Annotated in this window: 50 protein-coding genes and 1 other RNA gene (2 of these 51 cut by a window edge); 48 read left to right on the top strand and 3 right to left on the bottom strand. The window is 54.8% G+C overall.

Annotation, left to right across the window (positions count from 1 at the left end):
* The 9 genes from dnaK to NSQ46_RS21235 form a co-directional block, all read left to right on the top strand.
* On the top strand, positions 1-1,061 hold the 3' portion of the coding sequence (gene dnaK / locus NSQ46_RS21275) for a molecular chaperone DnaK (RefSeq protein ID WP_007129389.1). It extends 778 nt beyond the left edge of the window; the window shows 1,061 of its 1,839 coding nt (coding positions 779-1,839); the start codon falls outside the window, past its left edge; it ends in the stop codon at positions 1,059-1,061.
* A 94-nt stretch (positions 1,062-1,155) separates the two neighbouring features.
* Positions 1,156-2,274: a molecular chaperone DnaJ gene (gene dnaJ, locus NSQ46_RS21270; protein ID WP_007129390.1), complete on the top strand. Its 1,119-nt coding sequence runs from the start codon at positions 1,156-1,158 to the stop codon at positions 2,272-2,274.
* 276 nt (positions 2,275-2,550) lie between these two features.
* A complete protein-coding gene (locus NSQ46_RS21265; protein WP_007129391.1) occupies positions 2,551-2,922 on the top strand; it encodes a hypothetical protein in 372 nt (123 codons plus the stop codon).
* Positions 2,923-2,979: 57 nt separating this feature from the next.
* Positions 2,980-3,165 (top strand): YfhD family protein, encoded by a 186-nt coding sequence (locus NSQ46_RS21260; RefSeq protein ID WP_007129392.1) that lies wholly within the window; start codon positions 2,980-2,982, stop codon positions 3,163-3,165.
* A gap of 262 nt (positions 3,166-3,427) precedes the next feature.
* Entirely contained in the window at positions 3,428-4,405 is a 978-nt protein-coding gene (gene prmA / locus NSQ46_RS21255; protein ID WP_210095252.1) for a 50S ribosomal protein L11 methyltransferase, read from the top strand.
* Between the two features lie 2 nt (positions 4,406-4,407).
* Positions 4,408-5,091 carry a site-2 protease family protein gene (locus NSQ46_RS21250; RefSeq protein ID WP_210095253.1) on the top strand — a complete coding sequence of 228 codons (684 nt, stop codon included), beginning with the start codon at positions 4,408-4,410 and terminating at the stop codon, positions 5,089-5,091.
* An 83-nt stretch (positions 5,092-5,174) separates the two neighbouring features.
* On the top strand, positions 5,175-5,945 hold the full coding sequence (locus NSQ46_RS21245; RefSeq protein WP_007129395.1) for an RsmE family RNA methyltransferase: 771 nt from the start codon (positions 5,175-5,177) through the stop codon (positions 5,943-5,945).
* 2 nt (positions 5,946-5,947) lie between these two features.
* Entirely contained in the window at positions 5,948-7,291 is a 1,344-nt protein-coding gene (gene mtaB / locus NSQ46_RS21240; RefSeq protein ID WP_144866985.1) for a tRNA (N(6)-L-threonylcarbamoyladenosine(37)-C(2))-methylthiotransferase MtaB, read from the top strand.
* A gap of 86 nt (positions 7,292-7,377) precedes the next feature.
* Positions 7,378-7,833: an NUDIX domain-containing protein gene (locus NSQ46_RS21235; RefSeq protein WP_007129397.1), complete on the top strand. Its 456-nt coding sequence runs from the start codon at positions 7,378-7,380 to the stop codon at positions 7,831-7,833.
* On the opposite strand, the gene NSQ46_RS21230 is transcribed toward NSQ46_RS21235, so the two are convergent.
* Complete coding sequence (locus tag NSQ46_RS21230) at positions 7,823-8,797, bottom strand: Na/Pi symporter (RefSeq protein ID WP_028404336.1); 975 nt, start codon at positions 8,795-8,797, stop codon at positions 7,823-7,825. The two genes, NSQ46_RS21235 and NSQ46_RS21230, sit on opposite strands and share 11 nt — an antisense overlap.
* A gap of 119 nt (positions 8,798-8,916) precedes the next feature.
* Here NSQ46_RS21230 and NSQ46_RS21225 point away from each other — a divergent pair, with 119 nt between their 5' ends.
* From NSQ46_RS21225 to NSQ46_RS21080, 30 genes are all read left to right on the top strand, one after another.
* On the top strand, positions 8,917-10,290 hold the full coding sequence (locus NSQ46_RS21225; protein WP_342574592.1) for a class I SAM-dependent rRNA methyltransferase: 1,374 nt from the start codon (positions 8,917-8,919) through the stop codon (positions 10,288-10,290).
* Between the two features lie 395 nt (positions 10,291-10,685).
* Entirely contained in the window at positions 10,686-14,204 is a 3,519-nt protein-coding gene (addB, locus tag NSQ46_RS21220) for a helicase-exonuclease AddAB subunit AddB (protein ID WP_210095255.1), read from the top strand.
* Complete coding sequence (addA, locus tag NSQ46_RS21215) at positions 14,194-18,390, top strand: helicase-exonuclease AddAB subunit AddA (protein ID WP_342577012.1); 4,197 nt, start codon at positions 14,194-14,196, stop codon at positions 18,388-18,390. The genes addB and addA overlap by 11 nt, the downstream gene beginning before the upstream one ends.
* A 326-nt stretch (positions 18,391-18,716) precedes the next feature.
* Complete coding sequence (locus NSQ46_RS21210) at positions 18,717-19,898, top strand: exonuclease SbcCD subunit D (RefSeq protein ID WP_144877932.1); 1,182 nt, start codon at positions 18,717-18,719, stop codon at positions 19,896-19,898.
* Complete coding sequence (locus NSQ46_RS21205; protein ID WP_342574590.1) at positions 19,895-23,347, top strand: AAA family ATPase; 3,453 nt, start codon at positions 19,895-19,897, stop codon at positions 23,345-23,347. The genes NSQ46_RS21210 and NSQ46_RS21205 overlap by 4 nt, the downstream gene beginning before the upstream one ends.
* Before the next feature lie 288 nt (positions 23,348-23,635).
* Positions 23,636-23,995 (top strand): histidine triad nucleotide-binding protein, encoded by a 360-nt coding sequence (locus NSQ46_RS21200; protein WP_028404330.1) that lies wholly within the window; start codon positions 23,636-23,638, stop codon positions 23,993-23,995.
* A 181-nt stretch (positions 23,996-24,176) separates the two neighbouring features.
* Positions 24,177-24,350 (top strand): 30S ribosomal protein S21, encoded by a 174-nt coding sequence (gene rpsU / locus NSQ46_RS21195; protein ID WP_005547957.1) that lies wholly within the window; start codon positions 24,177-24,179, stop codon positions 24,348-24,350.
* A gap of 16 nt (positions 24,351-24,366) precedes the next feature.
* Positions 24,367-24,807 carry a GatB/YqeY domain-containing protein gene (locus NSQ46_RS21190; protein ID WP_007129405.1) on the top strand — a complete coding sequence of 147 codons (441 nt, stop codon included), beginning with the start codon at positions 24,367-24,369 and terminating at the stop codon, positions 24,805-24,807.
* A 245-nt stretch (positions 24,808-25,052) separates the two neighbouring features.
* Positions 25,053-26,414: a nodulation protein NfeD gene (locus tag NSQ46_RS21185; protein ID WP_342574589.1), complete on the top strand. Its 1,362-nt coding sequence runs from the start codon at positions 25,053-25,055 to the stop codon at positions 26,412-26,414.
* A gap of 107 nt (positions 26,415-26,521) precedes the next feature.
* Positions 26,522-27,535 carry a flotillin-like protein FloA gene (floA, locus tag NSQ46_RS21180; protein ID WP_007129408.1) on the top strand — a complete coding sequence of 338 codons (1,014 nt, stop codon included), beginning with the start codon at positions 26,522-26,524 and terminating at the stop codon, positions 27,533-27,535.
* 18 nt (positions 27,536-27,553) lie between these two features.
* A complete protein-coding gene (locus tag NSQ46_RS21175) occupies positions 27,554-28,135 on the top strand; it encodes a hypothetical protein (protein ID WP_144867002.1) in 582 nt (193 codons plus the stop codon).
* 271 nt (positions 28,136-28,406) lie between these two features.
* Positions 28,407-28,700, top strand: a complete 294-nt coding sequence (yqfC, locus tag NSQ46_RS21170; protein ID WP_007129410.1) for a sporulation protein YqfC — start codon at positions 28,407-28,409, stop codon at positions 28,698-28,700.
* Complete coding sequence (gene yqfD / locus NSQ46_RS21165) at positions 28,697-29,890, top strand: sporulation protein YqfD (RefSeq protein ID WP_342574584.1); 1,194 nt, start codon at positions 28,697-28,699, stop codon at positions 29,888-29,890. Before yqfC ends, yqfD begins: the two co-directional genes overlap by 4 nt.
* Before the next feature lie 6 nt (positions 29,891-29,896).
* Positions 29,897-30,868, top strand: a complete 972-nt coding sequence (locus NSQ46_RS21160) for a PhoH family protein (RefSeq protein WP_342574583.1) — start codon at positions 29,897-29,899, stop codon at positions 30,866-30,868.
* Between the two features lie 14 nt (positions 30,869-30,882).
* Positions 30,883-33,189: an HDIG domain-containing metalloprotein gene (locus NSQ46_RS21155; RefSeq protein WP_007129413.1), complete on the top strand. Its 2,307-nt coding sequence runs from the start codon at positions 30,883-30,885 to the stop codon at positions 33,187-33,189.
* Between the two features lie 3 nt (positions 33,190-33,192).
* Positions 33,193-33,690: an rRNA maturation RNase YbeY gene (gene ybeY, locus NSQ46_RS21150; protein ID WP_007129414.1), complete on the top strand. Its 498-nt coding sequence runs from the start codon at positions 33,193-33,195 to the stop codon at positions 33,688-33,690.
* An 83-nt stretch (positions 33,691-33,773) separates the two neighbouring features.
* On the top strand, positions 33,774-34,073 hold the full coding sequence (locus NSQ46_RS21145; RefSeq protein ID WP_245256107.1) for a diacylglycerol kinase family protein: 300 nt from the start codon (positions 33,774-33,776) through the stop codon (positions 34,071-34,073).
* Positions 34,074-34,092: 19 nt separating this feature from the next.
* A complete protein-coding gene (cdd, locus tag NSQ46_RS21140; protein WP_007129416.1) occupies positions 34,093-34,500 on the top strand; it encodes a cytidine deaminase in 408 nt (135 codons plus the stop codon).
* Between the two features lie 195 nt (positions 34,501-34,695).
* The gene (gene era / locus NSQ46_RS21135) at positions 34,696-35,598 is read left to right on the top strand and encodes a GTPase Era (protein ID WP_007129417.1); all 903 of its coding nucleotides are present in this window, start codon (positions 34,696-34,698) and stop codon (positions 35,596-35,598) included.
* Positions 35,599-35,750: 152 nt separating this feature from the next.
* A complete protein-coding gene (locus tag NSQ46_RS21130; RefSeq protein WP_210095260.1) occupies positions 35,751-35,891 on the top strand; it encodes a YqzL family protein in 141 nt (46 codons plus the stop codon).
* Between the two features lie 36 nt (positions 35,892-35,927).
* Positions 35,928-36,680 carry a DNA repair protein RecO gene (recO, locus tag NSQ46_RS21125; protein ID WP_340901092.1) on the top strand — a complete coding sequence of 251 codons (753 nt, stop codon included), beginning with the start codon at positions 35,928-35,930 and terminating at the stop codon, positions 36,678-36,680.
* A gap of 362 nt (positions 36,681-37,042) precedes the next feature.
* Positions 37,043-37,930, top strand: coding sequence for a glycine--tRNA ligase subunit alpha (gene glyQ / locus NSQ46_RS21120; protein ID WP_007129420.1), 888 nt, complete (start codon positions 37,043-37,045; stop codon positions 37,928-37,930).
* Positions 37,923-39,998 (top strand): glycine--tRNA ligase subunit beta, encoded by a 2,076-nt coding sequence (glyS, locus tag NSQ46_RS21115; protein WP_007129421.1) that lies wholly within the window; start codon positions 37,923-37,925, stop codon positions 39,996-39,998. Before glyQ ends, glyS begins: the two co-directional genes overlap by 8 nt.
* 233 nt (positions 39,999-40,231) lie before the next feature.
* Complete coding sequence (locus NSQ46_RS21110; protein WP_210095278.1) at positions 40,232-40,705, top strand: YaiI/YqxD family protein; 474 nt, start codon at positions 40,232-40,234, stop codon at positions 40,703-40,705.
* 41 nt (positions 40,706-40,746) lie between these two features.
* Positions 40,747-42,564 carry a DNA primase gene (gene dnaG / locus NSQ46_RS21105; protein WP_342574581.1) on the top strand — a complete coding sequence of 606 codons (1,818 nt, stop codon included), beginning with the start codon at positions 40,747-40,749 and terminating at the stop codon, positions 42,562-42,564.
* A gap of 41 nt (positions 42,565-42,605) precedes the next feature.
* A complete protein-coding gene (gene rpoD / locus NSQ46_RS21100) occupies positions 42,606-43,736 on the top strand; it encodes an RNA polymerase sigma factor RpoD (protein ID WP_007129424.1) in 1,131 nt (376 codons plus the stop codon).
* Positions 43,737-44,105: 369 nt separating this feature from the next.
* A complete protein-coding gene (locus NSQ46_RS21095; protein WP_213614239.1) occupies positions 44,106-44,867 on the top strand; it encodes a class I SAM-dependent methyltransferase in 762 nt (253 codons plus the stop codon).
* Entirely contained in the window at positions 44,843-45,958 is a 1,116-nt protein-coding gene (locus NSQ46_RS21090; protein WP_210095262.1) for a Nif3-like dinuclear metal center hexameric protein, read from the top strand. The genes NSQ46_RS21095 and NSQ46_RS21090 overlap by 25 nt, the downstream gene beginning before the upstream one ends.
* A gap of 164 nt (positions 45,959-46,122) precedes the next feature.
* Positions 46,123-46,529: RNase P RNA component class A (rnpB, locus tag NSQ46_RS21085), an RNA gene on the top strand.
* Positions 46,530-46,736: 207 nt separating this feature from the next.
* A complete protein-coding gene (locus NSQ46_RS21080) occupies positions 46,737-47,021 on the top strand; it encodes a hypothetical protein (RefSeq protein WP_007129428.1) in 285 nt (94 codons plus the stop codon).
* Positions 47,022-47,163: 142 nt separating this feature from the next.
* Here NSQ46_RS21080 and NSQ46_RS21075 read toward each other — a convergent pair whose 3' ends face one another.
* Positions 47,164-49,089, bottom strand: a complete 1,926-nt coding sequence (locus NSQ46_RS21075; RefSeq protein WP_210095263.1) for a S8 family peptidase — start codon at positions 49,087-49,089, stop codon at positions 47,164-47,166.
* 256 nt (positions 49,090-49,345) lie between these two features.
* Between NSQ46_RS21075 and NSQ46_RS21070 the strand changes: the two genes are divergently transcribed.
* The 6 genes from NSQ46_RS21070 to thiI all read left to right on the top strand — a co-directional run bounded on the left by NSQ46_RS21070 (position 49,346) and on the right by thiI (position 54,239).
* Positions 49,346-49,852 carry a YpuI family protein gene (locus tag NSQ46_RS21070; RefSeq protein ID WP_007129430.1) on the top strand — a complete coding sequence of 169 codons (507 nt, stop codon included), beginning with the start codon at positions 49,346-49,348 and terminating at the stop codon, positions 49,850-49,852.
* A 366-nt stretch (positions 49,853-50,218) separates the two neighbouring features.
* Positions 50,219-50,374, top strand: a complete 156-nt coding sequence (locus NSQ46_RS21065; protein ID WP_342574577.1) for a DUF1540 domain-containing protein — start codon at positions 50,219-50,221, stop codon at positions 50,372-50,374.
* 122 nt (positions 50,375-50,496) lie between these two features.
* A complete protein-coding gene (locus tag NSQ46_RS21060; protein ID WP_232239255.1) occupies positions 50,497-50,832 on the top strand; it encodes a hypothetical protein in 336 nt (111 codons plus the stop codon).
* A 157-nt stretch (positions 50,833-50,989) separates the two neighbouring features.
* On the top strand, positions 50,990-51,682 hold the full coding sequence (locus NSQ46_RS21055; protein ID WP_210095264.1) for a lytic transglycosylase domain-containing protein: 693 nt from the start codon (positions 50,990-50,992) through the stop codon (positions 51,680-51,682).
* A gap of 161 nt (positions 51,683-51,843) precedes the next feature.
* Positions 51,844-53,004 carry a cysteine desulfurase family protein gene (locus tag NSQ46_RS21050; RefSeq protein WP_028404315.1) on the top strand — a complete coding sequence of 387 codons (1,161 nt, stop codon included), beginning with the start codon at positions 51,844-51,846 and terminating at the stop codon, positions 53,002-53,004.
* On the top strand, positions 53,001-54,239 hold the full coding sequence (gene thiI / locus NSQ46_RS21045; protein WP_007129435.1) for a tRNA uracil 4-sulfurtransferase ThiI: 1,239 nt from the start codon (positions 53,001-53,003) through the stop codon (positions 54,237-54,239). Before NSQ46_RS21050 ends, thiI begins: the two co-directional genes overlap by 4 nt.
* A 204-nt stretch (positions 54,240-54,443) precedes the next feature.
* Here the strand turns inward: thiI and NSQ46_RS21040 are convergent, their stop codons facing one another.
* Positions 54,444-55,130, bottom strand: a complete 687-nt coding sequence (locus NSQ46_RS21040) for a TerC family protein (protein ID WP_007129436.1) — start codon at positions 55,128-55,130, stop codon at positions 54,444-54,446.
* A 130-nt stretch (positions 55,131-55,260) separates the two neighbouring features.
* On the opposite strand from NSQ46_RS21040, the gene NSQ46_RS21035 reads away from it, so the two are divergent.
* From NSQ46_RS21035 to typA, 3 genes are all read left to right on the top strand, one after another.
* The gene (locus NSQ46_RS21035) at positions 55,261-55,926 is read left to right on the top strand and encodes a TerC family protein (RefSeq protein ID WP_342574575.1); all 666 of its coding nucleotides are present in this window, start codon (positions 55,261-55,263) and stop codon (positions 55,924-55,926) included.
* 237 nt (positions 55,927-56,163) lie between these two features.
* Complete coding sequence (locus NSQ46_RS21030) at positions 56,164-56,676, top strand: hypothetical protein (protein ID WP_028404311.1); 513 nt, start codon at positions 56,164-56,166, stop codon at positions 56,674-56,676.
* 138 nt (positions 56,677-56,814) lie between these two features.
* On the top strand, positions 56,815-57,671 hold the start of the coding sequence (typA, locus tag NSQ46_RS21025; RefSeq protein WP_007129439.1) for a translational GTPase TypA. Its footprint extends 985 nt past the window's final position; 857 of the gene's 1,842 nt are visible here — the first part of the coding sequence; it begins with the start codon at positions 56,815-56,817; its stop codon lies off the right edge, out of view.

Here is a 57,671-nt window from a genome sequence, read left to right as displayed (position 1 = left end):
CTGACGGCGTGCCTCAGCACCTTGAAATCAACCTGACCCGCGCTAAATTCGAGGAATTGTCCGCGGATCTCGTAGAGCGTACGCTTGGACCGACTCGCCAAGCACTGAGCGATGCCGGCCTGACGGCGAACGATATCGACAAGGTCGTTCTTGTCGGCGGCTCCACACGGATTCCGGCCGTACAGGAAGCCATCAAGAGACTGACCGGCAAAGAGCCGCACAAAGGCGTTAACCCGGACGAGGTCGTAGCCCTCGGCGCTGCTGTCCAAGCAGGCGTATTGACCGGCGACGTGAAAGACGTCGTTCTGCTTGACGTAACTCCGCTGTCCCTCGGTATCGAAACGGCTGGCGGCGTATTTACGAAAATGATCGAACGCAACACGACGATCCCGACAAGCAAATCCCAAATTTTCTCCACGTATGCCGACAACCAGCCTAGCGTTGAAATTCACGTCCTGCAGGGCGAGCGCGAAATGGCGGCTGGCAACAAGACGCTTGGACGCTTCATGCTGGGAGATATCCCTCCGGCACCTCGCGGCGTGCCGCAAATCGAAGTTACGTTCGATATCGATGCGAACGGTATCGTTAACGTTTCGGCAACCGACAAGGGAACCGGCAAGAGCCAGAAAATCACCATCACTTCTTCCAGCGGCCTGAGCGACGAGGAAGTCGAAAAAATGATGAAGGATGCCGAGCTTCACGCAGAGGAAGATCGGAAGCGCAAAGAGCTTGTTGAGGCTCGCAACAATGCCGACCAGCTCGTATACACAACCGAGAAGACCATTAAGGACCTCGGCGACAAAGTCGACGCTTCGGAAGTGGAGAAGGCGAACGAAGCGAAAGACAAGGTGAAGAAGGCGCTGGAATCCGACAATCTGGAGGAGATCAAAGCCGCTACCGAGGAGCTGACCCAAGTGGTGCAGCAGCTGTCCGTGAAGCTGTATGAGCAAGCCGCACAAGCGCAGCAAGGCGCTGAAGGCGGAGATGCCGGCACTGCGAACAAGGATAACGTCGTAGACGCTGACTACGAGGTTGTTGACGAAGACAAAAACAAAGGTTAATCTGAATAGATTGCATGGGAAGGTCAAAGCTGCGCATCTTCGCACTTTGACTTTCCTTTTGCCCTAGGAATCAAGAAGAGATGGGGGTGAAACCGTGGCTGATAAGCGTGATTATTATGAGGTACTAGGTGTCGGCAAGCAGGCATCGGAGGATGAGATCAAGAAGGCGTACCGGAAGCTCGCGCGCCAATATCATCCCGATGTCAACAAAGCGGCTGACGCGGAAGCCAAATTCAAGGAAGTGAAAGAGGCTTACGATGTATTGAGCGATAGTCAAAAGCGTGCGAGATACGACCAATATGGTCATATTGATCCGAACCAGGGAATGGGCGGAGGCGGTTTCTCCGGTGACTTCGGCGGTTTTGGAGATATATTCGATATGTTCTTCGGCGGCAATGGACGCCGTGATCCGAATGCGCCTCAGCGGGGGAACGATTTGCAGTACACGATGACGGTGGAGTTCAAGGAAGCGGTATTCGGCAAGGAAACGGATATTACGATTCCTAGAACAGAGACATGCGATACCTGTCACGGTTCAGGAGCGAAGCCGGGGACTAAGCCGCATACCTGCTCCGTCTGCCACGGAACGGGGCAGCAGGAGGTCGTGCAGAATACGCCGTTCGGCCGCATGGTCAATCGGCGCGCCTGCTCGAACTGTAACGGAACCGGGAAAATCATCAAGGATCGCTGCGGCACCTGCGCCGGAAGCGGCAAGGTCAAGAAGCAGCGCAAAATTCATGTCCGCATTCCGGCGGGTGTGGATGACGGGGCCCAGCTTCGGATGACCGGCGAGGGCGAAGGCGGTCTGCGCGGCGGCCCGGCGGGCGACTTGTACATCGTCATTCGCGTGAAGCCGCATGATTTCTTCGAGCGCGAGGGCGACGACATCTATTGCGAAGTGCCGCTGACGTTTGCCCAAGCAGCCCTTGGCGATGAGATCGAGATCCCGACCTTGACGGAGAAAGTCCGGCTGAAGATTCCGGCAGGAACGCAAACCGGAACCTTCTTCCGCCTGAAAGGCAAAGGGGTCCCTCGCCTGCGCGGCATGGGACAGGGCGACCAGCACGTCAAGGTGGTCGTTGTTACCCCAAGCAAACTGAGCGAGGAGCAGAAGGAGCTGCTGCGTCAATTCGCGTCGCTTGAAGGCGAAGAGACCCATGAGCAGGAGCAATCCTTTTTTGACCGTGTAAAAAAAGCCTTTCGCGGCGACTAATGATCATTAGGGAGCCGGCTTAGAGGGCTACTATCCTCTTCGCTTCGGTACTACCGTATCGAAACGCTAGCAGCAGAGCAAGTAATAAGAAACCGTCCTTTTTGGAGTGGAGGCATGAGGCCCCTGCTCGAAAAAGGGCGGTTTTTTTGTGCTCTCCTCCCTTCATCACCATGCGCTGTCCTCAAAAGGAATAAAAGGGGCGGGCGCGAAGCAACCTAGGGAAGGTTCGTTCCGGAAGCAGCGGATAGTATCTAAACGAAATGCAGGTGAAACCATATGGCTGAAAAAAATATTTTGGCTTATTTCAAAAGCCCGGAGGAAGCTCAGCATGCCCAGCGCAAGCTGCAGTCGCTCCGCGTTGCCGATATGTCGATCGACCGCTTCAGCGCCTATCCGGGCGGGGAGCTGAATGGCCCGATGCACCCTTTGACAGGGGATATTACGAGCTTGACCTCGATGACGCAGAATTCGGCGCTGTCGAACAGGTCTGCGGGCATCCTTGGCGCGGCTGATCCTTCCGCCAGCGGGATGAGCGATGGGGGGCAGGACGGAACGCAAGGACGGGATATATTGCTAACCGTCGTTCTCGACGAAGGCATCTTTGACCAGGCGATGCGTCTGATTGAGGAGTCCGGCGGGATGGTGTGAGCCGAAGCGTACAAGGTGTAAGGCAAAGAACAACACGTGACAAGGAGAGATGCGCGTATGATGAGACGTGTGAAGAAGGGCAAAATCGCCAGTAAGACGGAAAAAATGATCGCGCTGCAATCCGCCAAAAATGAGGATGTGGAGTTTTCGGCGATGGCAGCCGATCTTGACGATGTGGAGGCGCTTCGCCGAAGCGAAGCCGCAGACGAGCGCCAGCTTAAGAAGATCCTAGAAGAAGAATAATCGGCAAACTTGCAGCTCGGGTACAATATTTTCTTCAAGTGCTGCCGAGGATGCCGATTCGCCAAGAAAGCCAAAGCCCTCTCCCGTTGCTTAGCAAAGCGAGCGGCAGGAAGGGCTTTTTTTTCATGATCACAACAAAAGGACTTATGAATGATCAGGGACCGCTATCTCCCGAGGCAACATTTTATCCACAAATTTTGTATAGAGCGTCCTCAATATAGTACAATGATAGTTATGTACGAATGAGGAGGAACAACTGTATATGCTATGGCGTGAATTAACGATACATACCACGGAGGAAGCCGTGGAGATGATTTCCAACTTCCTGCATGAAGCGGGAGCCGGGGGCGTTTCTATTGAGGAATCCGCCGCAACGAAGAGAAAACGGGACACTTCGTTTGGACAATGGTTCGATGAGATCGTCCCTTTTAACGATATTCCGGAAGGGTGCGCCGTCATTAAAGGCTATTTTGACGAGACCGTAATGCTGGAAGAGATCCAAGGGCTTATCGCCCCCCGGGTAGAAGAACTGAAGGAATTCGGAATAGATACAGGCGATGTGCGTTATGAGATGAAGACGGTCAACGAGGAAGAGTGGGCTACCGCCTGGAAGCAGTATTTCAAGCCGATCCGGGTGTCGGAGCGCTTGACGATTAAACCGACATGGGAGTCCTATTCTCCCGAATCTCCGGAAGAGCGCATTATCGAGCTGGACCCGGGCATGGCATTTGGGACCGGCACGCATCCGACGACAACCTTGTGCCTGCGCACGCTCGAGAAGGTGATTACAGGCGGCGAAGAGGTCGTTGACGTCGGCACCGGCTCCGGGATCTTGTCGATCGGGGCTGCTTATTTGGGGGCCTCCCGCATTCTTGCGCTGGATTTGGATCCGGTGGCTGTATCCAGCGCCACGGAGAACGTCCGCCTGAATGGCTTGGAGGACCGGATCACCATCAAGGAAAGCGATCTGCTCTCTGTCCTGACAGACAGCTCATCGAAGGACGAGCTCGGTGTGGAGCTGCCGGTCCAGGTGGTCGTTGCCAACATTCTGGCTGAGGTCATCCTGCTGTTTATCAATGATGTCTACAAGGCCTTGAAGCCGGGCGGCATCTATATCGCTTCAGGGATCTTCAAGAACAAGGAAGAGATCGTCGGGAAGGCGCTTGTTGAAGCCGGCTTTGAGATCGCGGATATCAACCGCGAAGACGACTGGGTTGCTTTCGTAGCGAGGAAGAACTGATTATGGATTTCTTGGATCAGCTGCTGTATTTCCCGTTGGAGCAACTCCCGTTCTATTTGATTGCGTTAATGATCGCCTTTACCGTGCATGAATTTTCTCATGCTTATTTCGCGAATAAATTCGGTGACCCTACCGCTAAGCTGCTGGGCCGGGTAACGCTGAATCCCGCGGTGCACTTTGATTTTCTGGGCATCGTCCTGCTGCTGATTGCCGGATTCGGCTGGGCAAGACCCGTTCCGGTCAACCGGGAGAACTTCAGCCATCCGCGGCGGATGAGCATCATCGTGGCCGCCGTCGGTCCGCTCAGCAACCTCCTTCTGGGCATTGTCGGTGCGCTGATTTACGCGGTGCTTTATATATCCGGCGTGATCGATCCGATCGGCATTACGCGGACGGATCAGGCGATTCATATTTTTTTCAATGTGTTCATCCAGCTGAATTTCTTCTTATGCCTGTTCAATCTGATTCCGCTGCCTCCGCTTGACGGATATCGGATCGTCGAGAATGTGCTGCCGCCTCGGATCAGCGCCAAGATTCAGCGGTTCGAGCAGTGGTCGATCCTCATATTTCTGCTCATTATCGTGCTGCCAATGCTGCAGAAGTATACCATTGCGCCCCTTTATCTCGGGGCTCGTGCCTTATCCATCGACGTTCTGAATATATTCATTACATTGTTCGGAGGTTAATTCCTCTTACAATGCTCTGGTCAGTTGCCATGAAAAGTTGTATCATGATGTTTGGCGATTTTGCAGTTAGGTGAGGATAGAAGATGCAGCGATATTTTGTGACTCCTGCACAGTTTGCGGGAGACCGGGTGGAAATTACGGGCGATGACGCCCGCCATATTACAAAGGTTATGAGGGGCAAGCTTGGCGACAAGTTCATCGTCAGCGACGGTGAGTCGCGAGAGGCCCTGGTCGGGATCGAAGAAATGGACGGGGCCTGTGTGCATGCCGCCGTTATCGAGGAACTGGAGATGAAGAACGAGCCGCGTCTGGCCGTAACCATTGCCCAGAGTCTTCCCAAAGGCGACAAAATGGAAACCGTCATCCAAAAGTGCACGGAGATCGGCGCCGCTTCCTTCGTCCCCTTCCTATCGGAGAGAACGATCGTTCAATACGATGCCAAGAAGGAAGGGAAGCGGCTTGCGCGTTGGCGCAAGATCGCTAAAGAAGCAGCCGAGCAGGCGCATCGCAACCGGATTCCTTCCGTGGAGCAGCCGCTTTCGTGGAAACAATTGCTTGCAACGTTTACGGCCTACGATGCGGTATACTTTTGCTACGAGAAAGAGGAGGGCTCCCAGATCGGGGATGCCTTAAAGCCTTTTGTAGAACGGGCCCTGCAGGAGCCGCTTTCCCGGGCCAGCCTGCTTTTGGTGGTTGGACCGGAGGGCGGCTTTACCGAGGAGGAATCCCGTGCGGCCGAGGCGGCAGGGGCTGTTTCCGTCGGATTGGGCCGCAGAATTCTTCGCTGCGAGACGGCCGGCATGGCTGCGCTTGTCTGCGCATTATATGAATCTGGAGAAATGGGGGGAGTTTGAATATGCCATCCGTAGCGTTTTATACGTTGGGTTGCAAAGTCAATTTTTACGATACCGAAGCCATTTGGCAATACTTTAAAAACGAAGGCTACGAGCAGGTGGATTTCGAACAAACCGCTGACGTTTATTTGATTAACACCTGCCATGTTACGAATACCGGGGATAAGAAGAGCCGGCAAATGATCCGGCGTGCGGTTCGCCGCAATCCCGAGGCGATTGTTGCCGTAACGGGCTGTTATGCCCAAACCTCGCCCGCTGAAATTCTGGATATTCCGGGCGTGGATCTTGTCATCGGCAACCAGGACCGTGACAAAATTATGGATTTCATTCATGATATCGAAAAAACGCGCCAGCCGATCAATGCCGTGCGCAATATTATGAAGACGAGAGTATTTGAAGAAATGGACGTGCCGGATTTTGCCGAGCGTACGCGTGCATTTCTGAAGATTCAGGACGGGTGCAACAACTTCTGCACATTCTGCATTATCCCTTGGTCCCGCGGGCTTTCCCGCAGCCGTGATCCGAAGAGCATTATCAAGCAGGCGCACCAGCTGGTGGATGCAGGCTACAAGGAGATTGTCCTGACAGGAATTCATACTGGCGGATACGGCGACGATCTGGAGAATTACCGGTTGTCCGACCTGCTCTGGGATCTGGACCGGGTGGACGGCCTGGAACGCATCCGGATCAGCTCGATTGAAGCGAGCCAGATTGATGACAAGATGCTGGATGTGCTGAACCGTTCCAGCAAAATGTGCCGGCACCTGCATATTCCGCTTCAGGCGGGCGATGATACGGTGCTGAAGCGCATGCGCCGCAAATACACGACAGAAGAATTCTATAACAAGATGGGACTGATCCGTCAGGCGATGCCGGATGTCGGCATTACGACCGACGTCATTGTCGGCTTCCCTGGTGAAACCGATGAGATGTTCCGTAACGGATACGACCTGATGAAGGCGATCCAGTTCTCGGAAATGCATGTGTTCCCATATTCCAAGCGAACGGGCACGCCGGCAGCGCGGATGGAGGATCAGGTGGACGAAGAGGTGAAGAACGCCCGCGTACACGATCTGATCGACCTTTCGGAGCAGCTGCAGCTTGCTTATGCCGAGCGTTTCGTCGGCCAGGTGCTTGAAGTGATTCCTGAACGCGAGTACAAAGGCGCGCCAAATGGCGGTAAAATGCAGGGATACAGCGACAACTACTTGCAGCTTGTATTTGATGGAACGCCTGACCTCGAAGGGAAAATGTGCCGCGTGAAGCTGACGAAGGCCGGCGTGAACGAATGCGAGGGCGAGCTTGTCAGCGTCATGGAGAGCGAGCTTAAGGCTGCCGCCCAATAATTCCAATAGCCGCTATATCAGACAAGGATTTCATTTCCAGCTATCGGGAAGTGGAATCCTTGTTGTACATGAAGGAGGAAAGGGACATGGCACGAACGAAATTTTCTGCAGGCGGCGTCGTGTACCGTTATCATGCGGGAGCGCTGCAAATCCAGCTCATTTTGGATCGCTACGGGAAACATTCGCTTCCCAAAGGCAAGATGGAAGCCGGCGAAACGATCGAAGAGACCGCTCTCCGTGAAATCAGAGAGGAGACGGGAATTGTCGGCTCCATTACCTCCCCAGTGGACATTATCGCTTATAAATATCATCATCCCGTATATGGACAAGTCAATAAAGAGGTTCATTATTATCTGGTTAAGGCGGAAGGCGGCAGCCTCAAGCCGCAAATCGAGGAAATCAACGGAGTCGATTGGTATGAACCGCTTGCCGCGTGGAGGAAACAGCGCAGCAACGGGTATAACAATAATGATATTATCCTGCGCAAGGCGCTGAAGCTGCTGAACGTTCCTATTCCACCGGAGGAGGATATCACGTTTTAGATTGCCGCCTGGTCCAGAACGGCAGGTAGCATAAAGGCAGTGCAAGAAGCGAGCTGAGGACGTTGAATAAGGTCTGGGCATGCGCGATTTGTCCGGCAGGGTCCACCGCAAGCCAGCCGGAAACGGCGGTCAGCCAGCCGATGAACGGCGCGAACAGAAGCGCCCCGCCGATATTCAGCCCCATATGGGACCATGCGACAAAACGGCCGGCGGGCGTGCTGCCCATTGCAGCGATTAAAGCGGTGACGCAGGTGCCGACATTGGCGCCGAGCACGATGGCAACGCCGATCTCAGGCGGAAGCGAGCCGCCGACGGCCAGACCCATCGCCATTGCGATTACAGCCGCGCTGCTGTGCATGAGCGCAGACAGAATAGCGCCGGCAAGAATACCCCAAAAAACGCTGCGCGAGGCATGGTCAAGAAACCATTGAAACAGGCCCAGCTCCTGCAGGGTAGGCCCGATGGATTGCATGAATTGGATACCGAGCAGCACCAGCGCAAAGCCGGTCACGGCAAGGCATAAATATTGGCCCCGGACAAGCGACATCTGCAATTTATCATGGCCGGAAGGAACGCGCTGGCTGAACAGCACAGCCCCTACCCATAGCATGAGCGACAGCACGAGCAGCGGCATGGCGGCCCGTCCGATTTGAAGGCTGATGAGCTCGGTTGTCACCGTCGTCCCGATATTGGTGCCGAGTATGATCCCGAGGGTTCCGGCGTAGCTTAATAATCCGGCATTCGCAAATCCGATCGCAAGCACCGTAACCGCCGTGCTGCTCTGAAGGAGAGCCGTGACGGCTGTGCTGGCAGCCATGCCTTTAACGGGCGTAGAGGTCGCGATGCGAAGCCACTTGTGCAGCAGCGGCCCGGCCCAGCGTGAAAGCGCGGCTTCCATCACCTTCATGCCGAACAGGAACAGAACGAGGCCGTAGCAGATGGGAAACCAGAGTGAGGATAGCATGCGATTCTCCTTTTTTTCGAATTGGGGATCGAGGTTTTTGTTAATACGTATATGACCCCGGGCGGACATGCATGCCAATGAATTGCCGCCAGGGATATCACATAAGGAGTGAACTACTAGTGCCATCGGTTATTTTGGAGCGCAGTCGAAAGAAAAGATTGGAGCAGGGACATCCCTGGGTATACAAGAGTGAGATTGCCTCCGTCACGGGCGATCCTGCCCCGGGCGATTTGGTTTCGGTGCTGAATCATCAGGAGCGGTTTTTGGCGGCCGGCTATTATAACCCGCAATCGCAAATTACGGTGCGGATCGTGTCGCATCAGCCGATCGAACGGATGGACGAGGATTTCTTCGCCGCCCGGTTTGAGGAATGCAAAAGACACAGGGAACGGTTTATCGAGGGCGAGAATGCCTACCGTCTCGTTTATGGCGAAGCCGACTTTCTCCCTGGGCTGATCGTTGACCGCTTTGCGGACGTGCTGGTCGTGCAGCTGTTAACCTTGGGCATGGACAAGCGCCGCGACGAGATCGTCGGCGCGCTTGTCCGGGTCATGCAGCCGAGAGGAATTTATGAGCGCAGCGATGTGTCCGTCCGCGAGCTTGAGGGGCTGGAGCAGCGCAAGGGTCCGCTGTATGGAGACTGTCCCCGTCACGTCGTCGTTACGGAGAACGGGCTGTCGATCAAGGTGGATACCTGGGAAGGGCAGAAGACCGGCTATTTCTTCGACCAGCGTGAAAACCGGGCTTCGATCAAGCCGCTGATGACCGGCTGGGGCATTCGCAGCGGCATTTCGCTTCAAACGATCGAGGAGAACGGAGAGACCAAGACCGTGCCGGTTAACAAGAGCGGGAAGGCGGTCAGCTTCCCGTATTGGGACGGCGCGACGGTGCTGGAGTGCTTTTCCCATACCGGGAGCTTCACCCTTCATGCCTGTAAGTATGGCGCCAAGAAAGTGACCTGCCTGGATATCTCGGAGCATGCGATTGAGAGCGCGAGGGAAAACGTCGAGCTCAACGGGTTCCAGGACCGGGTGGAATTCGTGGTGGATGACGCCTTCCAATACCTGCGCAATCAGGTAAAGGGAGTCGAGGAGCGGCAGCAGCGCGCCCAGGCGGACCAGAAGGTGGACACGTCCAAGCCGCTAACGGCAGGTGGGGGACGGACCTTTGATGTGGTTATTCTCGATCCGCCGGCCTTTGCCAAAACGAAATCAGCGGTCAAGGGAGCCTGCCGGGGTTATAAGGACATTAACCTGCACGGCATGAAGCTGGTTAACGAGGGCGGTTATCTGGTGACGGCAAGCTGCTCGTATCATATGCGTCCGGATCTGTTCCTGGAGACGATCCAGGAAGCGGCCAGGGATGCCGGCAAGGTGCTGCGGCTGGTGGAGTGGCGCGCCGCGGGCAAGGATCATCCGCAAATTCTGGGCGTCGATGAGGGACACTATCTGAAATTTGCGGTATTTGAAGTGCGGAGCAAGACGAATCTGTAGGTGATCTTGACATAGAGGAACCGGGGCCTGTTTTAGCGCAGTGAGGAGCTGTGCTGGAACAGGCTCTTTTGTCGTTGCCGTCTCCACTGGGAATACAATCCAAACGTATGTTCCTTCCGCCGCCGCTTATGCTATACTATTAATCAGCATCCTGGTGATAGATTCGCAAATTGCGAGGCGATGAACTGAAAACGAAAGGATGCAAGGTAAGGGGAAAAGAGTCTGTAAAAACCGGATTACATCATTCCCAATAAGACTGGAAACTCCAACAAATGTATACGAAATTTCAATAGATAGCAGGCGCGGATTCTCATGATGGAAGGCAGATTCATAGAACCATAGGAATTCCCCTGCATGTAAACTGTCGGAAAAGGCGAAGGAGGCTTGAGGCGAAGATGAGGATGCAATTTATAATCGGCCGGTCGGGCAGCGGAAAAAGCACGGCCATTCGTGAAGAGATGAGCCGGAGGCTGGAGGAATCGCCCCAGGGCAACCCGATGATATTGATCGTTCCCGAACAGGGATCGTTCGAGGCGGAGCATGCGCTGGTGAACACAGGAGGCATCAAGGGCATATTTAGGGCCCAGGTGCTCAGCCTGCGCCGCTTGGCTTACCGGGTCATGCAGGAGACCGGCGGAGCAGCCAAGGTGGCGATCAGCGAGGAAGGCAAGCGGATGCTGCTGTACAAAATCCTTCGCCGCCGCAAGGAGGAGCTGGAGCTATTCGGCCCTTCGGGCGAGCAGCTCGGTTTTGTCGGCAAGCTCAGCGAGCTGTATACCGAAATGAAGCGGTATTGCATCGACGCCGCTTGCGTGGAGGAACAGCTTGAGCTGCTGACTTCCCATACAGGGGGGCCTCCGATGCTTCAGCGTAAGCTGAAGGAAATCGCCCTTATCTTTCGGGATTACGAGCTGGAAATATCGAGACTCTATATGGACGAGGAGGACACGCTTGCGACGCTGGCCGAAAGCATTGCGGATTCGGACTATATTCGCCATGCGGATATTTGGATCGACGGCTTCCACGGCTTCACTCCCCAGGAATATCGAGTCATCCGCGAGCTGCTGGCCCATGCAAGACAGGTGACGATTGCGCTTACCTTGGACAAGCCTTATCCAACAGGGGGCATTCCCCATGAGCTGGACCTGTTCCATCCTACGGCTAGCACGTACATAAAGCTAAAAGGGATCGCGGACGAGCTGGGCGCGGATACCGAGCACCGCATGCTTGCGCCGGAAGTCCCTCCCCGTTTCAGTGAACGACCGGTGCTGGCCCATCTGGAGCGCGGCTATGACAGGAGAATGCGCTGGCGGGGAGAGGCGGGCACGCAAGCGGATGGCTTGCGGCTCTATGCAGCCGCCAATCGCCGCGCCGAAATCGAGGGAGCGATCCGGGAGATGCTCCGCCTGGCGCAGGAAGAAGGGGCCCGGTACCGGGATATGGCGGTATTCGTCCGCAACCTGGGCGATTATGAGCATCTGATCGGCCCGTTGTTCCGGGAGTATGGCATTCCGTATTTCCTTGATCAGAAACGGAGCGAGCTTCACCATCCGGTGGTGGAGTTTGTCCGCTCGGCTTTGGATGTCAGCTTGCGCCGCTGGCGGTACGAGGACGTCTTCCGCTGCGTCAAGACCGATCTTTTGCTCCCGCTTGACGGTTCATTGTCCCGGGAAGATATGGACCGCCTCGAGAATCACGTGCTGGCTTCAGGCATTCAGGGCTCCCGCTGGACGGATGGCCGCCCATGGAAGGGTGCGCCCAGCCTCTCGCTGGAGGAAGGGGAAACGAAAGCCCGCGGTACGGAAGAGCTGCAGCGTATTGAATATGCCAGGGCTGCCGTTGCGTCAGTCCTGCATCCATTTGAGAAGCGTCTGAAGAAGGCGGCAACCGCCCGCGAGCAATGTACGGCCGTCTTCCGCTTGTTGGAGGAAGCGGATGTGCCGGAGAAGCTGGAGCTTCTGAGCAGAGCGGCGCTTGAGGCCGGCCGTCCCGAAGAGGCGAGGGAGCACCGCCAGGTATGGGGGGCTGTGCTGGGACTGCTGGATCAGATCGTGGAGATGATGGGGGATGAAAAGCTCAGCACCGAGCTGTTCGCCGGTATATTGGATACCGGGCTCACGGAATTGAAGATGGCCCTCGTCCCGCCGTCGCTGGATCAGGTGCTGATCGGCAGCATGGATCGGACGCGGACGGGTGGCGTTAAATATGCGTTTTTGCTCGGGGTGAACGACGGAGTGCTCCCGGCGCAGTTTGAGGATGACGGGATATTGACGGAACAGGAGCGCAGCGGCCTGGCGGAGCGCGGATTGGAGCTTGCCCCGACCATATCGAGGAGGCTTCTGGACGAACGCTTCCTGATCTATAATGCTTTGACTACGGCCAGCATGCAGCTGTGGGTCAGCTATCCCGCCGCGGACGATGAGGGCAAGACGCTGCTCCCATCCGAGGTGATCCGCCATTTGAAGCTGATGTTTCAGATCGGCGAGGGGCCGCTCGCATCTCGGCCGCATGCCGGGCAATCCCCTGAGGAGCAGGCGGGATACGTGACCCGGCCCGGGAAGACGATCGCTTATTTGACCAGCCGGCTGCGGGATTGGCGAAACGGAGAGGAGCTCCCAGACCTCTGGTGGCATGCTTATAATTGGTTCGCCGGCCAGCCGGAATGGAAGACGCGGCTCGGCGTAATGCTGTCCTCTTTAACCTATCGCAATGAAGGGCGAAATCTGACGGAGAAGACAAGCCGGCGCCTGTACGGCGTAAGGCTTGCGACAAGCGTATCCCGGATGGAACGCTTCGTTGCGTGCCCGTTTTCGCATTTTGCGTCCCACGGATTGAAGCTGCGGGAACGGCAGCTTTACCGTCTGCAAGCTCCGGACATCGGCCAGCTGTTCCATGCAGCTTTAAGCCAGATGGCGGTGAAGTTTCAATCGGAGCATCGAAGCTGGGGCGACCTGACGGCCGAGGAGTGTTTGCGCGAAGCGGAACAGACCGTGGACCGGCTGGCTCCGATGCTTCAGGGCGAAATTTTGCTGAGCTCCAAACGCTACGGCTACATCTCGCGAAAGCTGAAGAATATTGTCGGCCGAGCTTCTGTCATTCTGGGCGAGCAGGCGCGCCGCGGCAAGTTCGAGCCGGTCGGCCTTGAGCTTGATTTCGGTCCCGGCAAGCCGCTGCCTCCCCTTACCTTTGAGCTGGATAACGGGGTGAAAATGGAGGTCGTAGGACGGATTGACCGGGTCGACATGGCCCGGGGCGAGCATGGCGTCATGCTTCGGGTGATTGACTACAAATCGAGCCAGAAGGATCTCCGTCTGCACGAGGTGTACTACGGACTATCCTTGCAGATGCTGACTTATCTGGACGTGCTGTTGACCTATGCGGAGCTGTGGATCGGGGAACAGGCGCTGCCGGCAGGCACGCTGTATTTCCACGTCCATGATCCGGTGCTGCAGTCGGCTAACGGCATGACGCCGGAGGCGGCAGCGGAGGAGCTGCTGAAGCGGTATAAGATGAAGGGGCTGCTGCTTGCAGACCGCGAAGCGGTATCCCTCATGGACTCTTATTTGGAAAAGGGTCATTCCGCGATTCTTCCGGTTGCCGTGAAGGCGGACGGCAGCTTCTACAGCAGCGCGGCCGTCGCAACCCCAGAACAGTGGGAGACGCTGTTAGCCGCGGTTCGCCGCAACATGACGACCATCGGTTCGCGAATTACCGGGGGAGATGTGGCGATCGAGCCGTACCGGATCCAGCAGGAAACAGCATGCACATACTGCGCCTATCGGCCGGTGTGCCAATTCGACGATACGATTGAGGGCAGTCAATATCAGCTGCTCGGCAAGCCGGGACGGGATCAAGTATGGGATCTGCTCGGACAAATGAAAGGAGAGGAAGCCGGTGGCAAACATGATGGCTAAGCCAGAGGGCAGCATGTGGAGCGACGATCAATGGAAAGCCATTGCGCGCTCCGGCGACGATATTCTGGTCGCGGCAGCGGCAGGCTCAGGCAAAACGGCGGTGCTCGTCGAACGGATCATTCGCAAAATCCTGGACGAGTCGTCGGGATTCAGCGTGGATCGCCTGCTTGTCGCGACCTTCACCAAAGCCGCCGCGGCTGAAATGCGGCAGCGGATCAGAGAGGCGCTGGAACGGGAGCTGGACCTGGATCCCGAGAATGAGCACATTCGGCGCCAGCTGGCTTTGCTCGGCAGGGCGTCCATCACGACCCTGCACTCCTTCTGTATGGAGGTCATCCGCCGATATTACCAGTTGATTCCGCTCGACCCCGGCTTCCGGATTTTGAATGAGCATGAAGCCGATCTGATGCGTCAGGAGCTGCTGGAGGAGCTGTTCGAAGAAAAGTACGGGGAATCGGAAGGTGAGCCCGGAAGCAACTTCATGCGGCTGGCCGACTGGTTCAGCGGCGAACGGACGGATGATGCGCTGTACCGGCTTGTTCAGCGGCTTTACGATTTTTCACGGAGCCATCCGTGGCCGGAGCGCTGGCTGCGGGATACGGCCGCCAGCTTCGAGGCGAAGGATACGGAACAGCTGGGCCGGACGCCGTGGGTGCACAGCATCCTGGCGGATGCCCGGCTCGCGTTAAGCGGAGCAGCCGGGCTGCTGGAGCAAGCGCGGGCGATTGCGCTTCAGCCGGGCGGACCGGCGGCGTACGCCGACAATTTGGAGGAAGACGCGGCGCTTGTCGGCTCCCTGCTTGAGGCGGTTCAACACTCTCCGTGGGAATCGCTGTACGAAACTTTCCGCGACGCCTCCTTCGGCAAGCTGAAATCGATCCGCAAGGCCGAGATCATTCCCGAGCTCCAGGAGCAGGTCAAGGAGCTGAGAGAGCAAGCGAAGAAAACCGTCAATGAGCTAAAGGGCGCCTTATTCGGCCGGCCGGCACGCGAATTTCTGCGGGAGCTCCAAACGGCCGCGCCGCTGATGAAGGAGCTTGCCGAGACGGTCATTCTCTTTGGCGAACGCTACCGCGAAGCGAAAGCGGCCAAAGGCATGGTCGATTTTAATGATCTGGAGCACTACTGCCTTCATATCTTGCGGCATCCCGATTCCGAACCGGGCCGCATGCTGCCTTCGGATGCTGCAATGGAATACAGGCAGCAATTCGACGAGGTGCTCCTGGACGAATACCAGGATACCAACAGCGTGCAGGAGGACATCGTCCGCCTCATTTCCCGCGAAGCGCCAGGGAACCGGTTTATGGTCGGCGACGTCAAGCAGAGCATTTACCGTTTCCGCCTCGCGGAGCCGGGACTGTTCCTGGATAAATACAAAAGCTACGGCGCAGGCGATGCCGGCGAGGAAACAAGCCTCGCGGGAATCCGGATCGATCTGGCCCGCAACTTCCGCAGCCGCATGGAGGTCGTGGATGCCGTGAACATGCTGTTCAGGCAGATCATGAACGAGTCCGTGGCTGAGATCGCCTATGATTCGCGGGCCGAGCTTGTTTGCGGCGCCTCGTTTCCGGAACAGGAAGGCGAGGGCGGCAGCCCTTATAAACCGGAGCTGCTGCTGATTGACCGAAGCGGAAGCAGCGCCGATCCGGAGAGCGGGGAGTCGGCTGATGACGACGAAAGCGCAGGTCTTGAGCTTGAGGCCGCCGAGATGGAGACGGCCCAGCTTGAAGCAAGGGCGATCATCGGCAGAATCCGCCAGATGATCGGGGAAACCGGCAAGCCGCTCATGATTTATGATAAATCGCTCAAATCGATGCGTCCGGTGGAGTATGGCGATATGGTCATCCTGCTTCGCTCGGCCATGATCTGGGCGCCTTTAATGATGGAAGAGCTCCGCCTGGCGGGCATTCCCGCCGTCGGAGAGCAGAATAAAGGATATTTTCAGGCAACGGAAGTCGAGATCATGCTCTCGCTGCTTGCGGTCATCGATAACCCCCGGCAGGACATCCCGCTCGCTTCCGTGCTGCGCTCGCCGCTGGTCGGATTGACCGAGGAGGAGCTGGCCCAGGTCCGCCTCTGCGCCAAAGGAACTTATTATGACGCGCTGAAGGCTGCCTGCGCGGTCCGCAGAACACCGTCCGCAGCGGCATCCCCGGCATCGGGGCTGGTGGACGGCGCATGGAGCCTGGGAGAGGAGCTGGAGGGGCTGGCCGAGGCGGCTGCCGGACATGAGCTCGTGACCGGGGTAAGCGCCCTAAATGCATCCGCTGATCCAGAAGCCGTGGCTGACATTTCTCCGGAGCTCGGCCTTAAGCTGGACCTGTTCATGGGACGGCTGCAGCGCTGGCGGGAGGAGGCTCGTCAGGGCGGGCTAAGCGACCTCATCTGGCGTATATACAGCGAGACAGGGTATTTGGACTGGATTTCCGGCCTTCCCGGAGGCAAGCAGCGCCAGGGGAATTTAACGGCATTGTATGACCGGGCGGTTCGGTATGAGCAGGATACCTCCTCGAGGGGATTGTTCCGCTTTCTGACCTTTATCTCCCGTCTGCGGGAGCGAGGCGGCGATCTGGGGGCAGCGAGCTCGGCAGAGAGTCATGGCAATGCGGTACGGCTGATGACGATCCATAAGAGCAAGGGACTGGAGTTCCCGGTCGTGTTCGTTGCCGGGGTGTCCAAAAATTTCAATCAGCAGGATTTGAACGCGCCTTTTCTGATGCACAAGGAGCTGGGCTTTGGTCCGAAATTCGTGGACGAAGACATGCGGGTCACCTATCCGACCCTGCCGAATCTGGCGATCCGACGCCGATCCCAGCTGGAGCTGCTGGCCGAAGAGATGCGGGTGCTGTATGTGGCCCTTACCCGTCCGAAGGAGAAAATGATTCTGGTCGGCACGGTGAAGGATTTGTCGAAACGGGCAGGGGCTTGGGCCCAGGCCGACAGCCATCCGGAGCTCCTGCTGCCCGACTACTTGCTGGCTAGAGGCCGGAGCTACTTGGATTGGATCGGTCCGGCGGTCATCCGCCACCCGTCCGCAGGCCAGCTTCGCGAGCTTGCAGGTTTGCCGGTGAACAGCGAAGGCGCTGCTCTGTCGAAGGATCCATCCGATTGGATCTTCGCCGTCGAGACGCCGGAGTCATTGCTGGAGCCGCCGGGCATCGTGATCGATGAAGAGGGGGATCGCGGACAGGAGCGTTTTGAACGGATGAAGGCCGTGCAGCGGCTTGAGCCGGTGCCGATCGAGGAGGCTGATGCAGATTCAGGCGGCAAAGATGCAGAAAGCCGGGAAGCCGTTAATCGAAAGCTGTCTTGGGTCTACCCTTATGAAGCCGTGAGCGGTATCTCGGCGAAGACGTCCGTCACGGAGATGAAAAAGCTGCTGGCGATGCAGGAAGAGCCGTCGCTCGACTTGGTTGAGGAGCGGGCGGTTAGGCGCGGCGCGCAGGAGGGGCTGTTTGCGGGCATTTCAGCGTATTCGCCGGATTCAGACCATAACGGCTATCCATCGGCCGCCTTTACTTTGAACCTTCGCCGCCCGAAATTTATGGAGGCGCAAAAGCTGACCCCTGCCGAACGCGGGACGGTCTATCATACATTGATGCAGCATCTGCCTCTTGGCAATTTCCAAGAAAGAGAGGCCGGAGCTGCGGATGTGGAAGCGCAAGAACCGACCGGCCGACGGCTTCACGAATCCGAAGCTCTGATCGCTGATCTGGTTCAGCGAAAGATTATTACTCCTGAGCAGGCTGCAGCCGTGGAACCATCCGATATCAGCCGCTTGTTTGAAAGCGAGGTGGGGCAGCAGCTGCTGGCAGCCGAGGAGGTATGGCGGGAGATGCCGTTTTCCTATGCGCTGCCTGCTGCGGATGCTTATCAGGGGCTTGCCTTTCTCGAGGAGCTGTCCCCGCAGGGCGCTTCGGACCGGCCGGATGTCCGGCTGCTCCAGGATGAGACGGTGCTGGTTCAAGGGGTCGTCGACTGCATGTTCCGCCGCGAAGGCAGGCTGGTGCTGCTTGATTACAAAACGGACCGGGTGCTGGAGCACCGGGGAGGCCTTCAGGCGCTTGCGGAACAGTACCGTTTTCAATTGGAGCTGTATGCGAAGGCGCTGGAGGATATTTTGGGCGAGCCTGTGCATGAGAAGTGGCTGTACTTTTTTGACGGGGGCCATGCGGTTAGGATATAAACTTTTTGGCGGCTATGCGGTTTCCTGAAATTCAGTCTACACGGCGTCAGCCCTTTCGGATATGGTCATGGTCCATGCACCGGTTGACCGAACGAAAGCGATACTGAGCCATTACTGATTGTTTGTTTTAAAATGTCGAAGGTGCTGGGGCTGCGCCGAGACTTATCTAGCGGTATCGGTCTGCGTATGATCGAGCCGAGCTTTGCACGGTGAAGGAATTATTTATTATTTTATAAAGCAATGATTTTATGGTTTGCTTAAGGGCTTTAAACCCTTTTGACGGTACCAAAAAAGAATGTTTATATCGGGGGAGGAGAGATGCAGCGATGCGCATTTTGCATACGGGGGACTGGCATCTGGGCAAGACGCTGGAGGGCCGGAGCCGGCTCGCGGAGCAGGAGCGGTTTCTGGAGGAGCTGGTTCAGCTTGCGGATGATCAACAGGCCGATCTGATTTTGATGGCCGGCGATGTGTATGATTCGGTCAATCCGCCCGCAGCGGCGGAGCAGCTGTTCTACGATGCGGCGGCGAGATTGACGGAAGGCGGCCGACCCATGGTCGTCATCGCCGGCAATCATGACCAGCCGGAGCGCGTATCTTCGATTACGCCGCTCGTATCGAACCGGGGGATCACGCTGATCGGCATGCCCGTCTCCGATGTTGTCACCACCGTGTCTGCACGAACAGGGGAAACCGCCAAAATCGCCGCTCTGCCCTATCCGTCGGAAGCGAGGCTCAATGAGCTGCTCGCCTTGGACGGGGATGAGGATCAGCTGCGCCGCGCATACAGCGAGCGGGTCGGCATGCTCATGAAGCGGTTGGCCCATGCGTTTACGCCGGGCACGGTAAACCTTGCGATGAGCCATATCTATGTGCTTGGCGGTGTGGAATGCGATTCGGAGCGTCCGATTCAAGTCGGCGGCGCATATACGGTCGATCCGTCGGCATTGGCCGTGGGAGCGTCCTATACCGCGCTCGGACATCTACACAGGGCCCAGGCTGTAAAAGGGGAAGGGTTGATCCGCTACAGCGGCTCACCGCTGGCCTACAGCTTCTCGGAAGCCGGGCAGGCGAAGTCCGTCACGATGATCGACGTTGCGCCCGGAGGCAGCCCTGTCATCGAGGAAGTGTTCCTTACGAGCGGCAGGCCTTTAGTCAGATGGAAAGCGAAGGGCGGGCTGGAGGAAGTGTACCGGTGGCTGGATGAGGACCGGGACGCCAATGCTTTCATCGATCTGGAAATTACGTTGACGGAGGCGATGGGGCTTGCGGATATTCAGCGTCTGCGCAAAAGCAGGGACGGTATCGTACATATCCGGCCGGTCTATCCGGAGATGGAGGCGCTGGAGCTTGAGATCGAGCGCTCGCGTATTCCGCTGCCCGATCTGTTCCGCAAGTTCTACCAGAGGCAGACCGGCGGGGCAGAACCGGAGGATCAACTGGTTCAGCTGTTTCTGGAGCTGGTCGAAGAGGAAGATCAGGATGCGGCGGAGGTGAGCGGCGCATGAAGCCGGTTTTGTTGAAGCTGTCGGGTCTGCAGAGCTACCGCAGCCCGCAGGAGATTAATTTTGAAGCGCTGTGCGAAATGGGGCTGTTCGGCATATTCGGCCCGACGGGCAGCGGGAAATCGACGCTGCTCGATGCCATCACGCTTGCCATGTACGGCAAGGTGGAGCGTGCGGTCAACGGCACGCAGGGCATCATGAATCATTCGGAGGACAGCTTGTTTGTGTCCTTTACGTTTGAGCTCAGCTCGCCGGCCGGGTCGGAGCGTTACCGGGTAGAACGGCGGTTTAAGCGGGTTAATGAGCTGTCGATCAGCAATACGGTCAGCCGGTTCATACACGTCACCGCAGACGGCGAACAGGTCATGGCGGACAAGCTGGCGGAAGTCACGCGCTGCGTTGAGGAAAAAATCGGCCTGAAAATGGATGACTTTACCCGCGCGGTCGTTCTGCCTCAAGGCAAGTTTGCGGAATTTCTGTCGCTGAAGGGAAGCGAGCGCAGACAAATGCTGCAGCGCCTGTTTCACCTTGAACGGTACGGCGATCAGCTTGCGATCAAGCTGAGTCGAAGGGTCAAGGAAACGGAAGGTGTTTTGAAATCCGTGGAGGCCGAGCAGCAGGGACTTGGAAGTGCAGGCAAGGAGGCGCTTGCGGAGGCAGAGCTGGCCCTGGAGCATGCCAAGAAGCACGCCGAGGCATCGAGACGGCGGCTTCAGTCGATCCAGGAGCGTCACGAGTCGCTGTCCAAGCTCCGGGAATTGGACTTGGAGCGACAGCGGCTTCAGAGCAAGCTGGATGAGCTTGCGGCGCATGAAGAAGAAATTTGGCTGCTTGAGCGCAAGCTGGAGCTGACCGGAGCGGCAGCGGCGGTGCTTCCTGCGCTTGAGGCCTGGCGCGAGACCGGCAGACAGTGGGAGCAGCGTCGGCGTACGGCCGAAGCGCAAGCGGCCCAGGCGGACGTTAGGCAAAAGACAGCCGCCCAGGCCGCCGAGGCTGATGAAGCGGCCCAGGCCGCGCTTGCGGCTGAAGAACCGAAGCTGCTGCAGCGTGAGGAGCAGCTGGGCCAGGCCGTTCTGCTGCAGCGGGAGCGGGATTCCCTGCGCGAAGAGCTGAAGAGGCTGGACGAGCTTCGGGCAGCGCTCCGGAAGGAGCTGGAGGAAGTGAATGCCCAGCTCCAGAAGGAGCAGGAGCTGCTTCTTCGCGGACGGAGCCGCAGGGATGAGCTTCAGGAGCAGCTGAAGGGGCTTGAGACGCGCTCTGGGGACCGGCAGGCGCTGCATGAAGCGATGCAGCAGCTTCAATCGCTGCGTGCCGTGGAGAAGCTGAAGGCCCAGGCCGGACAGGAACTGAAGGAGCAGGAGGGCTCCGAGCAGGAGCTGCGCCTGAAGCTGGCAGAATTAGAGTCTCAGGAGCAGGAGCTGCTGCAGCACCATGCTCGATTGGCAGGCCACGCTGATCATGTAAAGAGCAGCGCCGCTGAAGCTTCCGCAGCGGCAGAGCGTATCGCGGCGGCCGCATCCGCGCTGGGCAAGTCGATGGAGGGAGCCCGGCGCGAGAGGGAGCTTCATGCGCTGTCGCTCTCATTGGCTGCCGAGCTGCGGGAGGGCGAACCTTGTCCCGTATGCGGCAGCAAGGACCATCCCCATCCGGCCGCGCGGCCTGCTGAAGGCGAGGCTTCCGATGATGAGGCGATGGAGCAGCTGAATGATGTCATGCATCGAATTCAGGAGACTCGCATGCAATTAAGGCAGCAGCTGAGCGAGAGCGAGGCGCTGCTCCGGCAAATCGGTGCCGAAGCGGCAGCCCGTCAAGGGGGCGGGGCGGCCGCTTTGGAGGCCGTCCACGACGAGGCAGGCAGCAGCATGCTCGAAGCGGCTGTAGCCGCCGTGCCGGATACCCGCCCGCCGTATGACTTGATGCAGCTTGCAGAAGAGACCAAGCGGCTTGAGCAGGCAGCCGATTCACAAGCGGCTGCGATGGCGCAGTGCCGTAACGATGCTTCGAAGCTGCAGCAGCAGCTGCTGCAGTGCCGGCAAGAGCTGGCGAAGCAGGGGGCGGCCGTGGACAGCAGAGCCCTGTCCGTCCGGCAGCTTCGGGATAAGCTTGCCGGACTGGAAGCTGAAGCCGCCGAAATCGTCAAGGCGTGGTCCGGCACCCGCCCGGATTTGCCGCTTGAGGAGGCTGAAATCCGCTTCAAGCATATGCAGGCCAGCGATGCCGAAGCCGAGAAGATCAAGGAAGGGCTTGAGCGAAGCGTTCCGTTTCTGGAGCAGAAGCAGCAGGCCGTGCAAGAGCTCGAGGGCAAGCTGCGCGAGCTCGAGAAAAACCTCATTCTGGCGGACACCCAGCGGGAAGGCAAGGCGGAAGTGCTGAAGGAGAAAGAAGAGCGGCTGTCCGTATGGATCGGAGACCGCTCGGCCGAGGAGCTGATCCAGGAGTGCCGCTCCAGGCTGAAGCAGCTCAGAGAAGCCGCCGAGCAGGCCAGAATGCAGCGCCGGAAGACCGAGGAAGCGGCGCAGCAAGCCGCTAAAGAGGCAGCCATCGCCGAGCAGGCCGCCCGCTCGGCGGAGGAGCATCATGAGGCAGCGAAGCTGACTTGGGAGAAGCAGCTCGATGCTTCGCCGTTCGCGACGGAATCCGATGTTCGGGACGCTTGTCTGACTGGCGAAGAAATCGATCGGATCTCCGGAGCCGTCAAAGCGCATCGCGAGGGACAGCGGGAATGGACGGTCCGGCTCGGCGATGTTATGCAGAAGCTTGGAGCGAGCCCCTACAATGAGGAGGACTGGCAGCTGTGCAGCTCGGAGCTTGCGTCTGCCCGTTCGGCCGACGAGGAGGCCCTTCAGGCGAAAGCGAGGGCAGAGCGGGATCTGGAGGATCTTAGTAAGCGCCATATCCGCTATATGGAGCTTGAGGCCAAACGGGCAGAGCTCCAGAGCGAAAGCGACCGGCTGTCGAAGCTCCAGTCCTGTCTGCGCGGAAACGCATTTGTGGAGTATATTGCCGAGGAGCAGCTGATGCAGGTCAGCCAGGCGGCCTCCCAGCGGCTGCGGTATCTCACCAAACAGCGTTACTCGCTCGAGGTGGATTCCGGCGGCGGGTTTGTGATCCGGGACGATGCCAACGGCGGCGTCCGGCGTCCGGTCTCGACGCTGTCCGGCGGCGAAACGTTCCTCACCTCATTGGCCTTGGCCTTGGCGCTGTCGGCTCAGATTCAATTGAGAGGGCAGTATCCGCTGCAGTTCTTCTTCTTGGACGAAGGCTTCGGCACGCTTGATCCGGAGCTGCTGGAGACCGTTATTACAGCACTGGAGCGTCTGCATACCGATAAACTGACCGTCGGAATCATTAGCCACGTGCCGGAGCTTCGGGCCCGTCTTCCGCGTAAGCTGGTGGTACGGCCTGCGGAGCAGGCAGGCGAAGGCTCGCAAATCCTAATCGAATCTATGTAAATTTCAGGCTGCAGAAGGATTCTTTCAATGTGACGGGGATCACAGATACAGCTATATGGCACTGTTATAATACAGTCAAGCCGACATGCAATAGAAGCACCTGACAGTGCTAATGCCTTCCAGCGGGCACGCTCTTCCCTTCCCCTGGGAGGCTTGGCCTGCCATGCCGGACTTTTCGTCCTTGGCGGGTGCTTCTCTTTTTTTATCATAAAAGGCGGCATAATGGACGAATCCCCCCTTTTCTTATATGATGGGAGCATGAGACTCTATGAAAGGGGTAATGATGTGATGGATTGTATTTTCTGCAAAATCGTAAATGGAGATCTCCCTTCCACCAAGGTGCTTGAGAACGATAAGGTGCTGGTATTCCAAAATATCAATCCGGAGGCGCCGGTCCATGTGCTCATCATTCCGAAGAAGCATATCTCCTCGATGAACGATGTTCAGGAGGAGGATTTGGCCCTGATCGGCGAGATGCACCGCGCTGCGCAAGAGGCTGCCGCCCAGCTCGGCATCGCCGAGAGCGGATACCGCCTAATCAACAATTGCGGCCCAAACGGAGAACAGACGGTGTTTCACCTGCATTACCATTTGATGGGTGGCAAACGGCTGGGTGCGTTGACAGGAATCTCGCCATCGCATACATAACGGCTGGACCAGCCGATACACTGCAGCTTCGCGGCATTTTAAGCCGGCGGGGCTGCTTTTGCTTGCCTGACTTTTTTTAGTTGCCGTCAAGGTTGACACCATATTTCCGTTTGCCCTATAATGAAGTTTGATGAACCGTGTTATTGCTCTTGGACGGTCTGGTCGGAGGGAGGGAAAACTGGTGTCTGAAACTAAAGTTCGCAAAAACGAGACAATTGATGCTGCACTTCGTCGCTTCAAGCGTTCCATCGCTAAAGATGGCGTATTGGCTGAAGTGAAGAAACGCAAGCATTATGAAAAGCCAAGCGTAAAGCGCAAGAAAAAGTCCGAGGCTGCTCGTAAGAGAAAGTTTTAGGAGGATCTGAACTAGCATGAATCTTAGCGAACGATTGAACGAAGATATGAAGCAAGCGATGAAGAGTAAGGACAAGTTCAAACTCTCTACGATTCGGATGGTTCGTTCGACGATAAAAAATCTTGAAATAGATTTGAAAAGAAGTTTGGATGACAACGAAGTGCTTGATATTTTAAGTCGTGAAATCAAACAGCGAAAAGATGCCCTCCAAGAATTTGAAAAAGCGGGACGCGACGATCTTGCCGCCGATGCGAAAGCAGAAATTGAGCTCCTAAGCGCCTACCTCCCGGAACAGCTTACTGAAGAAGAAATTAAAGTCATTGTACAGCAGACCATCCAGGAAACCGGTGCTTCTTCAAAAGCCGAGATGGGTAAAGTAATGAGCGCTCTCATGCCGAAGGTTAAAGGGCGTGCGGACGGAAAGCTTGTCAATCAAGTTGTTCAACAATTTCTGTAACAACATAAGTGAAACACCCCTTGATTTCAGGGGGTGTTTTTTCTTGTTTTCGGGCTTGTTGAGCGAAGCGTGATGGAATATTGCGGTCAGGGTATACTTTCTTGAAACGAAATCGCGGCTGATCCGTAAATATAACCATAGGAGAGTGACTTGATACATATGCTTATGCAGGAAGGTCATCCTCTCCTTCATGTCGAAGACAGAAGAAGGATGTCCGTATAAGTCGAAGAGAAAGGAGGAATACGATGAAAATCATGAATGGGCTGCGCCAAAGGATCGCGATGACGGCCGCTGCCGTTATTTTGTTCATAACCGCCTTGATGTGGGTGTTCCCGTCACAGCCGGCTTCGGGAGCCAACACCGGCTCGGTGTACGTAATACCGGTCAAACAGCCGATTGAACGCGGCTTGACCAGCTTTATGGAACGCGGCTTCAAGGAAGCCGAGAAGATGAAGGCCGGGCTCATTATCCTTGAGATCGATACGCCGGGCGGACTTGTTGATCAGGCGGGGGAAATCGCCAAGCTGATGAAAGAGAGTAACATGCCGATCGTAGCCTTCGTTACGGGCGAGGCGGCTTCGGCAGGAAGCTACATTGCCCTTAACGCCGACAAGATTGCCATGGCGCCGGGAACCATGATCGGAGCCGCAGCGATGGTGGACGGCAGCGGCAAACCGATTGAGGATGCCAAGCTCGTGTCCTGGTGGAAGACGACGATGGCCAGTGCGGCTGAAGCCGGCGGCCGGAACAAGGAGATCGCCATGGGGATGGCGGATGTCAACATCCAGGTGGAGATGCCGGAGATCGGCCGGACGAAGGGACCGGGGGAAATCATCTCGTTAACCAACGAGGAAGCGTTAAAGACGGGGTATGCGGATACGATCGCTAACAGCACAGAGGAAGTGATTACCTGGATGGACTTTTCCACCCAGGATGTGTTCCGGATGGAGCCTACGTTTTCTGAGAAGCTGGCGACGTTTCTGACGCATCCCGGCGTCATGACGCTGCTCTTGTTCATCGGTATTGCGGGCGTCATTATTGAGGTGCTTGTGCCGGGCTTCGGTGTTCCGGGCATTCTTGGCATCGCCGCCTTCGTGCTGTATTTCTTCGGGAACTACGTGGCCGGCTTTGCAGGCTGGGAGACATGGCTCTTATTTATTATCGGAATTCTGATGCTGGCGATGGAGCTGTTCGTTCCGAGCTTCGGCATACTTGGGATCATCGGCTCGATCAGTCTGATAACCGGTGTGGTCCGGGCTGCGTACAGCACCTCGCATGTCGCGTTGTCTCTTGGAATCGCGGTGGCGTCAGCATTAGTCACCATCGTGGTTGTGGCCCTGGTGTTCAAGGAGCGGGGAATATGGCGAAAGTTCATCCTGAACGACAGCTTGACGAAAGAGCAGGGCTATATTCCGAATGAGGACAGGGACAGCCTGATAGGTCTTATCGGAACAGCTATAACGCCACTCCGTCCGGCCGGTACGATGGAGCTGGAAGGAAGACGGCTGGATGTCGTCACGCTCGGAGGGTATATTGAATCCGGCAGCCGGGTCCGCGTGGTGAAGACCGATGGAACGCGGATAGTCGTCGAGGAAGAAAAAGGGTGAAGCTTCATCAGGAAATGTGTAGTATGGGATAGAGAAGTGAAGTTAAGCTTGGTTAACAGCAGTACCTGATTACATTCGTTATTCAAAAGATGGAGGGTGAAGTAACAATGGATTTGGATGGTTCCTTGGTGACAATTTTGCTGATCGCGGTCGTTGCGATCATCGCACTTAGCGTGTTTTTCAGCTTCTTCCCGCTGATGCTCTGGATTTCGGCGCTCGCTTCCGGCGTGCGCATCGGAATCATTACGCTCGTGGCCATGCGGCTGCGGCGCGTAACGCCTAGCCGGATCGTCAATCCGCTGATCAAGGCGACAAAGGCAGGGCTGGGACTGAATATTAACCAGCTCGAGAGCCACTATCTGGCAGGCGGTAACGTAGACCGCGTCGTCAATGCGCTGATCGCTGCACAGCGGGCGAATATTCCGCTTGAATTTGAACGGGCGGCAGCGATTGACCTTGCCGGCCGGGACGTTCTTCAGGCCGTGCAGATGAGCGTTAATCCGCGTGTCATCGAGACGCCGGTTGTTGCTGCCGTAGCAAGAGACGGCATCGAGGTTAAGGTAAAAGCCCGGGTAACCGTTCGCGCGAATATTGACCGCCTCGTCGGGGGTGCCGGTGAAGAAACGATCATTGCCCGTGTAGGTGAAGGGATTGTTACCACGGTAGGTTCCAGTAACTCCCATAAGGACGTCCTGGAGAATCCGGATTTGATCTCCAGAACCGTTCTCGCGAAAGGGCTTGATGCCGGAACGGCGTTTGAAATTCTGTCGATCGATATCGCCGACGTCGATGTAGGCAAGAACATCGGGGCCTACCTGCAGACCGAGCAGGCGGAAGCCGACAAGCGCATCGCTCAGGCCAAAGCGGAAGAGCGCCGTGCGATGGCGGTAGCGCAAGAGCAGGAGATGAAGGCTCGCGTCGTCGAAATGAGAGCGCGGGTTGTCGAATCCGAATCCCAGGTTCCGCTTGCAATGGCTGAAGCGCTTCGCAGCGGCCAGCTCGGGGTGATGGATTACATGAACCTGAAGAACCTTGAGGCCGATACGCAGATGAGAGGCTCGATCGGCAAGATGGGCGATAATACAGGCAACCCGGGAGACAATCCGAACAATAACAAATGATGATGAGGTGAGCCTATAGTGGGCTGGTTAATCGAGAATTTTTATATCGTAGTTGTTATAGGCTTCTTCATCATTTCCGCTCTGGGAAGGCGTGGCAAGAATGCGGGGGAGAAGGGGCAGCCCCGCATGCCGTCGTTCGGCGGCGACGGTCATCGTCAAGGCCGGGGGCCGCAGCAGCCGGAGCTCCGCAGAACGCAAGGGGGAAGGCCACAGCCCTTTCCGCAGGCTGAGCACCCTGCCCCCGTTCAGCAAAGTGCCGGTTCGGATTTTAACGATGAAGAGGAGCTGAACACCGGAAACGGGTATTCGCTGGAGCATGAGGAGCTGAACCGATCGCCCAGCTACCAGGAGATGGAGCGGAAGCCGGACAGCATGGATCACCGGATGGCGATGATGGAGTCGGATTTGGACCGGATCCATGCGCAGTTGAACCGGATGACGGTCGATATTCCGGAAACGGTCGTTAAGCTCACCGAAGAGGACCATGGACCGGAACGTCGAAGCCATTCGAATATGGCGGAGCAGGCTCGAAACGGCATCGTGTGGTCCGAAATTTTGGGGCCGCCCCGTTCCAGACGCCCATTAAATTATCGCCGTTAAGAGACCATATTTGAGAGTTTGCAGGCTATGAACAATGGCCCTGCATTTGGTGACCGCAGCGAATGGAAGTAAGGGTTCATTCCCGCTGGGTCTACACCACATACCAAGAGGCTGTACCAGGTCAATCGACTTTGGTACAGCCTCTTTTTCTATTGGGTTATACGCTCCGCCCCTTATCTGAACAAATCTTCGCAGGTTTCTGGCTGTACATTTCATAAATCAGGATTCCGGGGCATATGGTGTACAGTACAGGAAGGGGGAAAGTCTCCATATGTCCCGCATCAGCCGCAAGCTGCAGAAATGGACCCAAGAAATGCTTGATTTGCCACAGGACCTGTTGTTTGATTTACCGCGGTTGACCCTGATCGGCAATAAAGAGCTTCATATTGAAAACCATCGAGGAGTTCGGCATTTCTCCGAGAAGCGGCTTGTGCTGTCCCTAACACAGGGCTCCTTGGAGATATCGGGGTCGGATCTCGCGATTCAGGCCATTCAAAGTCAAGAAGTGACCATTATTGGTACAATCCATCATATTCAATACATAGGAACGGAGGAGAAAGCGTGAACATCCCAACCATGATCCAGCTTCGAGGCTATTTGACGCTCACCGTGCGCGGTGAGCATGTGGAAGCATTCATCAATTCCGTAGTGGACGCGGGGATCCCGGTGTGGGATGTGATACCGACCGGGACGCAGTCTGCGGAGTTTAAACTGCTGCTTAAAGACTTTAAGGGCCTTCGTCCCTTCTTGAAACGGACAGGCTGCCGGACGCGGATCAAGGAGCGCAGCGGCTATCCTTTCAAACTGAGGCGCTTGTGGAAACGCAAAGCGTTCGTTCTCGGGATAGTATTGTTTTTTGCTATTTTGACCGCCCTCTCCTCCATGGTATGGAACATTGAGGTAGAAGGAAATGAGAGCATTGCTACGGAAGACATTCTGGATGCCGCCAAGCAGGAAGGAATCTACCCGTATCAATGGATTTTCAAGCTGCAATCGATGGACAAGCTGTCCGGCAGCCTGGCATCCAGACTCGACGGCGTGTCCTGGGTCGGCGTGGAGCGGAATGGGACACGGATCCGGATCCAGGTCGTTGAGGCCTCCGTTCCTAAGAAGCCGCCTTTGCAAAGCCCGAGGCATCTAATCAGTACGCAGGATGCGGTCATCACTTATATCTACGCGGAAAAGGGGCTGCCCAAGGTCCAGATCAACAGCCGCGTGAAGAAAGGCGACGTTTTGATCTCCGGCATTTTAGGCGATGAGGAAAATTCGGAGATGATCGTTGCCAAAGGCGAGGTTAAAGGACTGGTCTGGCATGAGTACGATATCGAGGTTCCGCTCGTCAAAACAAGGAAGGTGTATACGGGCGAGGGCAAGAAACGGTCTTATCTCGTTCTCGGCGACCGTGCCGTCCAGCTGTGGGGATACGGGGACGTGCCTTACTCGCAGCAGGAAATGCTCACCTATTATGATCCTCTCACCTGGCGATCACGTGCGCTCCCGTTTGGATGGATGACCGAGAAGATCATGGAGGTCACCGAGGTTCAGCATACGATTACGGAGGAGGAAGCCAAAAAAGAAGGAATAGAGGGCGCAAGACGCGATATTTTAGCGAAATACGGCACCGATTCCCGATTTGTGAGCCAAAAAATTTTGCATGAGAAGAAAGAGAATGGTAAAGTTTATATGAAAGTGCTTTTCGAGGTGGAAGAGACCATCGCGAAAGAACTTCCCATAGTATACAATCAAGGAGAATGAGACTATTTGCCACAGCAAACGACCAGCATTCAAATTTTATTACAAAGTGCGTCAGAAGGCTTGGCCTTATTCGGACCGCAAGATGCCTTCCTGAAATTGATCGAAGCGGAAATCCCTGCCACCATCGATTCGCGGGAAGCCGTCATTACGATCCGCGGAGAACACCGCAGCGTCGAGCGTCTTCAGCAGCTGTTCGAAGTGCTGCTAGAGCTCATCCGCAACGGGTATACTTTGACCGAACGGGATATTCTGTACGCCGTAGAGCTGGCCAAGGATATGCGAGCGGATCAGCTGCTTGATCTGTTCAAGGGTGAAATTACGTCAACATACAGAGGCAAGCCGATTCGCGTCAAGACGATCGGACAGAAGTATTACGTGACAACGATCAAGAAACGGGATGTCGTATTCGGTATCGGTCCTGCGGGGACGGGGAAGACCTACTTGGCGGTTGTGCTGGCTGTTGCTGCACTTAAAGAAGGCTCTGTGAAACGGATCGTCCTTACGAGACCGGCGGTTGAAGCCGGAGAGAACCTGGGCTTTCTGCCCGGAGATCTGCAAGAGAAGGTAGACCCTTATCTCAGACCGCTGTACGATGCATTATATGATGTTATGGGTCCCGAGCAAGTCGCGAAGGCGCTTGAACGGGGACTGATCGAAATCGCGCCTCTCGCCTACATGCGCGGGCGGACGCTGGATGACTCGTTTATTATTTTAGACGAAGCGCAGAATACCACGCCGGAGCAGATGAAGATGTTCCTGACGCGGCTTGGCTTCGGATCCAAGATGGTCATTACCGGAGATGTGACGCAGATTGACCTGCCGCGCGGCAAAAAATCCGGGCTGATCGAAGCGAAAGCCATTTTAAGCGGAATTGAGGAAATCGGATTCGTTTATTTTGCTGAGCAGGATGTTGTACGGCACTCTTTAGTACAAAAAATCATCGTTGCCTATGATCAAGCTGCAGAAAACCAAGATTAAAGGGGATTGTCGATATGGCCTCCAAAGAACCATCGACGGACAAGTCCATATGGGGCAGGCACAGCGGTTGGAAATATAGCGTGGCAACACGCTATATTCTGTTTTTGCTGCTTGCGCTGCTCTTTTATATCAGTCTAGCATCGAAGCTGGTGCCTGAACGCTATGACATTCAGGTCAATACGAAAAGCGAGAAGAATATCGTCGCTCCCGTCCAAATCGAGGACAGCAAAGCGACGCTGAAGGCGCAGGAGCAGGCGGCCGAGCGGGTTCAGACGATTTATACCAACCTCAATGTGAGGAACGACGTTCTGGTGACGCAGATCCTGGACCGGATTGAGCGACTGAACCAGGATGTGGATATCTCGACCCAGGAGAAGGTCAATATCTATCGCGAGGAAATCCCTCGCAGGATTGACGAGTTCGTCCAAAATTTCGTATCCGCCAATCGGGACAATGAAGGTTACTCCAACGAGCTGCTGGAGGAAATGCTGCGCGTCATCGACCAGCAGACCTACCGGATCCCGGAGGAAACTTATATCAAAATACCTAGATTAAGCGCCGAGGACATCAATGCGATGAAGCCGGTAGCCCGCGATATCGTCTCCAAGCTGACCATGAACGAAATCGTGGACGCGCAGACGGCCCGGGCGCGGGTTGCGGAAATGGTGAGCACGAGCTCGCTGGATGATCGCGTTGCCAGAGAGGTCGTTCAGGAACTGGCCCGGGCAACGATAACGGCCAACAAATTCAGGGATGAGGAAGCGACCAAGGAAGCACGCGTCGAGGAACGCGAGAATACGCCGCCTGTGTTCATTAAGCAAGGAGATATTCTCGTTAAGAAAGGGCAGGTCATTACGCCGGAGATGTATGAGCTGCTTGGAAAGAATGGTTTGCTCAAGGATGATGTAAACTATTGGCCTGAGCTCGGCGTGCTGCTGCTGTCCGTTTTATTATCGCTCGGGATCCTGATGTTCATCCGCCAGTCGAATGCCGGGAAGTTTAAATACAATAACTCCCAGCTGCTTATGCTCGTGCTGATCTATGTGATCACGCTTATTACGATGCACTTGACATCCATTTTGCAAAGCGACTCGCGGATTTATGTCGGGTACCTGGCTCCTGTAGCCATCGGTGCGATTCTGGTGACGCTGCTTCTGGAAATGTCGCTTGCCTATTTCAGCGTCATTATATTCAGCATCATGGCCAGCGTCATCCTGAATGTCCAGGGTGAAATGTTCGACTTCCAGTTCGGGCTGTTCGCCGCAGTGACGTCATGCGTGGCCATCTTCTCGATTCACCGTGCGAGCCAGCGCTCCACCATGCTGAAGGGCGGGATTATGGCCTCCTTGTTCGGCGCATTGATCGTATTGATCATGCTGCTGATCGACGACGATTCCTGGACGACGACGGAAACGCTCTATGCGATCGGGTTTGCGATTGCCGGAGGCCTGCTTACAGCCGTTCTGGTGATCGGGCTGATGCCATTCTTCGAGGTTACGTTCGGCATCTTGTCGGCTTTGAAGCTCGTGGAATTATCGAACCCGAACCATCCTCTGCTGCGCAAGCTGCTGACGGAGACGCCGGGAACGTATCACCACAGCGTAATGGTCGGCAATCTGTCGGAGGCCGCTGCCGAAGCGATCGGCGCCAACGGCTTGCTGTGCCGCGTGGGATCCTATTACCATGATATCGGGAAGACGAAGCGGCCAATCTACTTCATCGAGAACCAGAACAATATGGAGAACCCGCATGATTCCATCGAGCCGAAGCTCAGCAAGTCCATCATTGTGGCTCACGCTAGGGATGGGGTTGAAATGCTGAAGGAGTACAAGCTGCCGAAGCCGATTCGGGATATCGCCGAGCAGCATCATGGTACGACCTTCCTCCATTATTTTTACCATAAAGCCATCCGACAGGCTGAGGAGCAGGGGATCGAGCCTGATTTTACGGAAGACGATTTCAGGTATCACGGTCCGAAAGCCCAGTCCAAGGAGGCAGCGATCGTCGGCATCGCCGACAGTGTGGAGGCGGCGGTCCGCTCCCTCCGCAAGCCGACCGTGGAGCAGGTTGAATCGATGATCGAGAAGATCATTAAGGGTCGATTGGATGACCATCAGTTTAACGACTGCGACCTGACGATGAAAGAGCTTGATACCATTGCGAAAACCTTGAAGGAAACGGTCATGGGGATATTCCACTCACGCATCGAGTATCCGGAGGAGGTCAAGCGGCCGAAGCCTGATTCGAGCGCGTCTTCGGGAGATTCGACCAAGCATGCAGATTCATCCGCGCCTGAAGCGGATCAGAGAAGGAGCGTTTAAGGAATGAGCCTTGAGCTTGTATGGAATAATGAACAAGAGCAATTTGAGATTACGGAGGAGCTCATCGCTTTGCTTGAAACGATCCTGCAGAAGGCCGGTGAGGCCGAAGGGATCGAGGGCGGAGAGGTGGACCTGACCTTTGTCGATGATGAAGCCATCCACGAATTAAACCGGGAATATCGCGGGATCGACCGTCCAACCGACGTATTGTCCTTCGCCATGCATGAAGTCACGAATGATGAGCTGGAGATCATTTATGAGCTGGAGGAAGGCGAAGAGCTTGGGAACGTCCCGGACGTGCTGGGGGACATCATTATCTCGGTCCCGCGTGCGAAGCTGCAGAGTGAAGAGTACGGCCACTCGCTTGAGCGCGAGATCGGATTTCTATTCGTCCATGGTTTCCTGCATTTGCTCGGCTATGATCATCAGGACGAGGCGAGCGAGGCTGAGATGATGGGCAAGCAGGAGGCCGTCCTAGCCGAAGTGGGTCTGACGAGATAGTGAAGCCGTACAGATCTACTTTGCTTAGAGCTTTTGGTTACGCGATGACGGGCATATGGACCGCCGTACAGCGTGAACGAAATATGAAGATTCACATTGCTGCTGCCGTGAGTTGCTTCATCGCAGCAGCTTTGCTGCAGTTGGACAAAATCAGCTGGCTGTTTCTAATATCCGCCGTTGCGGCTGTGTTCATTGCGGAGCTGGTGAATACGGCGGTCGAAGCCGTTATTGATCTCGTATCCCCGGCGGAGCATCCGCTTGCCCGGGTGGCGAAGGATACGGCTGCGGGTGCATCGCTGGTTGCTGCGATATATGCTGCGGCTGTCGGCATCCTCATTTTTTGGGAACCGCTCATGCAGTGGGTTAGGTCCATAACAGGCTGACGAAAGGGAGGAATTCGGTATGGATACAGGGTTATTGATGCAGGAAGCGATTAAGGCGCGCACACGGGCTTACATACCTTACTCGAAATTTGGTGTAGGCGCTGCTCTCTTGGATACGGGCGGGAAGGTACACCATGGCTGCAACGTGGAGAATGCTGCCTACGGGCCGACCAACTGCGCCGAACGAACCGCACTCTTCCGCGCGATTGCCGACGGACATGAGCCGGGAAGCTTCAAGGCGATTGCGATCGTCGCCGACACCGAAGGACCCTGCACGCCGTGCGGGGTATGCCGGCAGGTGCTGGTAGAGCTGTGCAAGCCGGATATGACGGTCATTTTGGGGAATATGAAGGGAGACATTCGCGAAACGACGGTAAGCGAGCTGCTTCCCGGCGCGTTTGGCCCTTGGGATCTGAACAAGGAATAATCTTCGCACAAGTTCAGACTGAAAATTAGGTTATCATGAGCGACGTTAAGGCGGATGAAGGACCGGCAAGCTGACGTGTCACCCACGGCCATTGCGGCCAAGACCCTTGATGATGGTATCTCGGTGTGGGACGAAAAGAAGCAGCCATAGTCCCATTCGCCTTAAGGTGTTAGTAACGTTAGCTGGAGGAATGGTATGCAGAAAAAACAGTTTAAATCAGGTTTTGTGGCGATCATCGGCAGACCCAATGTAGGGAAATCTACGCTGATGAATCAGGTCATCGGTCAGAAGATTGCCATTATGTCGGATAAACCGCAGACAACAAGAAATAAAATCCACGGGGTGTACACAACGCCGGACTCCCAGGTTGTATTTCTGGATACGCCGGGGATTCACAAGCGTCAATCCAAGCTCGGCGATTACATGAATCAGACGGCGCTCGGCACGCTGGGTGAAGTGGAAGCCGTATTGTTTCTGGTGGACGCATCCGAAGGGATTGGCGGAGGCGACCGCTTTATTGCCGAGCAGCTGAGCAAAATCAAGACCCCGGTCATGCTGGTGATGAACAAGATCGATAAGATCGAGCCGCCGGCGCTGCTGCCGCTTATTGAAGAATACCGGAAGCTCCATGACTTTGCGGAGATCGTTCCGATTTCGGCCAAGCTTGGCAGCAACGTCGACACGCTGCTGGATCAAATCCAGAAATATTTGCCGCCGGGCCCGCAGTATTATCCGGAGGACCAAGTGACGGATCATCCCGAGCAGTTTGTCTGCGCCGAGCTCATCCGGGAGAAAATCCTGCACATGACCCGGGAGGAGGTGCCGCACTCCATCGCCGTCACGATTGAGGATATGCGCAAGGAGGAGAACGGAACCGTCTATATATCCGCCGTCATTTTTGTCGAGCGCGATTCACAGAAGGGCATTATTATCGGGAAGCAGGGCGCCCTGCTCAAGGAAGTCGGCAAGCAGGCCCGCCAGGACATTCAGCGGCTTCTCGGCTCCAAGATTTTCCTGGAGCTATGGGTTAAGGTAAAAAAAGATTGGCGCAACCAGGAGCGTGTTCTTCGTGACCTTGGATTTCACCGCGGGGAGTAATTGACCCGTACCGAAAGAAGCTTTCTGGGGGATTGGTGCCGCCGGTTGCTGCTCAGGCAGCCTGCCAACAATTGCAATTCATAAATCCGCACGGTACGCACATCCTATTTTCGTAGATGCAGACGTCATTTCCGAAGAAAGGATGAATACGAATGCGAAATTTTTCGTGGAAGTATTTTGCGATGACTGGAGATGTCGATGCTTATTTGCTGTATAAAGAAACCGACGGTGAACGGGTTCTTGCAGCTGCATCCGCAGAAGATGAGGCGGCCCAGCATGAAGAGGACGAGTAATTATTGGTTGTTCCAAGAATGGTTGGGGGATAATGCATGCTATATCGGGCGGAAGGAATTGTCATCCGCAGCATGGACTACGGTGAAGGGAACAAAATCATTACGCTTTGCACCAAAGAATCGGGCAAGGTAGGGGTGCTGGTCAGAGGAGCAAAAAAGGTCAAGAGCCGGCATGCTGCTCTGACCCAGCCTTTTACGTATGGGGAGTATGTGTTTTTTCGCAATACGGGGCTTGGAACCCTGAACGCAGGCGAGATTATAGAATCCCATCATGAACTGCGGGAAGATTTGATCAAAGCCGCCTATGCTTCCTATGCCTGCGAGCTCTTGGATCGGGTGCTGCAGGATGAGGAGACGGGGGCTTTTTGGTTCCATCAGCTGAAGGCATGCTTGACCTCCCTTCAAGAAGACAAGGATCCTCAGATTATTATCAATCTCTATGAGATGAAAATCCTGCAGGCGGCAGGGTATGGACCGGAGCTGGAGGTATGCATTTCGTGCAATCAGCCGAGAAACGACGAGGATATGCTGGTCAGCCCGCGTCTCGGAGGAGTTCTATGCCGTTATTGCAAGCATTTGGATCCGCCGGCGATGGCAGTGACGGTCCGGACCTTGAAGCTGCTGCGCCTGTTCGCCAGGCTGGATCTCAGGCGGCTCGGTAATGTGGACGTTAAGGCGGAGACGAAGGACGAGCTCAAGAAGGTAATGAGGGCGTTAATGGATATGCAGCTGGGCCTCCGGCTCAAATCCCAAAACTTCCTGGACCAGATGGACAAATACAACATTTGACGTAAGGTTCGGATTAAGGTATTATATTTATCAGTTTATGAGTTATTGCATATTGACATGCGTTGAACGGGAAAGTAGTGAATGGCCATTCGTTATAGCGAGCCGGCGGCGGTGGGAGTCCGGTACGAAGCATTCATGAACATGGCACCCGGGAGCATTCTTGAAACGATAAAGTGGGTTTAGCTACAGCGCTGCTGCACGGCAGCTGCGGGAAGGCTGGCCAAGTAGGGTGGAACCGCGGGAAGCGACAGCTCTCGTCCCTATGTCTGTACATCAGGCATGGGGCGAGAGCTTTTTTGCGTTGTACAGACTGGATTGTCGGATGTTTTATTATGAAAATGAAAGCAAAGGAGCTAAAAATCATGAATTTCCAACAGATGATTTTGACGCTGCAGCAGTTCTGGGCAGAACAGAATTGTATCATCGTGCAGCCGTATGACACGGAAAAGGGTGCAGGCACCATGAACCCGATGACCTACTTGCGCTCGATCGGTCCGGAGCCGTGGAATGTCGCTTACGTTGAGCCTTCCCGTCGTCCGGCAGACGGCCGTTACGGGGAAAACCCGAACCGGTTGTACCAGCACCATCAGTTTCAGGTCATTCTGAAGCCTTCCCCGGACAATATCCAGGAGCTGTATCTGGAGAGCCTGAAGCGTCTTGGCATTGACCCGCTCGATCACGACATCCGCTTTGTCGAAGATAACTGGGAAGCTCCGACCCTTGGCGCCTGGGGCCTCGGATGGGAAGTGTGGCTCGACGGCATGGAAATTACGCAGTTTACGTATTTCCAGCAGGTCGGGGGCATCGATGCCAATCCCGTTGCGGTTGAGATTACCTACGGCATGGAGCGGCTTGCGTCGTATATTCAAGATAAAGAGAATGTATTCGACCTCGAATGGGTGGACGGCATTACGTATGGCGACGTGTTCCATCAGCCGGAATTTGAGCATTCCAAGTACACGTTTGAAGTGTCGGATGTGAAGATGCTGTTTACGCTGTTCAACATGTATGAAGAGGAAGCCAACAAGGCGATGAATCAACATCTGGTCTTCCCGGCGTACGACTATGTGCTGAAGTGCTCCCATACGTTTAACCTTCTTGACGCCAGAGGAGCGATCAGCGTGACCGAGAGAACAGGCTACATCATGCGCGTGCGCAATCTCGCGCGCCAGGTGGCGGCTACGTATTTGGAGGAACGCGAGAAGCTTGGCTTCCCGTTGATTAAGAAAGGGGGCGCAGAACATGCCTAAGGATTTATTGTTTGAGATCGGGCTGGAGGAAGTCCCGGCAAGATTTCTGCGTGCAGCGATGGAACAGCTGGAGGACCGCCTCGTGAAATGGCTGGAAGCATCCAGAATCGGGCACGGGGAAGTAACCGCCTATGCAACGCCGCGTCGCCTTGCCGTATGGGTCAAGGATGTTGCGGATAAGCAGGAGGATGTCAGCGAGGAGGTTAAAGGACCTTCGCGGAAGATCGCGCTGGACGAGAACGGTCAGTGGAGCAAGGCGGCGCTCGGCTTCGCCCGAAGCCAAGGCGTCGATCCGGAGAGCTTCACCTTTAAGGAGCTTGGAGGCGTCGAGTATATCTACGTCACCAAGAGCAGCGTCGGCGTCGATACCCAGTCGATTCTGTCCGAGGGGCTTCACGGCATACTGACAGCGATGACGTTCCCGAAAAATATGCGCTGGGGTGCGCATGAGTTCAAGTTCGTACGTCCGATCAAATGGATCGTTGCGCTGCTGGGCAGCGAGACGATCACGCTTGAGGTTGCCGGCGTGCAGGCGGGCAATGTCACGAGAGGGCACCGCTTCCTGGGATCTGATGCCGTTATTCCGGAAGCGTCGGCATATCGGGATATCCTTCGCGAACAGCATGTCATCGTGGACGTGAATGAGCGTCAAGAAATGATCGTTTCGCAAATTCAGGCACTCGCCAAAGAGAAGGGCTGGAATATCGCAATCAAGGATGATCTGCTGGAAGAGGTATTGTTCCTTGTTGAGACGCCTACCGTGCTCTACGGAACCTTCGATTCCTCGTTCCTTCATATCCCGCAGGATGTGCTGATCACCTCGATGCGCGAGCATCAGCGCTACTTCCCGGTTTTGGACGACAAGGGGCAGCTGCTTCCTTATTTCGTGACGGTGCGCAACGGCGATTCCCGTTCGCTTGATGTTATTGCCAAAGGGAATGAAAAGGTGCTGCGGGCACGCTTGTCGGATGCGAAGTTTTTCTATGAGGAAGATCAGAAGCTCCAGATCAAGGACGCGCTGTCCAAGCTGGAAAGCATCGTCTTCCATGAGGAGCTCGGAACGATCGGGGACAAGGTGCGCCGCATCCGCCGCATTTCCGATCAGCTGGCCGTCAAGCTTGGAATCGCCGCTGATGCAGCGGATTCCGTCAGCCGCGCCGCCGATATCTGCAAATTCGATCTTGTAACCCAAATGGTGTATGAATTCCCTGAGCTTCAGGGGGTTATGGGCGAGGATTACGCGCGTAAAGCGGGAGAGAAGGAAGAGGTGGCCAAAGCGGTATTCGAGCATTACCAGCCGCGCTTTGCCGGCGATGCCGTTCCTTCGACGCAGGTCGGCTCCATCATAAGCATAGCGGACAAAATCGACACGATTACCGGCTGCTTCTCCATCGGCATCATTCCGACCGGCTCCCAGGATCCATACGCACTGCGCCGCCAGGCGCAAGGCATCGTGCAGATCATTCTGGAGCACAAGCTTCCGATTACCTTGTCCGACGTGTTCGGCATTGCGCTGGACGTTCATGAGAACATCCGGGCGCTCAAACGGTCCGCCGGTGAAATCCGGAAGGATCTCCAGGAATTCTTCGGACTTCGCGTGAAGAAGCTGCTGTCCGAGAACCAGCGGTATGACGTTGTCGATGCGGTGATTTCGGCCGGCTTCGATTCCGTGGTATCCGTTGTGAACCGGGGACAGGCGCTGATGCATGCGGTTGAGTCCGCCGAGGACTTCAAGACGACGGTGGAATCCTTGAACCGCGTCAGCAACCTTGCGGCCAAGGCAGGGAAAGCTGCGGTGAACCGGGAGCTGTTCACGGAGTCTGCGGAAGGCGAGCTTTATGAAGCCTGGCAGGCGATCCGGAGCGATTACGAAGCGGCACTGGATGCTGCGGACGGCGAACGCGCATTGTCCTTGCTCAGTGGACTGAAGGCGCCGATTACCGGCTTCTTTGACTCCGTCATGGTCATGGCCGAGGACGAATCGGTGCGGGCTAACCGCCTTGCACTGCTCTCCGGCATCGATGGGGATTTGAAGCGGTACGCCGATTTTTCAAAATTAGTGTGGTAAGCGTAGTGACATGATGATTTTGCAAATGTTATAATGGTTTGTTCAGCGAAAGCGACAGCCCGTGTCAAGGCACAGGATGGCGCTTTCGCTGTGAGTAAGAATCAATGGCCGTACAGTAAGGCAGACTGCAGCTCATTGTTTTTTGGGAAGCAGGATTTTAATCGGTTCAAGACGTATATAATAGTAAACAGCACAGGATGGTTCCAAGAGTACAGGAAAAGCCGGTGATATCAATGATTGAAGGTTCCTCCTGCCGGATCGTGGTTGACGGCGACGCCTGTCCCGTCAAGAAGGAAATCGCAGAAACTGCCCGTACATTCCATGTGCCGGTGCTGCTCGTTTCTTCCTATGATCATATGCAGCAGGCCGAGGAAGGCGTCGTGACGATTCAAGTGGACCGGAGCGACCAAAGCGCTGATCTCTATATTGCGAACCATATATCGAAAGGGGATATCGTGGTCACCCAGGACTATGGTTTGGCTGCGCTGGCGTTAGCGAAATCCTGCTATGTCATCTCGTTCCGCGGCCGGATATTCCGCAATTCCGATATCGATTTCATGCTGGATTCGCGCCACCATCAAGCCAAAGCAAGAAGGCAGGGGAAGTACGGCAAAGGACCGAAAAAGCTGCTTGACGAAGACCGGGTTTTTTTTCAACATAAACTGACAAAACTTTTGCTTGAATTGCAGGAGAATGTCCACCCGTAGCGAATACTATTTACGTGCCAAATGAGATGAAGGTGGTTTGGATGAGTACCGGACAAGGCAATATTCCGGATGATGTCATTGAGGCGGTGCTGGCCAAAAGCGATATCGTGGATACGGTCAGCAAATACGTGCATCTTACGAAACAGGGGAAGTATTTAAAGGGCCTGTGCCCTTTTCATTCGGAAAAGACCCCATCCTTTACGGTTACACCGGAACGCCAAATCTTCTACTGCTATGGCTGCGGCAAGGGCGGTAACGCCATTAAATTCAGAATGGAAATCGAAGGATTTTCCTTCCCCGAAGCCGTAAGAACCATGGCCGAAGAGAACGATATCTCGTTACCGGAAGGTCAAGGGGTTCCCGTAATTCCTCGCAATCCGGAGAAAGAACGTTTACTTGAAGCTTATGAGCTGAGCGCCAAGCTGTATCATTTTCTGCTGAAGAATACGGAGCATGGCACCGAGGCGATGAAGTACTTACGGTCCCGCGGCATGAGCGACAAGATGATCGATCAGTTTCAGATCGGCTATGCGCCGGATCGCTGGGATACGCTGGTTCAATTTCTTACCAAGCGGTCATTTGACCTGAAAGAGATGGAGAAGGGCGGTTTGTTGTCCGCAAGACATGAACAGGAAGGCTATCTCGACCGGTTTCGGGGACGTATCATGTTTCCGATCCATGACCGCAGCGGCAAAGTGATTGCGTTCGCCGGAAGGATCCTCGGGGATGGTCAGCCGAAGTACTTGAATTCCCCGGAAACTCTTTTGTTTAACAAAAGCCGTACGTTGTACAACCTGCACCAGGCGAAGACATCCATACGCAAATTGCGTCAGATCCTATTATTCGAAGGTTACGGTGATGTGATCTCGTCTTGGGAGGCTGGACTTCAGAACGGCGTGGCAACGATGGGCACGTCCCTTACGGAAAATCAAGTAGCGATTATGAAATCCATGGCCGAAGAGGTTGTTGTCATCTATGACGGCGACAGGGCCGGTATGGCAGCCGCGATGAAGGTCATCCCGATGCTGGAGGGCGCCGGACTTCGGGTGAAGATTGCGCTTGTCAGCGAAGGCCTGGATCCGGATGAATACATCCGCAAATTCGGTGCCGAGCGATTCAGGCATGTAGTGGAAACAGCTGTTTCAACCACAAGATTTAAACTTATATATCTGAAGAAAAACCATATACTGCTAGAAGAAGATGGCAAGATCGCGTATACGAAAGAAGCGCTGCCGATTATCGCCGCACTTCATTCCTCAACCGAGCGGGAAGTATATTTGAGAGAATTATCCTCGGAGCTGAACCTTTCCTACGAGAGCCTTAAGCAGGATTGCAATTTGCTCAGGCAGTCCATGCAAAAAAAGAGGGGCGATGGGGATAATAAGGAAAAAAGGTGGAATAATGGTAGGCATATTAACGGGCGTCAGCCCGCCCCGGCGCTGCTGCCTGCCTATCATGCGGCTGAACGGCGGCTGCTGTCGCTGATGCTGCAGGATGCGGAAGCCGCGCGATACGTAGGCGAACGGCTGGGAGAAGCGTTTAATATCGAAGATCATGCGGCGATAGCTGTTTATCTATATGCTTATTATGCACAAGGCAAATCTCCGGATATTAGCCGTTTCATGTCATCTCTCCATGATGATCGTCTGGAAAAGACCGTCAGCTCCATTATGATGATGGAGGCACCCGCGGAGTGGAATGTTCAAGTGCTTGACGACTGCATCCGGGAGGTACTGAAATATCCGCAGCAGCGAGAGATCGAGCAGAAGAAGGAAGAAATGATGAAAGCAGAGCGCTCGGGAGATTTTTTGCGGGCCGCACAAATTGCAAGTGAGATTATCGCCCTAGAAAGACAATGATGTCCGCACATTGCTGCTTCTAGGGAGGAGGGAGTCGAAAAATGGCGAATGATCAGCATACTGAACTAGAAACGGAATTTACGCTGGATCAAGTCAAAGATCAATTGATTGAGCAGGGTAAAAAGAGATCCGTATTAAGCTATAAAGATATTATGGAGAAACTGTCGCCATTCGATCAGGATACGGAGCAGATGGAGGAGTTCTACGAGCAGCTTGCCGACCTCGGCATCGATGTGGTGAACGAAAGCGACGATGAGGTCAGCCACCGGGCATCGGAAGATCACGAATCCCATGACAATGAGGATTTCGGCTTCGATGACGATTTGTCGCTGCCGCCGGGCATCAAAATCAACGATCCGGTGAGAATGTATTTGAAAGAAATCGGACGTGTACCGCTCTTGTCCGCGGACGACGAGATTGAGCTTGCGAACCGGATCGAGCAAGGGGATGAGGAGGCCAAGCGCCGTCTGGCCGAGGCGAATCTGCGGCTGGTTGTCAGCATCGCGAAGCGGTATGTCGGTCGCGGCATGCTGTTCTTGGATCTGATCCAGGAAGGCAATATGGGCCTTATTAAAGCGGTGGAGAAGTTCGATTACAAAAAAGGCTTTAAATTCAGTACGTATGCCACATGGTGGATCCGGCAGGCCATTACGCGCGCGATTGCCGACCAAGCCCGTACGATCCGGATTCCGGTGCATATGGTTGAGACGATCAATAAGCTGATCCGTGTATCCAGACAGCTGCTGCAGGAGCTGGGTCGCGAGCCATCGCCGGAAGAAATCGCGGCAGAGATGGAGCTTAGCGTGGAGAAGGTTCGGGAAATTATGAAGATCGCCCAGGAACCGGTGTCCTTGGAAACGCCGATCGGCGAAGAGGACGATTCCCATCTCGGCGATTTTATCGAGGATCAGGAGGCTCTCGCTCCAGCTGATGCCGCAGCATACGAGCTTCTTAAGGAACAGCTTGAAGACGTGCTCGATACGCTGACGGAGCGGGAAGAGAACGTGCTTCGTCTCCGGTTCGGCCTTGACGACGGGCGCACAAGAACGCTTGAAGAAGTAGGCAAAGTGTTCGGCGTTACGCGTGAACGGATCCGGCAGATTGAGGCCAAGGCGCTTCGGAAGCTTCGTCATCCGAGCCGCAGCAAGCGGCTGAAGGATTTTCTCGAATAGAGTGATCAAGGGACCTTCTGCATTTTCCGGCAGCAAGGTCTTTTTTTCTGAGATGAAGGTACGCTGCTTACAAGCTCTGGGCAATTGGATATTAGAGTTCCATCGCAATGCGGTCTGCCGCCGGAAGGCTTGTTTTCCTTGGTTCTGGAATTTCTGCCTGTATTTGTTGTATCGGTCTTTATTTTATCTCTTTTCCAAGATCAATGCAAATGATGGACGAGCCCTAAACCTGAGAATAGCATCACTTCCAAATGGCGATGGAATGAATGGATGGTCCCAATATCCAGAGTGGATTTGCAGTTTATCATGCGGTCTGTTACGTTAAAATGTAGTGTCGCATGCAACTATAATGGATGTAGGAGTGTCATCGTGAAATTATCAAAAAGGTTACAGCTAATCCTGGACCAAATCCCCCAAGGCAGCCGGCTGGCCGATATAGGGTCTGACCATGCGCTGCTGCCGGTTGCAGCCGTAGAATGCGGCGCAGCCGTCCAAGCGATTGCAGGCGAAGTGAATCAGGGCCCGTTCGAGGCTGCCGCAAAGCAGGTGAAGGAATCCGGGATGGAGGACTGCATTCAGGTCCGGAGAGGAGACGGTCTTGAAGTCCTGTCCGCAGGCGAAGCGGATGTCATTACGATTGCAGGCATGGGCGGGAGTCTAATCGCTGCGATTCTGGATCGGGGCAACGGCAAGCTTGAAGGGGTGCGCCGGCTCGTATTGCAGCCGAACGTCGGTGAGGATATTTTGCGCAAATGGCTGCTTGCCCATGAGTGGGTGCTGATCGACGAGTTTATTCTGGAGGAAGACGGGAAGATTTATGAGGTGCTTGTGGCCGAGCCCGAGCGACCGGGGGGCCCCGTGACGAATGAGGAAATATACTCGCAGCGAGCCATTGCCGGAAAGGTTTCCCTATCCGCCGAATGGCTGCTGCGCATGGGGCCGTGGTTAATCCGGGATGCAGGCACCGTGTTCCATGATAAATGGAAATCGGAGATCGGGAAGATGAATCAAATTCTGAAGTCGCTGTCGCGCTCGGATCTGGATACGGCTAAAGGCAAGGCGGCGGAGATTCGGGCGGATATCGAGTTTATCGAGGAGGTGCTGGCATGCTTGCCAAAGGACAAACCGTAATACAATATATGGAGCAGCTTGCTCCGAAGCATGTGGCTGAGCCGGAGGACCGGATCGGACTTCAGCTCGGTACCCTTCAGAAGGAAATCCGTACAGTGCTGGTTGCGCTGGATGTCAATGATGAAGTGGTTGACGAGGCGATTCGCCTTGGAGCCGATTTGATTATTGCCCATCACGCCATTATCTACCGGCCGCTGAAGCAGCTTCAGACCGACACGCCGATGGGCAAGGTGTACGAGAAGCTGATCAAGCATGATATTGCCGTCTACGTCAGCCATACGAATCTTGACGTAACCGAAGGCGGGATGAACGACTGGATGGCCGAAGCGCTCGGAATCGAGAATACTTCGCCGATTCATGATCTGCATAATGAGCAGCTGTCCAAGCTGGTAGTATTCGTGCCGAAGAGCCATCACGAGGAAGTGCTGAACGCCGTGCTGGACGCCGGTGCGGGCTGGATCGGAAACTACAGCCATTGCAGCTTTAACATTGAAGGATTCGGTACGTTTATCCCGAGAGAAGGAAGCAACCCGTATCAAGGCAAAGCCGGCAAGATGGAACGGGCCGAGGAAGTGCGGATCGAGACGATCGTGCCGCATACGATCCGGAACAAAGTCATCCAGGCGATGCTTAAGGCCCATCCGTACGAGGAAGTTGCCTACGATCTGTATTCCATGGATCTTAAGGGACGGTCGCTGGGACTCGGACGGGTCGGCAAGCTGAAGGAGCCGCTGACGCTGGCGGAGATGGCCGAAGTCGTCAAGGAGAAGCTGGACGTTCCGAACGTCCGGGTCGTGGGCGATCTGAACCGGACGCTCCGCAAGGCGGCGGTCATCGGAGGCTCCGGGGGGCGCTTCTATCCCCAAGCGTTGTTCCGGGGCGCCGATGTGCTCGTAACGGGGGACATTGATTACCATACGGCACAGGACGCGCTTGCCGCCGGCCTAACCCTAATTGATCCAGGACATAATGCCGAGAAAATCATGAAGGGCAAGGTCGCCGAATGGATGCAGCAGAAGCTGCAGGAGAACAAGTATGATACCAAGGTCGTCGCTTCGTCGGTCAACACGGAGCCGTTTCAATTTATGTAAGCTTAGGTTTATCGGCCGTTATCAAGGTAGGAGATGGCACAAGGCGGGCGGCTGATATTCTGGCATGATCATGACGGCTGCTCTGGTAATTTCATCATCGACTGCTAATGTTTTAAGGGTTGTGCATGGATATAAATCAAGATATAATATGTAATGTTGTCCGGAAAGTTTGACAGACAATCGCTGGCGGCGAAAAGCCGCGAGAGGAAAGTCCGGGCTCCATAGGGCAGGGTGCTGGATAACGTCCAGTCAGCGCGAGCTGAAGGATAGTGCCACAGAAATGGACCGCCGATGGCTGTGGATTCACAGCACAGGCAAGGGTGGAACCGAGGTGTAAGAGACCCCGAGGAACGCTGGTGACTTCGTTCCTGGTAAACCCCACCTGGAGCAAGACCTAATGGGACGCGAGTCTCCCTTGAGGAGACAGCCTTTGCCCGAGGCGCGTCTGGGTTGGTCGCTTGAGCCGGTTAGTAATAATCGGCCTAGATAGATGATTGTCGCTTATAGTGGCAGGGTAGTTCCCGAGATGACCACGAAGAGCACAGAACCCGGCTTACGGAAAACTTTCCAAACTGAACAACCGTTATTTTCATATGTAAACCAACCGTATAAACGCGCATAATCTTTCGCTTCCCTTCGGGACGCAGAGAGCATGCGCGTTTTTTCATGTTCGGGATATTTTTTTCGATAACATTTGCCTGTAAAGGACAGTCGTCCATACCATAATGTCCTTCTGTTAATAAGCTATAATCATCAACGGAAAGGAGATGCGAAAATTATGTCATGTCATCACCATGGACCATGTCCTGAAGTTTCGCCAATCGTATGCGACCCGATCGTCATCGTAAGAGATCATTATGTTCCGCAAATTGTCCCTGTCATCCATCCGATTAAAGTGGTGGACAAAATTCATTGCTGCCCTGTCGAGAAGCATATTTATACGTATTCGCAGGAAGTTGAGGACGGCGTTTACGGCGGCGGTGCCGGTGTCAGAAACGTTGCCGTTTCCGGCAAGTCGTCCAAGAAGCGCTCCGAACGCGCCCGCTCTCGCCGCAAGAGATAACTTAATCCCGCGCCTTGGAGAGCTGTCTAACTACTGACTGAGCAGTTCACCTGCCGTATATAAGAAATTGACCCGCAAGGAATGGCCGCTAACAGACGCTTCGACCAACCCCTGCGGGTCCTTTATATCAGGTGCAGACAGTTTATTTCTTCGTTCCGCCGAGCTTCCGAAGCTCGTCTTCGAGATGGCGGAGCGCCTGGCTCGGCCACATTTGGAGCGGGACCTCGGAATTGCCGGCTGCCTTTAGCGATTGGAAAATATCGATCTGGCCATGACCGTAATATTTGTCCTTTCCTTTATCCCCCAGATCAACGGCATGGTTGATCATGAGGTCCATGACCTCCTGGTTGGTCAGCTCGGGGTTCAGGGAACGGATTAGGCCCGCCATGGCAGCCGCATGCGGACTGGCCATCGAAGTTCCCGAGAGCGCGGCGTACTGATTGCCCGGAAAGGTGCTGGCGATATTCGTGCCGGGAGCCGATACGTCGATGTAATCGCCGTAGTTCGAATATTCGGCACGCTTTTGGTCTGCATCGATGGCAGCAACGGCCAGCACCTCCGGATAAGCGGCCGGGTAGCCTGGACGCTCGGTATTGTCGTTGCCGGAGGCGGCTACAAGCACAACGTCACGATCATAGGCGTATTTTACAGCATCGTGCAGAAATTGCGAATCGGCATAATTGCCGAGGCTCATATTAATGACCTTGGCCCCGTGGTCGGTTGCCCATATAATGCCTTCGGCGACGGCATAGGTTGTACCTGAACCTGTGCCGTCAAGTGCTTTGACCGGCATGATCTTATTGTACCAGCTGACGCCGGCAACGCCCTCGCCGTTGTTGACAAGTGCGGCGATAATACCGGCTACATGCGTTCCGTGACCGACATCGTCCTGAGGCTTCGCCTCCTTGTCCACGATGTTGTAGCCTTCGACCAGCTGTCCGTCCAGATCGGTATGGGCCAGATCTACGCCGGTGTCGATCACCGCGATGATCACATCCTCGCTCCCTTTGGATATATCCCAGCCGCGGTTCGTCTCGATGACCGGCAGATTCCACTGATACTCAGAGAAGAGCAGATCATTCGGGATGTTAACCTGACCGTCGGGACCTTCGGGCATGGACTCCGAGGCTGCGCCGGATTTAGCCTGCCGGTCATTGGTTAAATAAATATAGTGGGGCTCGGTGTAGTTAATTCTCCACCGTCTTTCGAAATAGCTACGGAGTCTGTTGTAGTCCATCTGTTTGGAACGAAATACATAGGCATAGCCAAGTTTGCGGGAGGATTCGGCAGAGATATCACGCTCGATGCGGCTGAGGTCCTCCTTTGTCGGTTCAGACTTAAACGACACCACGATTTCGTTCTCGTAATAATGGCTGGCCTTTTCGTTGTCATGCCCAGTCTTGACGGTAATGTCCGATAACGTATCCGCGTGAATCGATTCGACCTTGAATTTCCCCTCCTTCGGATAGGGAATCATGCGAAGATTTCGCTTTTGGTGGTTGGACACCTCATGCAGCACCGCTTGATTCACCAGGGCAGCGGCGCCATGCTTGCCGTCCTTGGAGGGCTCGGCCACAACGAAGTAAGGCTTCCCGGCCGCGTAGAATTTCGGGGAATCGTAAGGCTTACCCTGCTTTAGCTTCTGCAGCGCCATCTGGAAATGGTGGGCGATCAAAGCTTTATCCTTTTTACTCATAGGCGGCAGCTTTCCGTTAATTTCCGTGCTTTGGTTGTTCCGGAGCTGATACCATCTAACCTGCTCGAAATGCTGATGGGATTTTTGCTCCTTGAGGGCATAGGATTTCACTTGCCCGGCGTTGCGCAGTTTATCGTTGTTCAGCATCGCCCGCAAATGCCCCTTCGCATCAACCCGGTTCAATCGGTCGGTTGATTCGATATCGCTGAGCAGGGTCATATGCTTCGCTTTATGCTCGCCCTGAGGCTTCAGCGGCTGCGGGGGCTGTGCGGTCTGGCCGGGCTCCTTGGAGCCTGGAATGAACAGGAGCACCAGAAGCACTCCCAGAACCGACCCTGCAGCGATCCAAGTCCACAGTTGACGTGATTTCACATGTATTCCTCCTCACCGCCTAAGACGGATTTGATATGGTTAGCGTGGGAAATGGGCACCTATTTTATTCGCGGTGAGGGGCTTGTGAAAAGTGGAAGAACTTGCGCAAAGGGGCGCACCATAAATATCCTTGTAAGTGCATTCAGAAGGGATTTCGCTCTCTCCAAATTTGTGTTAGGATAGTACATATTAGTACGACCGTTAGCGTCCAAGGTTATTAGCCTGGCGGTCACACCATTAAGGGGGATCTATCGTAATGCCAGCAGACAATCTTCAGAAATTATGTTCGGAGTCCAGAGACAAGTTGAAATCTGCTATTTCGATTATGGAAGCGTTTTTGAACGAGTATGCTTTACCGCAGCTGGTCGAGGAACGCGATGAAGAGACCGTACATTTTTATAAGGGATTTCTGTCCGATGTTCGTCATCTGCTCGTATTTTCAGAAGTTTCGTATGAGAAGCTTGGCGTTGTGCAGCGTCGCCCTAATTTTGATGCCGATTTTGCCGAGAAGGCTTTGTATAATGTGTACCACCGCTGCGTAAACAGCTTTTTTTATCCGGTCAACGAAAGCTACTCCGAAGACGGCCGTTATGCCTACACCGGTCAGGACGCGATTCGTTTCCGGAAGAAGCCGGTGCGCCCGGCACGCGACGTTATTATGAACATTACGAAGATCTACGAAGAGCTCCGTGACGATCTGGCTTATTACGAGAGTGATTATTTGACGGAGCGCCGGATGCATTCCGAGAAGAGCCACGCCTAAACATAAGATGCTGCAAGCCTGAACGCCATTCCTTGGTTGATGAAGCATCCTTAACCTGACAAAGAGCTGCCCCTATGTAGTTTTTCTACAGCGGGGGACGGCTCTTTTTTTGACCCTTCAGATCAAGCATTGATGCTGATCTTGCTTCGTAATTTTGGATTTCGTCCGCGGGTAAATTCGCGATGAAATGAATACCTTGACGAAAGCCGAGGCGCCTTCGTCCTGACACCAACTGACAGTCGTAACGGTGCATACCGCCGCTGAACTCAGGAAAAAATGTTGACGAGGTGATGCTAAATGGCCAACGAAGCCAAACCATTAGTGAAATGCAGTGTAAGCAATTGTCATTATTGGGGAGAACAAAACGTGTGCAAAGCCGAAATGATCATGATCGAAATTGACCGCCATGCTCACATGAAGCTGAATGAGGAATACGGGGCAGAGGCGTATACGAATGACCACCAGGATGTTGCGGACAAATCCTCCGAAACCTGCTGCTTGACCTTCAAGCCTCGGGCATAATGCTTCGGGACTACCGCAGGAATGATCTATGGTCTCATCCTTAAAATTTGGCAGCTGTCCGCTCTTTAAGATTATTCAATCAGGAGGTGTATGCTTTGGATAAGAAACAGGGACGAAACAAGATGAAAGTGGTCAATGGAAAACGAAGCCGCGTAGATTTTCCGCGCAAGGATCACCGGGAGGAATATGCGGCTGAGGTTGCCCCTCCAAGCGACGTTACCGTCAAGCGCACCGATGATGCCGGCAGGGAGGCGACTGCCGGCCGGACCGCCGGATATGTCGGGCTCGGGATCGGCATCCTTTCCTTGTTCATGTGGTCTGTTATTTTGGGGCCGATTGCGGCTGTAGTCGGTTACTACGCTTACAATAAAGGAAGCAGAACGACCGGCGCATGGTCGATCGGTCTTGGCATTCTGGCAACGATCAGTTATTTTATTCTGATTCCGTTCGCCAGATAAATCTTAGGCCGCTTAAACAGGAGCAACACTGGGCGAATCCATCCGGGAAACAAGGGGATTCGTCTTTTTTTGTCGAATAGGCCTAGCAGATTGTTCCAAAGCCATGGTAGAATAGGACCAGAACATTGAATTTTACGGAGGAAAGTGAGTTAGAACCATGCAAATTGATCCGATTCTCTGGTCGCAGAGCGCGACCAATGTGCAGCGGATGCACACCGGCTCGGGGGAGGCCGTGTCAGGGTTTAGCGATGTGCTGAGCCAGCTGTTGACGGAGGAGCCGACAACCGTGCCGCAAGGCCGAACGATAAGCGCGCTGCCGCCCGGCGTGACTTGGGAGGACGGTTTGCTGTGGCAGCAGCTCGGGCCTGTCAGCGAAACGCACGCGGATATTGGGACTCAGGATTATTCAATCGAGGATACGGGATCTACCGTCAAGACAAGCTTTGAGGATTTAATCGCCGCGGCAGGGGAACGCTATGGTGTACCGGTCTCATTGATCAAAGCCGTGATTGACGCGGAGTCCTCCTTCAATCCCGATGCGGTTTCATCGGCCGGCGCCAAAGGATTGATGCAGCTTATGGACGGTACCGCACGGGGCCTTGGTGTAAGCAATCCGTTCGACCCGGCGCAAAATATTGAGGGCGGCACGAAGTATTTGGCCAATCTGCTTCAGCGTTTCGGCGGGGAGCTGGCGATGGTGCTGGCCGCCTACAATGCGGGTCCAACCCGAATTGCGGGGCTTGGGGTTTCGAGCGACGAGGAGCTCATGTCCATGCTTCATGTCCTCCCGAAAGAGACCCAGGCCTACATCGGCAAAGTAATGAATGCACGCACGAAGTATATGGCGTAACGAAGATGGAATCATCACGCTCGCTCGCTTGAGGATCAAACGGTAAGCTTAAGGATGTCCGATTCATGGACGGCGGCTTTACCGTTTGATCTTTTTGTGTAAATATAAAAGTCTGGGTTACAATGAATTGCCGTTAGTGGGTATGGAAAGGGGATATGACCTTGATATATTGGGATCACGCCGCTACGACGCCTCCATTGGAGCAGGTGGTGGATACGATGTCCGAGATTATGAAGATGCATTACGCGAACCCGTCAGCCCTTCATCGCTCAGGCGAGGCCGCCGGGAAGCTTCTGAAGCGCGCAAGAGAGGTGTGTGCGGCCGCGCTGCAGGTGCAGCCCGGTGAGATCGTCCTGACTTCGGGGGCAACGGAAAGCAACAATATGGCGATTAAGGGTGCAGCGATGAAGTATCGCAGCAGAGGACAGCATATCATTACGACAGGAACCGAGCATCCCTCCGTATACGAATGCTGCAAGCAGCTCGAATCTCTGGGCTGGGAGGTTACCTATCTGCCGGTGGATGCGGAGGGCATTGTCGATCTGGCTGCGCTGGCGGCAGCCATACGGAAAGATACGGTGCTTGTAAGCATCATGCATGTCAACAACGAAATGGGAGCCATCTCCCCGCTTGCCGATATCGGCCGGATCGTGAAGGAGCGGAATCCGCGAACATTGCTGCATGTGGACGGCGTTCAAGGCTTCGGAAAGCTCCCGGTTGAGCTGTCCGCATGGCAGGCTGACCTGTACAGCTTGTCCGCACATAAATTCAACGGTCCAAGAGGAATGGGCCTGCTGTACGTAAAACAGGGTGTACAGCTGTTTCCGATTCTGTCGGGCGGATCGCAAGAAAGCGGCCACCGGGCCGGTACCGAAAATGTTGCCGGTGCCGTCGCGATGTCCAAGGCGATGCGACTTGCACAGGAGGGCCAGCCTGAATTGCATGCCCGCTTGACCGAAATCAGGGATATCCTGCTTCGCGAAATTCGCCAAATCCCGGGACTGGAGCTGAACAGCAGCGAACGGAGCGCGCCGCATATCGTTCATTTCTCCTGTCCGGGATTGAAGCCGGAAGTGATGGTGCATGCCTTGGAAGAGCTCGGGATGCTCGTGTCGACCAAGTCGGCATGCTCCTCCAAATTAAGCGAGCCGAGCCGGGTGCTGCTCGCCATGGGCAAGGATGCGGCCCATGCATCCTCGGGTATCCGCATCAGCCTCGGCAAGGAGCATCAGCCTGAGGATGCGGCTTCTTTGGCGCAGGCGCTCCGCGTGGTGTGCGGCAAGCTGCGCCCGATTATGGAAAGAGAGGGACAACGAGAATGACATACGATATGCTGCTGCTTCGCTTCGGCGAATTTACGTTAAAAGGAAAAAACCGCAGCCGGTTCGAGAGATCGGTGCATAACCATATCAAGAGCGTGCTGCGGCCGTTTCCCAAGGCGAACATCATTAAGGAATACGGCAGGTTGTACGTGGAACTGAACGGGGAGTCCCCAGAGGCGCTTGCCGGAGCGCTTAAGAAGGTATTCGGCCTCGTATCGATCAGCCCCGTCCGAGTATGCCCCTCCGAGCTGGACAGCATTATCAAGACCGCTGTTGAATTTGTAGGGCAGAAGGTATTGACGAAGGAGACAACCTTTAAAGTGACCGCCAGACGGGTGTGGAAGCCATTCCCCCACTCCTCCCAGGAGATGAATCATCTGGTCGGCTCCCCGCTGCTGCGGGCCTACCCTCAGTTGAAGGTTCAGGTCAAGAATCCGGAGATCGAGCTACGGATTGAGATTCGGCAAGAAAGAACCTATCTGTTCTATGAGGTGATCCCGGGTGTCGGCGGATTTCCGCTCGGAACGAACGGCAAAGCGATGCTGCTCTTGTCCGGCGGAATCGACAGTCCGGTGGCCGGTTGGGAGGCAATGCGCCGAGGGCTTGAAATTCAGTGCGTTCATTTTTACAGCTACCCTTACACAAGCCAACTCGCCAAGGAGAAAGTCATGGAATTGACCAGGATTTTATCCGGGTATGCCGGCAGGCTGAAGCTCCATCTCGTTCCGTTTACGGATGTGCAGACGTCCTTCGTCGGGATCGGGCAGGATAATCTGATCATCACCCTCATGCGCAGGGCCATGCTGAGAATAGCGACCACCCTTGCAGAGAAGGAGGGGGCGCTTGCGATTGTTACCGGGGACAGCCTGGGCCAGGTAGCGAGCCAGACGCTGGCGAGCATGAACGTCATCGGCCGGGCGACCGACCTGCCGATTCTGCGTCCGCTTGTTACATCCGATAAGAACGAGATTATTCGGACGGCGATTGATATCGGCACATATGAAACGTCCATTCTTCCTTATGAGGACTGCTGTACGCTGTTTGTTCCCAAATCCCCGACAACCAATCCGAACCTGCATGTCGTGGAGAGAGTGGAGGCATCGTTAGAGCATATGGCTGCAAGAATTGAGGCGGCCGTGGCCGGAACCGAGACGCTGATCATTAAACCTGACACGAACATCAGCGCCGGTTCTTCGAATGATGACGGGGCGGTTGTTAACGAGGACTGGTTCTAGGGCTGCAGGTGGTTTTGTGTTTCAGCAGCTCAGCTGTTGGAGTCAGCATGGTTATCATGGGGACCGCTGCGGGCTCCCGCCACATATACGAAAAAAAGCAAGCGGCTAAGGCCTTCCTTGGCTGCTTGCTTTTTTTGACTTTGGAGGGTTTTTGGCCACCGTGGGTTTAAACTTCTGTAAGGTCGCCTCTTCTGCAACCGAAAACTAGGACATCGTTGACGATTGCCGTTGCTGCGACTTTTTCTTCAGATGGCCTGCCGTAAGCACTCCAACGATAATGAGGGCAATGAACAGATATTTGATGATCTGATGGCCTTCAAAATAAGCATGGAAGTGCTTCTCGTCGGTAATCATGGACGAAGCCGTGTAGGCGAGTACGGCCGAGCCGAGGTAAATAATCCATGGAAAACGGTTGATCAGTTTAATAAAAAGGGTACTGCCCCATACCACGATCGGTACGCTGATCAACAGCCCGATCGTAACCAGCACCATATTGTGCTTGGAAGCGCCCGCTACAGCGATGACGTTGTCCAGACCCATGGCGGCATCCGCCACGATGATGGTGCGTATGGCAGAGCCCAGGCTTTTTCCTGCCTTAATATCGTTATGGTCGCTGTTATCATCGGTCAGCAGCTTGTACGCAATGCCGATCAAAAGAATGCCCCCAACCAGCAGGAGCCAAGGAATATTGAGCAGCCAGACAACGAGAATGGTGGCTATAATCCGGAGCACGACGGCTCCGCCCGTTCCGTATATGATCGCCTTCTTCTGGGTGGTCGGCGGAAGATTCCTTGCCGCGAGCCCAATGACGATGGCGTTGTCTCCGGCTAGAATGAGATCGAGAAAAACGATGTTGATTAGGGCCAGAAAAAATTCGGCGGTGGTTTCCATGAATGTCACTCCTCTTCGTATACGGTTCCACAATAACAGAAAGCCGATTCATTATATGCCTATTTTTCCGGTTGTGCAAGCATAGCCTGGCCACCTGACTCATATGTGTTAGAGTGGGGGTGTGACATGCATGGAGACGATGCTTCTGCTTGGACAAATTCTAATGATCAATCTGGTATTAAGCGGCGACAACGCACTGGTTATAGCCATGGCCAGCAAGGATCTTCCCGATAAACACCGCAAGCGGGCCGTATGGATCGGAACCGTTGCGGCTGTCCTGATGAGATGCGTGCTGACCCTGGCAGCGGTATTGCTGCTGAAGATCCCCTTTCTGCAGGCTGGAGGCGCCCTGCTCCTCGTTTGGCTCGCTATCAAGCTGATGGCCCCTAAAACGGACGATGACGTTTCGATATCCGTTTCGCTTACGCTCTGGTCGGCAATCAATACGATCCTGGTAGCTGATTTTGTGATGAGCCTGGACAATGTGCTCGCGATTGCCGGTTTGGCTAACGGCGATTTGGCATTGATCGCGATCGGCATATTACTGAGTATTCCAATCGTGGTTTGGGGGAGCGGCTTGATTTCTTCGATGCTTCATAAGTTTCCGCTCCTGCTGTATATCGGGGCAGGGATATTGGCTTTTACCGCAGGGGAAATGCTGACGCAGGACGCGCGTGTCGGCTTGCTGCTCGCCTACTGGCTGCCGCACGGCCACAACCTGATCCCGATATTTCTTGCGGGCGCCGTCATCCTGATCGGCGGTATGCAGACAATGGGCAAGAGGCATAGAGCCTAGCGTTGGTGGATGTAAAGGTTGAATCGGCTTGCGAAAGCACGAATAACGATGGGTGACGGGTCCGGTAATGGACCGTCATCCATTTTTTTGTTGAAAACCGCGAATCTGGTTAATATTTAAATGGAACAAGCTCGGGATATAGTTTTTTTTGTCGGTTTGGGCTAAAATTAACGTATCGAACGACTAATAAAACACGCTGATGTAATGAATGATACATACTGAAGAGAGGGTGATCAGATGTCCTCAAGAAAAGATTTGGCGCTGGGCTTGTTCATCGTCGGGGCCGGAGTTGTCATATTCCTTGGAAAACTCGGCGTATTCGGCTTTCTAGGCCGAACGTTATGGCCGCTGATCGTGCTGCTGCCGGGCATATTTCTGCATTTTCTGTATTTCAGCCGCCGTGCGACGGCCGGCATTCTTATTCCAGGCGGGATCTTGACCGTATATGGTCTGCTGTTCCTGATCTGCAACTTTGCAGGATGGGGGCTCATGTCATCCTTGTGGCCGATCTTGATTTTGGGCGTAGGGGTCGGCTTGTTTGAATATTATTTGTTTGAAATTCCGCGGCCGGGAGGAGCGCTTCCGATTGCGCTCGGACTAACCGCGCTGTCTGTGCTTATCCTCTTCTTTACATGGCTGTCGTCTGCGGCACTCTACATTATCGCATTTTTGTTGATTGCTTCAGGCGTATGGATGATTGTCAGGCGGAATAGCTCGGGACGAAACAATAAGTGGAGTCGGGGATGGTAAGTATTATTGGAAGTTTTCTGAAAAGACTTGATTTCACCATTCGTTTCCCTATATTATTAGGAGTATGTTGAAGCGTCGGCATGTCGTCCGGCGCTTTCTTTGTGGCTCATTCGAACAGAAGGGATTTGAGATACATTTATGCAATCAAGAGATCAGATTCGCAACATTGCCATTATTGCACACGTTGACCATGGCAAAACAACACTTGTAGACCAGCTGCTGAAGCAATCCGGTATTTTCCGGGAGCATGAGACGCTGCAGGAGCGCGCGATGGACTCCAACGACCTGGAGCGCGAACGCGGGATTACCATCTTGGCCAAAAATACGGCTATCACGTATAAAGATTATCTGATCAATATTGTAGATACACCGGGACACGCCGATTTCGGCGGTGAAGTGGAACGGATCATGAAAATGGTTGACGGCGTTCTGCTCGTCGTCGATGCCTATGAAGGCTGCATGCCTCAAACCAAATTTGTGCTCGGCAAAGCGCTCGCACATAATTTGACGCCAATCGTCGTTGTTAACAAAATCGACCGTCCGGCCGCCCGTCCGGCTGAAGTTATCGATGAAGTGCTTGATCTGTTCATCGAGCTCGGCGCAAACGACGATCAACTCGATTTTCCGGTCGTTTATGCATCGGGCTTGAACGGAACCTCAAGCAAGGATCCGGACAAGCAGGATGACAATATGCTCGCCATGTACGAAACGATCATCGAGCACATTCCTTCCCCAACGGAGAAAGTGGACGAGCCGCTTCAGTTCCTCGTTACCTTGATGGATTACAACGAATACCTGGGCCGCATCGCGATTGGCCGCGTGAACCGCGGCATTATCAAGCAGGGACAATCCGTTACGGTCATCATGCGCGACGGATCAAGCAAGAATGCCCGGATCGAGAAGCTGTTCGGCTTCCAAGGCTTGAAGCGGATCGAGGTTTCGGAAGCCGGCGCAGGCGATATCGTTGCCATTGCCGGTATCAAGGATATCAACAT

The organism is Paenibacillus sp. FSL M8-0142 (genome assembly GCF_038597315.1).
Classification (GTDB): Bacteria; Bacillota; Bacilli; order Paenibacillales; family Paenibacillaceae; genus Paenibacillus_AQ; species Paenibacillus_AQ lactis.
Note: the sequence above shows the minus strand (reverse complement) of the source record. Positions and strands in the feature narration are given on the sequence as shown.

Excerpts from the sequence above, each read along its gene's own strand:
- NSQ46_RS21265 (WP_007129391.1), top strand. The coding sequence starts at position 2,551 with ATGGCTGAAAAAAATATTTTGGCTTATTTCAAAAGCCCGGAGGAAGCT.
- NSQ46_RS21260 (WP_007129392.1), top strand. The coding sequence starts at position 2,980 with ATGATGAGACGTGTGAAGAAGGGCAAAATCGCCAGTAAGACGGAAAAA.
- prmA (WP_210095252.1), top strand. The coding sequence starts at position 3,428 with ATGCTATGGCGTGAATTAACGATACATACCACGGAGGAAGCCGTGGAG.
- NSQ46_RS21250 (WP_210095253.1), top strand. The coding sequence starts at position 4,408 with ATGGATTTCTTGGATCAGCTGCTGTATTTCCCGTTGGAGCAACTCCCG.
- NSQ46_RS21245 (WP_007129395.1), top strand. The coding sequence starts at position 5,175 with ATGCAGCGATATTTTGTGACTCCTGCACAGTTTGCGGGAGACCGGGTG.
- mtaB (WP_144866985.1), top strand. The coding sequence starts at position 5,948 with ATGCCATCCGTAGCGTTTTATACGTTGGGTTGCAAAGTCAATTTTTAC.
- NSQ46_RS21235 (WP_007129397.1), top strand. The coding sequence starts at position 7,378 with ATGGCACGAACGAAATTTTCTGCAGGCGGCGTCGTGTACCGTTATCAT.
- NSQ46_RS21230 (WP_028404336.1), bottom strand. The coding sequence starts at position 8,797 with ATGCTATCCTCACTCTGGTTTCCCATCTGCTACGGCCTCGTTCTGTTC.
- addB (WP_210095255.1), top strand. The coding sequence starts at position 10,686 with ATGAGGATGCAATTTATAATCGGCCGGTCGGGCAGCGGAAAAAGCACG.
- addA (WP_342577012.1), top strand. The coding sequence starts at position 14,194 with ATGATGGCTAAGCCAGAGGGCAGCATGTGGAGCGACGATCAATGGAAA.
- NSQ46_RS21210 (WP_144877932.1), top strand. The coding sequence starts at position 18,717 with ATGCGCATTTTGCATACGGGGGACTGGCATCTGGGCAAGACGCTGGAG.
- NSQ46_RS21205 (WP_342574590.1), top strand. The coding sequence starts at position 19,895 with ATGAAGCCGGTTTTGTTGAAGCTGTCGGGTCTGCAGAGCTACCGCAGC.
- NSQ46_RS21200 (WP_028404330.1), top strand. The coding sequence starts at position 23,636 with ATGGATTGTATTTTCTGCAAAATCGTAAATGGAGATCTCCCTTCCACC.
- NSQ46_RS21190 (WP_007129405.1), top strand. The coding sequence starts at position 24,367 with ATGAATCTTAGCGAACGATTGAACGAAGATATGAAGCAAGCGATGAAG.
- NSQ46_RS21185 (WP_342574589.1), top strand. The coding sequence starts at position 25,053 with ATGAAAATCATGAATGGGCTGCGCCAAAGGATCGCGATGACGGCCGCT.
- floA (WP_007129408.1), top strand. The coding sequence starts at position 26,522 with ATGGATTTGGATGGTTCCTTGGTGACAATTTTGCTGATCGCGGTCGTT.
- yqfC (WP_007129410.1), top strand. The coding sequence starts at position 28,407 with ATGTCCCGCATCAGCCGCAAGCTGCAGAAATGGACCCAAGAAATGCTT.
- NSQ46_RS21155 (WP_007129413.1), top strand. The coding sequence starts at position 30,883 with ATGGCCTCCAAAGAACCATCGACGGACAAGTCCATATGGGGCAGGCAC.
- ybeY (WP_007129414.1), top strand. The coding sequence starts at position 33,193 with ATGAGCCTTGAGCTTGTATGGAATAATGAACAAGAGCAATTTGAGATT.
- NSQ46_RS21145 (WP_245256107.1), top strand. The coding sequence starts at position 33,774 with ATGAAGATTCACATTGCTGCTGCCGTGAGTTGCTTCATCGCAGCAGCT.
- cdd (WP_007129416.1), top strand. The coding sequence starts at position 34,093 with ATGGATACAGGGTTATTGATGCAGGAAGCGATTAAGGCGCGCACACGG.
- era (WP_007129417.1), top strand. The coding sequence starts at position 34,696 with ATGCAGAAAAAACAGTTTAAATCAGGTTTTGTGGCGATCATCGGCAGA.
- NSQ46_RS21130 (WP_210095260.1), top strand. The coding sequence starts at position 35,751 with ATGCGAAATTTTTCGTGGAAGTATTTTGCGATGACTGGAGATGTCGAT.
- recO (WP_340901092.1), top strand. The coding sequence starts at position 35,928 with ATGCTATATCGGGCGGAAGGAATTGTCATCCGCAGCATGGACTACGGT.
- glyQ (WP_007129420.1), top strand. The coding sequence starts at position 37,043 with ATGAATTTCCAACAGATGATTTTGACGCTGCAGCAGTTCTGGGCAGAA.
- glyS (WP_007129421.1), top strand. The coding sequence starts at position 37,923 with ATGCCTAAGGATTTATTGTTTGAGATCGGGCTGGAGGAAGTCCCGGCA.
- NSQ46_RS21110 (WP_210095278.1), top strand. The coding sequence starts at position 40,232 with ATGATTGAAGGTTCCTCCTGCCGGATCGTGGTTGACGGCGACGCCTGT.
- dnaG (WP_342574581.1), top strand. The coding sequence starts at position 40,747 with ATGAGTACCGGACAAGGCAATATTCCGGATGATGTCATTGAGGCGGTG.
- rpoD (WP_007129424.1), top strand. The coding sequence starts at position 42,606 with ATGGCGAATGATCAGCATACTGAACTAGAAACGGAATTTACGCTGGAT.
- NSQ46_RS21090 (WP_210095262.1), top strand. The coding sequence starts at position 44,843 with ATGCTTGCCAAAGGACAAACCGTAATACAATATATGGAGCAGCTTGCT.
- NSQ46_RS21080 (WP_007129428.1), top strand. The coding sequence starts at position 46,737 with ATGTCATGTCATCACCATGGACCATGTCCTGAAGTTTCGCCAATCGTA.
- NSQ46_RS21070 (WP_007129430.1), top strand. The coding sequence starts at position 49,346 with ATGCCAGCAGACAATCTTCAGAAATTATGTTCGGAGTCCAGAGACAAG.
- NSQ46_RS21060 (WP_232239255.1), top strand. The coding sequence starts at position 50,497 with ATGAAAGTGGTCAATGGAAAACGAAGCCGCGTAGATTTTCCGCGCAAG.
- NSQ46_RS21055 (WP_210095264.1), top strand. The coding sequence starts at position 50,990 with ATGCAAATTGATCCGATTCTCTGGTCGCAGAGCGCGACCAATGTGCAG.
- thiI (WP_007129435.1), top strand. The coding sequence starts at position 53,001 with ATGACATACGATATGCTGCTGCTTCGCTTCGGCGAATTTACGTTAAAA.
- NSQ46_RS21040 (WP_007129436.1), bottom strand. The coding sequence starts at position 55,130 with ATGGAAACCACCGCCGAATTTTTTCTGGCCCTAATCAACATCGTTTTT.
- NSQ46_RS21035 (WP_342574575.1), top strand. The coding sequence starts at position 55,261 with ATGGAGACGATGCTTCTGCTTGGACAAATTCTAATGATCAATCTGGTA.
- NSQ46_RS21030 (WP_028404311.1), top strand. The coding sequence starts at position 56,164 with ATGTCCTCAAGAAAAGATTTGGCGCTGGGCTTGTTCATCGTCGGGGCC.